Here is a 57671-nt window from a genome sequence, read left to right as displayed (position 1 = left end):
GTCACGCTCGACCAGAAGCATTTCAACCGGCTGGCCGATACCTTCTGCCAGACTGTAGCCATGAGATTGCGCGGCAGCCGTGTTCCAGGCGGTGATTTGGCCGTGGTCATTAAACCAGACCACGGGTGTAGAAGAATGCCCGGCATAAGAGGCAAAGTCGGGTCGGGAGCGATTGGTATGGGTTTCGATGCGCTTAAGCTCCAGACGGTCAGAAACCATCTGTGCCAGCTCTTGTAAGCGGCATTGATCATCAGGAGAAAAATCGAAATGCGGCTGGTTATCCACCACACACAAGGCACCCAAAGCCAAGCCATCGGGCGAAAGCAAGCGGACACCGGCATAAAAGCGTAATTGCGCCTCGCCAGTGACCAGCGGATTATCATGGAAGCGCTCATCCTGCGTGGCATCGGGCACCACCATTACTTCCATCTGATTGATAGCATGCGCGCAAAAAGACACGTCGCGACGCATATCGACTTCACCGACGCCGGTGACCGCGGCAAAAAAGACATGGTCACTGCCTATCATATTGACAGCAGCCACTGGCATGTCAAACATACGGGCAGCAATTTGAACCACAGGGTCCAGGCTTTTCACTAAACCTTCATTATTCAAACCATGGTCATACAAGGCTTGCAACCTTGATTGCTCATTGGCCAGTATTGCAGGGCACTTCATCACAATCTCCTTATTTGAGAGCTTTTGACTGATGTCTTGGCGGTTTAATTTAGCATAAATATAATTATTTTAAATGATGCCCTACAAAAAAAGCCGCAGCGGATGCCTCAGCGTGATGTTAGTCGTGATGCTTTTGCACATCCCCAATGTGGCTCTGGCCGCGCAATCTGGCCAGTTTGACTTGCTTCTGGCGTTCACGCAGCGACTCTTTTTTGTCTGCGGATAATTTATCAAAACAATAAGGGCAAGAGATACCTGCTTCATATTGCTCGCTCTGCATTTCCTCCTGGGTGAGCGGCATGCGACAGGCATAGCATTGGTCATGGTCGCCCACTTCCAGGCCATGTTTGACGGCCACGCGCTGGTCAAACACAAAACAATCCCCTTCCCACAGGCTTTGCTCTTGAGGAATGGTTTCCAGGTATTTGAGGATGCCACCTTGCAGGTGATACACCTCTTCAAAGCCCTGCTGCTTCATGAAAGAAGACGCTTTCTCACAACGGATACCGCCGGTGCAGAACATGGCCACTTTTTTGTGTTTGTTTTTATCCAGGTTATCGGCCACATATTGTGGAAACTCGCGGAAGGTCGTTGTCTTCGGATCGATGGCGCCCTTGAAGGTACCGATATGCACTTCGTAATCATTGCGCGTATCCAGCACAATCACGTCCGGGTCGGAAATAATGGCGTTCCAGTCTTCAGGCTTCACATACGTGCCCACCACGTCATTCGGATCTACGCCCTGCACACCCATGGTGACGATTTCTTTCTTCAGTTTGACCTTCATGCGGTAAAACGGATGACTGTCCGCCCAGGACTCTTTATGCTCCAAATCCACCAACCGTGGATCCTGGCGCAAGTGTGCCAGAATGGCGCGGATATCCTCCGGCGCGCCGGCAATAGTGCCATTAATGCCTTCATTTGCCAGCAGCAAGGTGCCTTTAATATGCAGCTTCTGGCAAGCCTCTAAAATCGGTTGTTGTAGGTCTTTGTAGTCATCCAGGGTGACGAATTTGTAGAGGGCGGCAGTGAGAAATTGGCTCATGTGAGAATGTGGTTCATTGCAAAAACGCGATTTTACCACTGTAACTCTATGATGCAAAAAGAAAAACGGGCGCAAGGCCCGTTCATCAAACATCGAAAAAACAGCTTATCAGGGCTGGATCACCAGGATTTCAGCTTTGCCCAGGCCACCCATATCGCCCATCCAGCGCTGCACGCGTTGGCTGCTGACCTGTGCAAAGCGGCTATCCAGTCGCTTGAAAGACTTATACAAGATATTGAGGAAAGGCAGTGTGTGAAAACCACAGTCTATCCAGGTCGCTTGCGCGGCTGGTGTGTTCGCCAATAACAAGGTACCACGCTTCATGCCATAGCCCAGGTATGCGCCCGTTGTACCCAGTACACCCAGCGTGCCAGCCATCATGTCAGAAGCACAATAATCACCGGCGTTACCTTCAATCAGCAACATGCCACGACGCATACGGTCGCCTGCGCGGGCGCCGGCGTTACCTTTGCAAATCAACACGCCGTTTTGCAGTTGCGCACCTAAAAAATCTCCGGCATCCCCTGTCACGTTAATTTGTCCGCTGGTCATGCCAAAGCCGATATATTGATGGGCAGAAGTGGTGTTTTTGAATGTCACGGCCGGGGCTTCTGAAGTCGTGTCGACACTGACTTCAAACACATCCGCCACGCTTAAGTTTGCAGCCAGTTTCATGGCTGTAATCTCGGCCACGGTTTTGCCTTGTAAGGCTTGTGGCAATAAAGTGCGGCAATCGACACTGCGCGCAACCGCTTTCGCCGTTAAAGTGATGTGACTCATGCGGTAACCTCCCCGCTTAAAATTGGGCGCAGTTTAAAGTGATGTTGACCTAACTTGCCGCCGTAATTACCGGCAGAAACACGAAAAATGCCGTTTTCCTTGCCCAGGCGGCAGGCCGCTTCAATACCCGCTTTCATGGAAATCGCAATATCTTCAAACGTCAGGCCGTTGACCACAATTTCCATCACGCTTTCGACGCGCGGATCGAGCTCGCTTTTCACGACGCCTTTGAGCGTCGGGCAGAATGCATCATTGGTACTGGCGAACATTTTCGGGTATTTACTACCCACCTTGGAGCCAGAGCGCACCACGCCGCCTGGGAACGGCATAATCACGTTAGGCAGTTTACGCATGGCATCGATCGCTGCCTCGCAGGCAGTGAGCACTTGTGCCTGGCTGGCGCCCAACACCAGGAAGTTGCCGCCGCCAATGGCACGTACCATGCCGGTGGTTTCTTCAGTTAAAAATTCACCATCCATGACCGGGATACGCCAATAGCGCTTGAGTTTGCCCGAGGCATCCGGAATTTGTTTGGACACCTGGTGGCCATCGCCAAAAAAGCGTAAATGCTTGCCCAGGCTGATCATATCTTCAGACTCAATGCCAGCAAACGCAGCCGCTGTCGGGCAAGTCAAAATACATTGTCCCATGCGCGTTTCCAGTTGCTGCATCAGCACCTTGCTGCCCATGGCGAACATCAGCACGCTAAGGCCTGGACGGCCATCCGGCGTTTCGTCTGCAGTCAATTCACGCTCGATGCCCGCCTCTACGCCGCAGCCAATCACGCTGGTGGCAAAACCAGTCATGGCATTGGCGGCGTTATACGCCCAGCGCAGGTTTTGCGCGGTAATCAGGATACGCGTACCGCGCATATTGAATGCTTCGGCAAAGGTATCGTCAATCTCTACTCCGTTAATAACCATCATGACCCCTGCGTATGGTTAATGACATGGTTGCGGCCATCTTCCGCAATCTGGTCATTGGAAATTTTAAAGTTGTTCATTTGCATGGTGTGGTAGCGGTCAAAATACTGCTTGATATCTTTTTCTACACCCACATCAAACGAAGGCTTGGCGGTATGCGTTGCGCCCCATACTACTTTCACCACTTTGCCCTCTTTTACCACCAGTTCGCCGTCTTTAAACACCAGGTCAGGTTTGGCAAACATGGCTTCTTTATCGGCCTGATCGGTATACACCGTAATATCTGCCGCTGCGCCTATGCCCAGATGACCGCGGTCTTGCAGGCCAATCAATTTGGCTGGTGCTGAACGTGTCATGGTGGCGATTTCATACAAACTGTACTCACGATCCAATGACTTTAGGTTGCTCATGGCTTGCGCATCCAGGTTGAGCTTATCAAAAGCATCATTACGGAAGGTTTTATCCATCAGCAAGCGGATCAGGTGTGGATAGCTGGTAAACGGTGCGCCATTCGGGTGATCGGTAGTCAGGAACACGCGCCAAGGATCATCGACACTCAAGAACACTTCGAGGCCAATAGCCCATTGCAAGGCATTGACGTAGTTTTCATCGCGGTATTTAAATGGCACGACACCACAGCCAGCATCGCACTCAATGTCCATAATCACCGATTTTTTCGGATTGGCAACTTTGGCGTTTAAATGCTGCATCATATTGTCACCAGAGGCGGTGACTGTTTGCCCAAACAGGATCTGGCCGACATCGGCAGTAATGTGTTTGTTACTGTTGATCGCTTCCGCAATATTGGCCGCAGCAGAAGAAAACTTTTTGTCACCCTCTGTGCCATAGCTGTGAAACTGGATATGCGTCAAATGCATGGGCAAGCCGTCGCTGGCCCCCATGGTATCCAGCGTGGTCTGGAAGTTACCGGCTACGCCCAGGTTGTTACAGTGCACATGCAAGGGCTTGGCAATACCAATCTCGTTCACGGCGCGGCTCAAGGCCTGCAGAATACGGCGCGGCGTAATGTGGTAATAGCTATGTTGCTGGTCTAAATCCTGGCGACGCTCATTAAACTTGAAAGCAGAAATACCGCCCGGGTTGACCACTTTAATACCGATGGTTTGCGTCGCGTGCAAGGTCCACGCCACGTAGTCATTAATGGTTTTCTGGTCGGCGTTCTGGCTCAGCAGGCGCAACAAATAATCATCGTTGCCCAGCATGGCGTAACCGCCTTTATCGATCATGGGCGTATCACCCATCTCCATATGCGCCTGACGTGCATTCACCGCCAGAATTGCCGGTTCAAACGCCGCAGTGTAGCCCATCTCGATATAGCGCATGCCGGTATCGGTGGTATTCGGCGTCGCGTGATGGCTACAGTTGGCACCACAAATATGTGCTTCAGGTTCGTCCAGTTTGCGCATGGCCTGATATTCCGGCAGCAGCATACGTGCAATATTGACCTTACCGCCGCCAATATGGCTATGCATATCAATGGCACCGGCCATGACAATCTTGCCATTGAGGTCGTGCACCTGGCCGATTTTTTCACTGTCGGCCGGTTTGGCGATAATACGGCCATCGCGGATATAAATATCCTGTACCACGCCATCTTTGTGGTGGGCAGGATCAATCACTTTGGCATTTTTGAGTAGCGTAATCATGCCAAATCTCCTTTTAATTGGGCTTCTATCAGGGCCACTACTTGCGACAAAGTTGGCAAGTCAGAAGGCTTGGCTGCAGTCAGTGGCAAAGTCACCGAACCGTCGACACGAAATTGTTGGCCGTTACAATCCAGGCCTGGCGTCGCCACCGGGATAAACACGGCAGGTGCCGTGTCAAATGTGCTGTCAGGCGCGCCCAGTACAATCACTGGGGCTATGCCTGCAGGCGGCATGGCATTAGGGCTGTAGCTATTCACCCAAACGACCGCATCATGACTTTCCCATTCCGGCGCATCAATAATGACGCCGTTGAGCCAGGTATGCGCATAATTCACACTGGTGTCACCATCACTACCACCCATGGATAAGCCCATGGCACGGCTCTTCTGATTTAGCGCAACCACAGTTTCAGTCATATTTTCGATCGTGAGTTCAGCGTGCGCGTAATGCAGGTCTTTGGATACCCACACCAGCGTCGCATATTTGGCGGTTTTCAACGTGTCCGCCAGTGATTTCAAACTGCCCACCGCCACACCGGCGACGGTTTCAGCCGTCACTGGCTTGCCCATCACCAGCGCGCGCAAGGTGGCGACGACTTCTGGCAAAGACTCAGAAGCACAGGCAATCACCTCAGGGGCACGACCATCCGGCGCAACGCCAGGCTTGGTATTCAGCTTATCGCCGCCCAGGTAAATAATCTTGCGCGCAGCTGGTTCGGTAAACATGGCTTCATCCACCCACACCACGCGTTCAAAGAAACGGGTGTTATGGCTGACGACATCCGTGCCTATCATCAGAATCACATCAGCGCGGTTGCGTACTTCTGTCAGCGTCGTCGTCTGCCAGCCGCGATGTTGCAACACCTTCATATTGCGCAAAGTGCTGCTGGCGTTGATATGCGTCATGGCCGCACCGGTCGCATGAGACAGGCTGACCAGTGCGCGTGCACCATGTACATCAGTACTGCTGCCCGCCACCAGAGGTGCGCTTGCCTGCTTGAGCAAAGCCGCTGCCGCTTTCACCGCTTCCGTCAGTGACGCAGCACGGCCACCCACCGCTGGCGCTGCACCTGCGCTCACCCGCGCATAGAATTTTGCTGCCTTGCCACACGAAAACTGCTGTCTGGCAATGGCATCCCCCGAAATATCATCACATAGCAAGCCACAGGCCGGGCATGCATGCATGATGTCTTGTTGATTTGTCATGGCTTATAGGTCTCTCGTTTTGATCGTCCATCTCAATGGCGAATATGCACGTGATCGTTAGAAACCATCACATCATAAAACAACTCGCTTAGCACATCATAAAACAACTCACTGGGATAGATAAAAAAAATAAAGCAATGAATGCCTGCTATTTAAAGCAATAAACGGATACAAGTCATCACTTAGGTGTGTGAATACGACTTAGGTGCATGAATGCGGTTTATCAATCACGTTAAAAATAGTAGAATAGTCGTTTGTTTTTCTTGTTAATTAATTATTTGGAGTTCTCATGGCTTTAGAGCGCACACTCAGCATTATCAAACCAGACGCAGTTGCAAAAAACGTGATTGGTCAAATCTACACCCGTTTTGAAAACGCCGGTTTGAAAATCGTGGCTGCTAAATTCGCACAATTGACACAAGCAGAAGCTGAAGGCTTTTACGCTGTGCACAAAGAGCGTCCTTTCTTCAACGATCTGGTGAAGTTCATGATTTCCGGCCCAGTGATGATTCAGGCCTTGGAAGGCGAAAACGCTGTGTTGAAACACCGCGAACTGATGGGTGCAACTAACCCTAAAGATGCAGCGCCAGGCACTATCCGTGCTGACTTCGCTGAAAGCATTGATGCTAACGCTGTGCACGGTTCCGATTCATTGGAAAATGCAGCGATCGAAATCAAATACTTCTTCGGCTAATCACAATTTTCGTCAGTGATTGACGTTTAAATGAATACCGAACTAGGAAATACACTTGGTTAACTTACTCAACTTTAACCAACCGCAACTCGCCGAGTACTTTGCAAGCCTCGGCGAGAAGCCTTTTCGCGCCAAGCAATTGATGCGCTGGATGCATCATTTCGGGATTCTTGATCTCGAACAGATGACCGATATTGCCAAAACCCTGCGCGAAAAACTGCGCCAGGAAACCGAATTCAAACTGCCGGATATCCAGCTGGAGCAAGTGTCTGATGATGGCACACGCAAATGGCTGGTCGGCACCAACAACCTTAAAGACGGCACCAGCAATAGTGTAGAAACCGTTTTTATCCCAGAAGATGACCGTGGCACGCTGTGTATTTCCAGCCAGGTGGGCTGTGCGTTGGAATGCACATTCTGCAGCACCGGTCGTCAGGGCTTTAACCGCAACCTCAATGTGTCCGAAATCATCGGCCAGTTGTGGATTGCCAACCATGCCTTGCGCCAGGCGCCAGGCTACGACTTATTGCCTCCAGGCGAACGCATTATCTCTAACGTGGTGATGATGGGCATGGGTGAGCCGTTGGCCAACTATGACAACGTGGTCACCGCCATGCAGATCATGCTGGATGACAGCGCCTATGGCCTTAGCCGCCGTCGCGTGACACTCTCGACCAGCGGCATGGTGCCAGCGATGGACCGTTTGAAAGAAGACTGCCCGGTCGCTTTGGCTGTTTCACTGCATGCGCCTAACGACGCCTTGCGCGACGAGATTGTGCCCATCAATAAGAAATACCCGATCAAAGACCTGATGGCGGCCTGTGAGCGTTACCTGGTCAAAGCACCACGTGACTTTGTGACGTTTGAATATGTGATGCTGGATGGCGTGAATGACACGCTGGAACATGCAAAGCAACTGATTAATATTGTGCGCAATGTGCCGTGCAAATTTAACCTGATTCCTTTTAACCCGTTCCCTAACAGCGGTTACGGCACGTCCAAACCGATGCAGGTGCGCGCGTTTCGTGATATGTTAATGCAGGCTGGGTTTGTCGTGACTGTGCGCAAGACACGCGGCGATGATATTGATGCTGCCTGCGGACAACTGGCTGGCAAGGTGCTGGACAAAACCCGACGTACAGAAAAAACCATTGCGATTCATCCGGAACAGTAAGCCATGAAAACAACCTTCTTCACGCCATCCGCGGTCATGCTTACCCTGGCCTCTGCGCTGTGGCTGACAGGTTGTGCGCAAAACCCATCGTCGAATAGCAACAATTCACCGTATGAACAGCAACCCATAGGCCGCGAAACCGGCGATGTGGAATCTGCACGCGTGCACACGGAATTAGGCGCAGAATATTTTCGCCTCAGACGTTATGAAGTCGCCCTGGAAGAGTTCAACACGGCCGTTGAGCGTAGCCCCAACTATGCACTTGCTTACAATGGCCTGGGCCTGGTATACGCCACCCTTGGCGAACAAGGCCGCGCTGAAGAAGCGTTTAAACGCGCTATCCAGCTACAACCGGCAAACTCTGAATCGCATAATAACTATGGTCGTTTTTTGTGCGACCAGGGCAAATATGACGCCTCACAAAAAGAATTTATGCAGGCGGTGAAAAACCCGCTGTATAAAACACCACAAATTGCGCTTTACAATGCGGGCGTCTGTGCCTTGCGTGCACAACAGAAAACCCAGGCAGAGAACTATTTCTTTCACGCCTTGCAAGTCGATCCATTGGCGCATGCCAGTGCTTATCAACTGGCCAATCTGCAATTTTCACGTGGCGAACCAGCACTGGCGTTGAATACCTTACAAAATAGTGTGAACGTTGCCCCCACACCAGAGTCATTATTTTTGGCAGTACGCATTTGCCGGGCATTGCAAATGCCGGATGATGCCAGCTACTACAGCGTTCAATTGCATAAATTGTTCCCCAATGCCAACGAAACCAAACAATTGCTGAAAATGGAGTAAATGCACGTGACGTCAGAAGACAAAACCAACGTCAATCCTGTACCGGCAGAGGCAACAGACAAGCCTAAACGCGGTCGCAAACGCAAGGCAGAGACCGACCAGGTGTCTGGCCAGGCCTACCAGGTGGCTATGGAGAGTCAGCAGGGACAAGCCAGTGATGAATTTATCCAGACGACAACCCCTGCCGAACACGCGCCGGCATCTGATGCCCCTGAAGAATATGGTGCTTCGATGGCATTAGAGAGCGCCCCACAACCAGCAAGTGCCACCCTGGCCTATGGTTCAGGTTGCGGCAACGTACTGAAAGCGGCGCGTGAAGCACAAGGCCTGAGCATACATGAGGTATGCAGCCAACTGAGACTGGGCATCAAACAGATTCAGGCGATTGAACAGGATGACTTTGAGAAATTGCCACAGCCAAGCATTGTGCGTGGCTTTATTCGCAATTATGCGCGCTTGCTCAATATTGACGTCAATCCGATTCTTGAAGCCTATCAGCGCATCGTGCCCAACAAAGCACCGTTACCACTCAGCGTGCGCTCTAATGCCAGCCGATCAGTGATCGATAAGCCGGTGCCTGTGTTTCGCCCGCAACGGCTGTTAACATTCCTGATCTTCCTCATTCTGGCAGGCATTGCGGCCTATTTTTATATCAACCATATCAAGCCACAAGCTTTGAAAGATGCTGCTTTGGCACTTGATGTGGATGAAATCGGCGAAACCACCGGACAGGAAATTGCCATCCCGGCACCTGAAGCTGTGCCCGCGCCAGCCACAACAACACCAGTTACTCCCGTCACAGAAAATGTAGATGCCAGCACGACAACGACTGCCGACAATGCAGTGCCGGCAGCAACAGTGACTGGCAATGACGCAACAAGCAATGCAGCCAATACACTGTCTGCGAATAATGCCATTGCCAATAACACCATTGTGAGCACGCCTACGCCAGCCACCACGCAGGCCGCAGAAAGTACCACCCTGCAAGCCACTGAGCCGCAAAAAGCAAGCCTGGTGTTTAAAGTCAATGAAGATTCCTGGGTTCGTATTGAGGATATGCAAGGCAAGAAAGTATTTAGCGAAGTGATGCCTGCGGGTTCTGAACGTCAGGTCACAACCGAAAAACCGGTCAATATCACAGTTGGTCATGCCAGTGGCACCCAGCTGACGATTGATAACCAGCCTTATGATTTAACGCAGGCTACCCGTGGCCGCGTTGCACGCATTCAATTGAAATAACCATGATATCCCGTAGAAACAGCCTTCAGGTCATGGTTGGACACGTTGCGGTTGGCGGTGGCCTGCAAGGCTCGTCCACCGCATCCGTGGTGGTGCAAAGCATGACCAACACTGACACGGCAGATGCCGCAGGCACGATCGCCCAGGTTTATGAACTATGGCAAGCCGGGTCAGAAGTAGTCCGTATTACCGTCAACAGCGCCGAAGCGGCGGCACAAGTGGCAACCATTCGTAAGGGCCTGGATGCACTTGGCTGCAATGTGCCGCTGGTAGGTGACTTTCACTTTAACGGCCACAAACTGTTGCAAGCCTATCCGGACTGCGCCGAAGCACTGGCAAAATACCGCATCAATCCAGGCAATGTCGGCAAAGGCAGCAAGCGTGACGAACAGTTTGCCGCCATGATTGAAGCCGCCATCCACTATAAAAAAGCAGTGCGTATTGGTGTGAACTGGGGCAGTCTGGACCAGGCCAAAATGGCGCAGATGATGGATGATAATGGCAAAGCCGCCAATCCCTTATCTGCCGACGCATTGATGCGTGAAGCACTGATTCAATCTGCACTGGAAAGCGCGCAACAAGCGGTCGATCTAGGCTTAAGCCCGAATCAAATCATTATTTCTTGCAAAGTGAGCAATGTACAAGACCTGGTGCTGGTATACCAGGAACTGGGCAAACGTTGTGATTACCCTTTGCATTTAGGCCTGACTGAAGCCGGCATGGGCTCTAAAGGGATTGTTGCATCTACCGCAGCGTTAGCCATTTTGTTACAGCAAGGCATAGGCGACACCATACGTGTGTCATTAACGCCTGAGCCGACCGAATCCCGTACCAAAGAGGTGGTGGTTGCGCAGGAAATTCTGCAAACCATGGGCATACGCTCATTTACACCATTGGTCACGGCCTGCCCTGGCTGCGGCCGCACCACCAGTACTTATTTCCAGGAGCTGGCATTGCAAATCCAGACCTGGTTACGTAATCAGATGCCGGTCTGGCGTGCCCAATACCCCGGGGTGGAAACCCTGAATGTGGCCGTCATGGGCTGCGTCGTCAACGGCCCTGGTGAATCCAAACTGGCCAATATTGGCATCAGCTTACCTGGCACGGGCGAAGTCCCTGTCGCGCCAGTGTTTGTCGATGGTGAAAAAACCGTCACCCTAAAAGGCGACCATATCGCCGAAGAATTTCAACAAATTGTGGACGAATACGTCCGTACACATTACGCCGATGGCGGCAAGCTGCGCGCTGCCAAATCCAGCATCATTCCCATCGTCGCACTCTAGAATAATCGCACTTTAGTATCTCATGACACAAAAATTTCAATCGATTAAAGGCTTTTACGACATTCTGCCGGAGGCCACACCGCTCTGGTTCAAACTGGAAGATACCGCACGCCGTATCCTGGGCCAGTATGGTTACAACAACATCCGCATGCCGCTGGTCGAACCCACCGAGTTGTTTGTGCGCAGCGTTGGTGAGCACACCGATATTGTTGAAAAAGAAATGTATGCCTGGGAAGACAAACTCAACGGCGACAAACTGACCCTGCGTCCGGAAGGCACTGCTGGCTGTGTACGCGCGGTGGTAGAACACAACCTCACCTACAATGGCCCACAGCGCCTGTGGTATATGGGCCCGATGTTCCGCCATGAAAACGTGCAAAAAGGCCGCCAGCGCCAATTTCACCAGATTGGTGTTGAAGCATTTGGCTTTGAAGGCCCGGATGTCGATGCCGAGCAAATTGTATTGTTAGCACGGCTATGGCAAGCACTAGGGATTGCCGACGTTGAATTACAGTTAAATAGTATCGGTGATGCGGATGAGCGCGCGCAATATCGCCAGACCCTGATTGCTTATTTTGAGCAGCACGCAGACCTGCTGGATGAAGATGCCAAGCGCCGCCTGCAAAGCAACCCTTTGCGTATCCTGGATACCAAGAATCCACGCATGCAAGCCATGTGCGAAGCAGCTCCTAAATTGATGGATTGCCTGGGTGACACCTCCAAACTGCACTTTGCACGTCTGTGCGCCCTGCTCGACCAGGCAGGCATTGCTTATACCATTAATCATAGACTGGTGCGCGGGCTCGATTACTACAACCGCACCGTGTTCGAATGGGTCACCACCAAACTGGGCGCCCAGGGCACCATTGCCGGTGGTGGCCGCTACGATACTCTGGTAGAACGCATCGGCGGCGGTAGCGCAACGCCTGCCTGTGGTTTTGGCATCGGCCTGGAGCGTGTTTTCCTGCTCATGCAAGAATACGGCGTCACTGCAAGTAACCAGGCAGATATCTATCTGGTCAATGTCGGTGCACTGGCCGAGCAGAAAGCCTTTACCGTCGCCGAAAGTCTGCGTAGCATGGGCTTGAATGTCGTGCTGCATGCCGGTGGTGGCAGCTTCAAATCGCAGATGAAAAAAGCGGATCGCAGTGGTGCCAGATTTGCGGCCATTTTAGGCGATGACGAAGCGGCAGCCAATGAGCTCAGCCTGAAACCCATGCTGGGACAAGGCGAACAAGCACGTGTGAGTCTTGATCAGGTATTGAACATCGTACAATCCAGTTAATTGTTTCATGCCATAGGAGGCCGGATGTCAGAGCAAAAACACTTTTTTAATGCCATGACGGCATTAGGCCTGCTTCTGGCAGTGGGCATGGCGTCCGCAGCATTTATTCTTGGCGTGCAGGCAAAACATGCCGTCTCCAGCCAGCAATCCATCACCGTCAAAGGCCTGGCAGAAAAACCAGTCAAAGCCGACCGCGCACAATGGACCATCAATATCGGCGTGGTAGCGCCTACCCAGGCAGAAACCCTGCAGGCGATTGATCGTGAGCGTGCCGTACTGGCAAACTTTTTAGATTTGCAAGGCCTGGATTCCAGCATGCGTACCGTGGATGTACAAACACTGGGGCCGCATTACGAAGAAGAATATGTACATGACAGCCCGCGCCAGGTACAACGTGGCTTTGAGGGCTACCAAAGTGTGCATATCAGTAGCAAAGACCTCAAAAAAATCGCGGCCGCCAACCAGGCTATTTTAAGTTTGCGTGCAGACAATCACCCAGTGACTTCACAACCGCCAGAATTCCTGGTCAGCAATCTGGAAACCGTCAAAATGTCACTGATTGCCGACGCCACGAAAAATGCGCGCACGCGGGCGACTGAGTTTGTCAAACAGGATGGTGTCAAGGTAGGCGTCATGAAGTCTGCCAGCCAGGGCGCGTTTTATATTTTGCCTGCCACCGGCGGTGAAGACAGCGACAACAGCTATGGTGGCATTTACGATAAATCCACTGTAGATAAAATTGCGCGTGTGGTCGTGACTGTGGTCTATAACATCGAATGACAGAAATCCTGCGCATCCATCAACTCAGTATTAGCCCAGCGCAATCACCTGAGCGCAAGCTGGTCAACCAGGTATCACTGACCCTGGCACGTGGCAAAACCACCTGCATCGTCGGTGAATCTGGTAGCGGTAAAAGCCTGACTGCACTGAGTGTCATGAAATTACTTTCACCGCAATTGCGCATGCAAGGACAAGTGTTTTTTCAGGGTCAGGATATCGGCCAGCTCAATGAAACCGCCATGCAGCACCTGCGTGGCAGACAAATGGGCATGATTTTCCAGGAGCCGATGACTTCGCTGAACCCGGTGCTGACCATTGGCTTTCAAATCGGCGAACCGTTGCAAACACACTTGGGCCTCAAAGGTCAGGCGCTCAAACAAAAAGTAGCCGCATTGCTGGAGCAAGTGGGTATAGATCCCACGCGGGCAGACAGCTATCCGGATGAGCTTTCCGGCGGCCAGCGCCAACGCGTGATGATTGCCATGAGCATTGCCTGCGAACCTGTTTTACTGATTGCGGATGAGCCCACCACGGCCCTGGATGTCACCGTGCAGGCGCAAGTATTACGCTTGCTGGACGATTTGAAAAACCGCTTGCAGATGGCCATGTTGTTCATCACGCATGATTTTGGTGTGGTTGCCGATATTGCCGACGAAGTCATCGTCATGTTCAGGGGTGAGATTGTCGAATCCGGCAGCGTGATGCAAGTGCTGCAATCGCCACAACACCCTTATACACGCGCCCTGCTTGCCTGCGTACCAGATGCCGAAGGCAAAAAAGTGTTGCAGCCCATGACCTATGACTGGCTGACGCCAGCCTGATGGAACCACCATGACTGATATTTTGCTGCAAGTACGCCATCTGCATAAAACTTATCGCCAGCGCACCGGCACCTTGGGCCTTCACGCGCACACCATACACGCATTGGACGATGTCAGCCTGCAACTCAAACAAGGCTCGACCCTGGCAGTGGTTGGTGAATCCGGCAGTGGCAAATCTACTCTGGCACGCGGCATCTTGCGTTTATTACCGTTGGATAGCGGTGAAGTCATTTTCGACGGCCAGGACTTCCTGGCCCTGGATAAATCGGCATTACGCACCGCGCGCCGCCATATTCAAATGGTGTTTCAGGACCCGTTTGCTTCACTCAACCCCAGAATGCGGGTCGGCGAAATTATTGCAGAAGGCCTGGTCATCCATGGCATCGGCAATACACAGCAACAGCATGACAGCGTCGTGCAGATGCTGGAAAAAGTCGGCTTGCAAGCTGACGATGCAAGCAAGTATCCGCATCAGTTCTCCGGCGGCCAACGTCAGCGTATCGGCATTGCCCGTGCCCTGATACTGCAACCAAAATTATTGATTTGTGACGAGCCAGTATCCGCACTGGATGTGTCGGTACAGGCGCAGATATTGCTGCTACTCAAGCAATTACAGCAGGAAATGGGGCTCAGTTATTTGTTTATCACCCATGATTTACGCGTGGTCAGGCATATTGCAGACGAGGTACTGGTGATGCAAAAAGGCAAAGTAATTGAGCAAGGAAGCGTAGAAACCATTTATAATGCTCCCCAGCAAAAATATACACAACAGTTACTTAGCGCGATTCCCGGCCATGGGTTACGTGCAATAACCGCTTAATCTCACCTTCATTCAATAAGAACACGCAGGAACATTGCAATGGCATACGATTTGGAAGAACAGGAACAACTGGACGAGTTTAGAGCCTGGTGGAATAAACATGGAAAACTGGCCACTCGCCTGGTAATTGCCGCCGCAGTGGCATATGGTGGCTGGCAAGGCTACCAATCCTGGATGAACAGCAAGGCTACCACTGCATCCACCGCTTACCAAACCCTGGTCAGCACATCGCTGCTGGATGTTGACAGCAAAAAAGCCGAGCAAATCAGTAAAGATGCGCAAGCCATTGAAGCAGACTATAGCATGACGCCATACGCTGGCCGTGCTGCGCTGTTTGCTGCCCGTGCACTGCATGAAGCCAAACAATCAGACGCTGCAGAAAAGCAACTGCGCTGGGCCTTGGCTGAAGCTAAAGAGCCAGCCATCAAACAGATGGCCGCGGTTGAAATTGCCGGTTTGCAAATTGAACGTAACGCGTTGGATGACGCCAAAAAAACCTTGTCCGCCATTGACGACAAAGGCTTTGATGGCATCAAAAACGCCTTGCTTGGTGATATTTACATTGCTAACAAGCAAGAGAAAGAAGCCAAAGAGGCCTACAACAAAGCACTGCAAGGCCTGGACCCAGAAGGCAAACTGTTTTACCTGACCCAGCAAAAGCTGGATGCCTTGGGGTAATTGCCAATGAGGTCTCTCTTACCTGCTCTGCGCAACCAGCCGCACTCACTTAAACATGCCACGCTCGCCGCCTTGCTTTTACTCGGTAGCGGGCTGTCTGCATGCACGGCATTCAATGATGTTAAAACCAATATCAGTGAAAGCATTTTTGGCGCAGAACCGGCCAACCCGCCCGTCGAGCTGGAAGAGATCAAGTCCTCTTATGAAACACGCATTCAGTGGTCAGTGGATGTAGGTTCACCCGGGCGCTTCACTTATACGCCAGTGCTGGCAGACAACCTGATTTACACCGTCAACGCTGAAGGCAGCGTAATGCAATTGTCGGCTGAAACCGGCAAAACAATCTGGGAAACCGAACTCGGCGAGCCCATCAGCAGCGGTGCAGGCCTGGGGGGCGGACTGGTATTGGTCGGCACCAGCAAGGGACACTTATTTGCTTTAAACGTCAATGGTAAAAAGCTTTGGAGTGCCGTACTCAGTAGCGAAGTACAAGGACAACCCCGTTATTACGATGGTACGGTCATTGTGCGCACCAGCGACCACCATATTTACGGCATTGACGCCGCAGATGGCCGTCGCAAGTGGTCTTATGAGCGCGCCACCCCTTCCCTCTCACTCAAAACACAAGCGGGTATTGTGGTTGATAGCGGCGCAGTCTATGCAGGGTTCCCTGGCGGGAAACTGGTCGCGATTCGTGCTGACAATGGCAAACTGGTATGGGAAGCGACTGTTGCCCAACCTAAAGGCGTGACAGAAATCGAGCGTATTGCCGACATCACCAGCCTGCCGTTTGTCGATGGACCATTGGTCTATGTGGTCGCCTATCAGGGCAAAGTGGCCGCCGTTGACCGCCAGCGTGGACAGGTGGTGTGGAACCGTGATATTTCCAGCTACGTCGGCCTGATCGCAGAAAATAACAAAATCTACCTAAGCCATACCATGGGTTCAGTCTATTCACTGGACAGCACCAATGGTAAAACCTTCTGGCGCCAGGGCAACCTGGGCTATCGCCATTTGACAGTGCCGCTGCCTTTGAGCAATGTGGTGGCTGTCGGCGATCTCGAAGGTTATATCCACTTACTCAGCCAGGATGATGGCAGTTTCGTTGGTCGACTACAATTGGGTTCCAAACCCCTGATGTCGCTGATTGCAGGCAGCAATGCCAATCAGTTCTTTGCGCAGTCGCGTGACGGCCACCTTTACGCAGTCACATACAAATAATGCTACCTACCATCGTACTTGTTGGCCGGCCTAACGTCGGCAAATCCACCTTATTTAATCGTTTAACCAGATCGCGTGATGCGCTGGTTGCCGATTTACCTGGCCTGACACGTGATCGCCACTATGGCCGCGGCCTGGGTGCCAGCCAACCTTACCTGGTGATTGATACCGGCGGCTTTGAGCCGACCGCAGACACCGGAATTCTGAAGGAAATGGCCAAGCAAACCCTGCTGGCGATCGACGAAGCCGATGTCATTATCTTTTTGGTGGATGCGCGTGCTGGCCTGACGCCACAGGAATTCACCATTGCGCAAACCTTGCGCAAAGCGCAGCGCCCTATCCTACTTGCCGTCAACAAAACCGAAGGCATGCGCAAAGCCATCGTCAGTGCAGACTTTCATGAACTGGGCATGGGCGATCCTTTATCCATTTCATCTGCCCACGGCGAGGGTGTGCGCGACCTGATCGAACTGGCACTGGAAACCATCAGCGAAAAAGAACCCGAAGCTGCTGAGCCAGTCAATCATGACACGCCAAGAATTGCGATTGTTGGCCGCCCTAACGTCGGCAAATCCACACTGGTCAATGCCCTGTTAGGTGAGGATCGCGTGATTGCGTTTGACCAACCCGGCACCACACGCGATTCCATCGAAATTGCGCTCGAGAAAAATGGCAAGCAATACACCATTATTGATACTGCCGGTGTACGCAAACGTGGCAAAGTGTTTGAGGCCGTTGAAAAATTCTCTGTCATTAAAACCATGCAGGCAATTGAAGACGCCAATGTGGCTATTCTGGTGGTCGATGCCAAGGATGGCATTACCGAACAAGATGCGCACGTGGCCGCTTATATTGTTGATGCCGGACGCGCACTAGTAGTTGCCATTAACAAATGGGATGGCCTGCAAGATGATGAGCGCGAGTGGATCAAGCGCGAAATTGACCGTAAATTGCAGTTCCTCGACTTTGCCAAGTTTCACTATATTTCAGCGCTACGCAAAAAAGGCCTCAATGAGTTACTGGCTTCAGTAGACGTGGCCTTTAAGGCCGCTATGATCGATCTGGCGACGCCGCAGTTAACGCGTGTATTAGGCGAAGCAACAACGCAACATCAACCGCCAATTAGCCGCGGCATTCGCCCCAAGTTACGTTATGCGCACCAAGGTGGCTCAAACCCACCTATCGTGGTGATACATGGTAACCATATTGATGGCATTAAAGCCAGTTATACGCGCTATCTTGAAGGTATTTTCCGCAAGGCTTTCCAATTAGTGGGTACGCCTTTACGCGTGCAATACAACCAGGGTGAAAACCCGTTTGACAAAGAAGAAGAGCGCAAAAAAGGTGAAGGCCTGGTGACCATGCGTCGTCGCAAAAACGAGATGCGCGCCAAGCTGAAACAGCGTAACGAGCAAAATAAAACTAAAAAATAATACTGATGTGGTGAGCAGTCGCCCTGCTCACTCATCTTGGCCTCAGTTTAATATCGGCAATTTAATTTCATAAGTCTGCCAATGCGTGTGTTCAGCCAGCTTGTCATAACAGGCTCTTGCACGCAGATTATTTTCTGCAGTCATCCAGCGAATCACTGACCATTTATTTTCCCGTCCAATCTGGGCAACTGCCTGAATCAATTGCTGCGCAACACCTTGCCCTCTGGCTTCCGGCACAACAAACAAATCATCCACATAAGCGCCCAGTGACGCCGCTAATGGCCGCGCAAATACGCGGTAATGCAAAAAACCTAATACCTGCCCCTCTACATTCTCTGCGACCAAGGCATAGATCACAGGTGGAGATTGCTGCAGCCATTGCCAGACCTGGTCGCGCATGGCGGAGGTTTGCCTGACGGCATAAAACTCCGCATAAGCGGCATATAACAGGCACCAGCTTTCATAGTCTTCTAACGCGATCAGCCTAACTGTCACGGGTGGTTGTTTAAGCATCTCTATTTTCGCCTGGTAATATGTTAAAGATATGGGCAATAAAAAAGGGACCACGAGGTCCCTTTTAAATATATTGCTCAGGTTATCGCAGTGTCGGTAACAGGTTCTTGGCACTCACGCCCAGCTCCTGCGCCATGCTGGCACCCAGCTTCTTGGCAAAACGGTCCACCACGGTTTCCTGATAAGTGAAATCAACAATATCAGACTCTTTAATCACCTCACGCGCGACATATTCAGCGCTACCCTGCGCATCCGCCAGGCCCAATTTGATACTTTCTTCGCCGTTCCAGAACAAACCACTAAAGGTTTCTTCATTTTCTTTCAGGCGGCTGCCACGACCTTCACGCACCACCGTAATAAACTGTTGGTGAATCTGATCCAGCATGCTTTGTGCAAAAGCCTGTTGCTTAGGATTCACGGGGGAAAACGGATCCAGCATGCCTTTATTAGCACCAGCCGTCATCAGGCGGCGCTCCACACCGACTTTTTTCATGACTTCGGTAAACCCATACCCATCCATCAGCACGCCGATAGATCCGACGATACTGGCTTTATCGACAAAAATTTTGTCAGCGGCGACGGCAATGTAGTAACCACCAGATGCACAAATGTCTTCCACCACCGCATACACCGGAATTTCCGGGTGTAATTTACGCTGACGGTGAATTTCGTCATTAATAATGCCGGCCTGTACTGGGCTGCCGCCCGGACTATTGATACGCAAAATAATGCCTTTGGTGCCTTTGTTATCATAGGCATCATTCAGGCTGCTGATCACCGCATCAGCATTGACCTGACCACCTGCCTCGATCACGCCGGAAAGGTCAATCAAGGCTGTATGCGCAGTAGAGGCATTTTTGTTTTGGCCCACCCAGCCCAGAAACGTCATGAGCAGGAAAAACAGGTAGATAAAGGTCAGTGACTTGAACAATACCGACCAGCGTCTGGCAGATTTTTGCTCTTGCAGCCCGGCCAGCGCAATTTTTTCCACCGTACGAATGGCCCAGTCCGGCGATTGATTCGCTTGTTTCGGGTCAGATGACTGCTGATTTTCTTCTTGCATAACTCAACTTTCGTCAATAAATTTTAGCTATTCTAACAACTTTTAGCGGTTTGCCAGGATTCTATTTTTAATCCCCAAACAACCCACTAGAATTGATCCCACACATTAGAATTCATCCCACACCCTAGAATTGATCCAGGTGCACCTTAATCACACCCGCTTCCTCTGTCACCGGAATGGCAGATAAACGCTTGCCCTGGCAAGGACCGACCACACAGTGCCCGGTTTGTGGCGCATACATCGCGCCATGCGTGGCACAAATAATCCACTCCTGCGTCATATTAAAAAACTTGCCATGTTCCCAGTCCAGTTCGACCGGCACATGGGCACAGCGATTGACATAGGCATAGGCCTTGCCTTCAAAACGCACCAGAAAACCAGTCGCATGGGGCCCTAACATGGGCATGGCAAACCGCAGGCCATCGCCTTTTTCCTGCAAGGCATCGCTGTTAAACGTTAACGCAGTCTCACTCATGCTTGTTCCAGCAACCAGGCGCTTAATGTTGCCACATCGTGAAACAGGTGATCTGGCGAATACTGCTGTAAATGGCTGGCTGTTTGCGAACCATAACTGACTGCCGCTGTGATGACGCCAGCATTTTTACCCATTTGCATATCATATTGCGAGTCGCCTATCATCAACGTACGCTCAGGCATCACCACCAGATCGTCCATGAGTTCATCCAGCATTTGCGGATGTGGCTTTGAAAAGCATTCATCGACGGTTTTGGTCGCATTAAAAAATTTGGATAGCCCTGACTGCTGCAACGCGGTGTTTAATCCACGCCGCCCTTTACCGGTCGCCACCGCTTGCTTGCAACCTTTACGGTCCAAGGTGGCAATCGTGTCTGCAATACCAGCAAACAATAAAATATTGTTTTCGTTGGCGTAATAAAGACGCTGGTAGTTGTTTGCTAACGCCTGCGCCTGGAGCTCGGGGATATCGCCATACAGCACCTCGATCGACTCTCGTAAACCGAGGCCAATGATGCTACGGGCGCGCTCTTCGCTCAGTGCGGGCAACCCGGCCTCATCAGCCGCTTTGATCAATGCCTGCGTAATCATGCCAGTCGAGTCGGCAATGGTGCCGTCCCAATCCCAAACCACTAAATCAAACTGTTTCACTGCGTTATTTTCCTAATATACTTTATAGGCAACACTGGCCACTTTGTCGCCTATCACGAACGATTACTTTACTGACTTAAGTTGACGTTGTTGTTGCAGAAAGTGTTCTAGTTCTGCTGGCAATGGTGCGACCAGGTGCAGAGGCTCGCCGGTTAACGGATGGGCAATACGTGTTTCACTGGAATGCAAAAACATCCTTTTTAAGCCCTGCTTGCTTAACAACTTGTTCAAGGCAAAATCACCATATTTGTCATCACCCAAAATCGGAAATCCCAAATGTGATAATTGCACACGCAGCTGATGGGTGCGGCCAGTGATTAACTTGGCTTGCAAAAAACTGCATTGCCCCAGCACTTCCTGCAGGTAAAACCAGGTTTCAGAGGTCTGCGTTTCCACTTCAAACTTACCTTTGGCAGCATGCCGCTTGGCAACCAGACCACTTGCTTTGAGTGATTTTCTGCCGCCGGGTTCTGCATTGAGCAAGGGCTCATCGACCACCTGCACGCGACGCTCGCCACTTTCTGTCACGTATTTTTGCAAATCCAGCGTGACTTTCTTTTTGGCCTCTTGCCATTGTCCCTGCACCAAGATCAGGTAACGTTTATCCATGTGGTGATGACGCATGGCCTCATGCAGTGCAGTCAACGCCGAACGTTTTTTTGCAATCATCAATACGCCTGAGGTTTCACGGTCCAGCCTGTGCACCAGTTCCAGGAACTTGGCTTGTGGCCGCTCCAAACGCAATTGCTCAATCACGCCCAGGCTGATGCCGCTACCGCCATGTACGGCCATGCCAGACGGTTTATTCAACGCCAGCATGGCATCATCTTCATAAATCACTTGCTCAGCCAGTTTAGCTTTAATCGCAGGCGCATCCGGTTTTGCAGCGGCTTCGGCCGTGCGGATAGGCGGCACCCTGACTTCATCACCCAGTTGCAAACGATGTTCGGCATCAACACGCTTTTTATTCACGCGTACTTCACCACTACGCAAAATACGGTAGATATGACTCTTGGGCACACCTTTGAGCACTTTGGCTAAAAAGTTATCTACGCGCTGTGTTTCCGAAGCTTCATCCACCAGCAAGTAAGTGACACGATCACTGGCGGGTCCAGCCTCAGAACCAAGGCTGGAAGCCGTTTCCGCAGACGGTAATGACGAGGGTCGAAATTGTGAGCTCATAGTTGCAGGTCGTGCTTTGCTTTATCAGGACTTATAGATATACTGTCGAGATTCTGAATCATCGCTCTTTCAGGCGATAGCGGTCATATATATATGCAGGCTATCGTCATCACTGACATCCAATCCCAGCGTTTTCAGGGCCCAGATTTTAAAAGCCAGGTTTTCCTGGCTAGTCAGCGCATTCAGAATCAAAAAAATTTTGGTGAATACCGCTCGCCATCAAGTAGCGATAATTAATTAGAAATGATTTAACGCGAAGCTCACGCAGAATAAACAAAGAAATGAGCTCGGCGTTTGCCAAACCCGAATTTTAACGAAATTACCCTCTGTTTAGGGTTTTATTTTTGCAGTCAATCGCGGTGGATAATACAGGTGACAACCTACCTGCCACGCACTCACTGCACCCTTGCAGAAACCGAGTATCCAGCGGGCAGTCACACACTGCGCTTTGACACTCAAACGTGTGCATATTGATGCCTGTCATGCTGTGCTGAGACCCAGACACTAGCATCGCAAAAGCCATTGCACACACCTCCTCGTTAAATTCTGGTGGTTAATTCATAACCACGGCCCGCCCTGCGCTCATGTCTATTCTGTGGCTTCGATTAGGAGCCTTACATGAAAAGAATGTTGTTTAACGCAACGCAATCAGAAGAATTGCGCGTTGCGATTGTTGATGGACAAAAACTCATCGACCTCGATATTGAACACGCTGGCAAAGAACAGCGCAAAAGCAATATCTACAAAGGCGTAATCACACGCATTGAACCCTCACTGGAAGCCGCATTTGTCGACTATGGTACCGACAGACACGGCTTTTTGCCTTTTAAGGAAATCGCCCGTAGTTACTTTCAGGACAAGCCTGAAGGTCGCGCCCGCATTCAGGATGTGATCAAGGAAGGCCAGGAAGTCATTGTCCAGGTAGACAAAGACGAACGCGGCAGCAAAGGCGCGGCACTGACCACCTTTATCTCACTGGCTGGCCGTTACCTGGTGCTGATGCCAAACAATCCACGCGGAGGCGGTGTTTCCCGTCGCGTGGAAGGTGAAGAGCGTAACGAATTGCGCGACACCATGGCACAACTGGACGTGCCTAACGGCATGAGCATTATTGCGCGTACCGCTGGCATTGGCCGTAACGCCGAAGAGCTGCAATGGGACTTGAACTACTTGTCACAATTATGGCAAGCGATTGAAGATGCTTCTAATTTCCAGCCTGGCGCCTACCTGATTTACCAGGAAAGCAGCCTAGTGATTCGTGCCATTCGCGATTACTTCAGCGCGGATATTGGCGAGATCCTGATCGACACTGCTGACGTGCATGAGCAAGCCTTGCAGTTTATGAATCACGTCATGCCGGGCAACGTCACCCGTGTCAAACTGTACCAGGACGAAATTCCGCTGTTCTCCCGCTTCCAGATCGAACATCAGATCGAATCTGCATTTGCGCGTGAAGTACGTTTGCCTTCCGGTGGCGCCATTGTGATTGACCATACCGAAGCCCTGGTGTCTATCGACGTCAACTCCGGTCGCTCCATTAAAGGGGCTGATATTGAACAAACGGCGTTCAACACCAACCTGGAAGCTGCTGAAGAAGTCGCGCGTCAAATGCGCTTGCGCGACCTGGGTGGCCTGGTGGTGATCGACTTTATCGATATGGAAAACCAGCGCAACCAGCGTGACGTGGAGAACGCCTTGCGTGATGCCCTGCATCATGACCGTGCACGTGTCCAAATGGGCAAAATCTCTCGCTTTGGCTTGCTAGAAATGTCTCGCCAGCGCTTGCGCCCAAGCCTGGGTGAAACCAACCACATGACCTGCCCACGCTGTAATGGCACAGGTCATATCCGTGGCATTGAATCTACTGCATTGCATATTCTGCGCATCACGCAAGAAGAAGCCATGAAAGACAACAGCGCCATTATCCAGGTGCAGTTGCCAGTCGAAGCCGCGACTTTCCTGTTGAATGAAAAACGCGCCGACATCCACAAAATCGAGCAACGTACCGGCGTTGAAGTGGTGCTGATTCCAAACATTCACCTGGAAACCCCAAATTACAACATCTTGCGCATTCGCCTGGATGACGTGAATGAAGACACCATGCAGGCCAGCTACAAAATGGTAGACCTGCCTAGCGAGTCCGATTACCAGCACAGCCTGCAACAAGCCGCTGCGCCAGCTAAGGCCGAGGCCGTCGTAAAAGGCATTACGCCCGCCACTGCCGCACCGATTGTTGAAGAGAAACCTGCTGCGGCCCCTGTGACCGAGCAGAAAAAATCATTCTTTGGCGTGATTAAATCCTGGTTGGGCCTGGAAGAAAAAGAAGCGGTGCAAGAAGTTGCAAAACCAGCACGCGAAACCAAAGAGCCTGGTCGTGATCGTAACAAGAATCGCAACCGCCAGCGTGATCGTCAGCGCGAACGCCAGCAAGACCGTACCGATCGCCCAACAGGTGAGCGTCAACCTAAAGAACAGCAGGAAAACACGTCTAACAAGCCTCGCCAGGAACGTCAGCAACAGGAAAGACCAGCGCAGAAAGAAAGACAGGACCGTCAACAGCAACAGTCACAGGAAGTGAAAGCAGATGCCAATCAACCGGCATTAACTTCACCAACTGGCGAAAACAAACAGGAGCGTGGTGAACGCGGCAATCGTCGTAACCGTCATGGCCGCCGTGATCGCCGTCAACGTGAAGATGCGCCAAACCAGGCAAATGCTGAAGCGGCAGTCAACACCACAGCCACTGAGGCAGTTGCACCAAGCAATGCAGCCCCGGTGGTGGTCGCGGAAACTGCAGCGCCAGTAGCTAAAACAGAAGCCAAACAGGCCGCCGCTGAACCAGTGGTAAAAGACGTTGCAACAGCCAGCACTGAAGCTGTTGATACACCAAACACGGCTAAAACGGATGCGCCTCAAGCAGATGAAGCTGCCGCAGAAAAAACACCACGCAGCCGTTCACGTGGTGGGAAAACCAGCAAAGCACGCGGTAAACGCGCGCCAGAAGGCAGTGATGCGCCAGCGATCGAACTGGTTGAAACTGCGGCAGCAGCCGTTGTAGAGACTGAAGCAACGGCAGAGACTGCACAGAAAAAACCTGCGCGCAAACGCAAAGCCACCACCAAGGCAACTGCTGCAAGCACCAATGAAGGTGCCACAGATGCAGGCATTCAATTGGTAGAAACCAAGTCTGAGCCTGTCGCAGCTTCAGCAGAAACCGCAGCCAAAGCGAAAAAACCACGTAACGCTGCCAAGTGGAAGAAAGACGAAAAAGCGTCCGAAGAACCAAGCCTGGTGATGGTTGAAACCCAGAAGTAACCAGTCCCTGGACTAGTCGCCATAAAAAAGAGGGCCTGATGGCCCTCTTTTTTTACACCATCGATGGGCTTATGCTGCTTGCCAGCGCATGACGCACCAATAGCCGATAATCGTCAGCAATACAGACACCACAACATGCGTGAAGATATGCAACCCAACCCACACATAAGCTTGTTTTTGCAGTAACACAAATGCTTGTGCCGAGAATGTAGAAAAAGTAGTTAAGCCACCTAAAAAACCCATTGCAATAAACAAGCGCCACTCATGGCTTAATTGTGGCATGGTCTGAAAAAGCGCTAACGCAATGCCCATTAAAAAACCACCGATGGCATTTGCCATCAAGGTACCCAAGGGAATCATCCCTATCGAATTGAGCCAGATAGAGAGCCCCCAACGTGCCCATGCACCCAATGCCGAACCTAATCCGACCATCAACCAAGATTTCATTTTATTGCCCTTCTAAAACGTTAGCAGGCAATGTATCATAAGTTTTAAAGCATTCAGCTCCCACCGCCTGTTGATTTAAAGAGATTCCCTTGCGTTTACTATTTGTTACCTCAGAAATTTTCCCATTAATCAAAACAGGCGGTTTGGCAGATGTCAGTGGTGCACTCCCAGCAGCCTTGGCCACTACGGGCCTGGATGTTCAAATTTTGCTGCCCGCCTACCGCGGTATCCTGGCACAGTGTGATGCGCCGCGCTTACTTGGTTCACTACAGGCCTTTCACGATATACGCTGTGAGCTCTACCAAACCACCCTGCCCGGTACTGACATCCCGCTGCTATTAATTGACTACCCGGCGCTGTATGACCGTGAAGGCGGCCCTTACCACCACCCGCAACATGGCGAGTGGCAAGACAACCCCTTGCGTTTTGGTTTGTTATCAAAGGTGGCCGCCATGCTGTCCGTCCCCAATATGCTACAGCCATGGCTACCAGACCTGGTGCATTGCAACGACTGGCAAAGCGGACTGACGCCCTACTACTTGCAGCAACTGGCCAGCCCGGCCAAATCGTTGTTTAGCATTCATAATCTGGCGTTTCAAGGTAATTTTCATGCTGACTGGCGGCATAGACTCATGCTCAGCGAGCAGGATTTTCAGCCAGCAGGTTATGAGTTTTATGGACATCTGTCATTTATGAAAGCCGGACTATATTACGCAGATGCGCTTGCCACCGTGAGCCCAACCTACGCCAAAGAAATCCAAACCGAGCAGTTTGGCTTTGGTTTCCAGGGTTTGTTACAGCACAGAACCGACGATTTAACCGGCATACTGAACGGGATAGATACCCAAGTGTGGGATCCGGCAAGCGACCCTTATTTGCCGGCGCATTACACCAGCAGCGCCTTAGCCAATAAAAAACTGGTTAAACAGGCCTTGCAAGCAGAGCTAGGATTACACCAGGACGCCACTGGTCCATTGCTTGGTGTCGTCAGCCGACTCACGCACCAGAAGGGTCTGGATATGCTGGCCGACATCGCGCACGCGCTGCTGGCCAGCGGCTGTCAGCTAGCAGTGCTTGGTAGCGGCGAGCCCGCGCTGGAGCAGCAATATCTGGCATTGATGCGACAATATCCCGGGCAAGTGGTAGTCACCATCGGCTACAACGAACCACTGTCACATCGCATCATGGCCGGGACAGATATTTTTGTCATGCCTTCGCGCTTTGAACCTTGTGGATTGAACCAGATGTATGGCTTGCGTTACGGCACGATTCCGCTGGTCGCCAATACTGGCGGCCTGGCAGACTCTGTGCACGGCGGCGCCCTCATGGCTGATGGCATATTGCCTGAAACGATGACAGGATTGGTAATGCCGGAAAATAATCCATCGACACTTTTGGTCACATTAAGGCAAGCCATACATATTTATGCCAATTCTGGTCAGTGGCAACAGCTACAAAAACAGGCAATGCGACAGGATGTCAGTTGGGAAACGAGTGCAAAACACTACTTTGAGCTATACCAGGACTTGTTAGATATTTAAAAACAATTACTTACAGATATTGACGAAAAGGTGAAGAAAAGTTGGCACAGAAGCTGCTAATTACTAATCAAGCTTCTCCAAAGCTAACTTCTCCTCCCTCAAGACGCCAAATAGGCGTCTTTTTTTTCGCTGTGTTTTTTGCTGAATGCAGATTTTTTGAATCGTTACTCAGCCTTGGCTGGCGGTGTCATATTCAAAAAGTGTTCACGGTAATACTTCAGCTCATCAATCGACTCATAAATATCGGCCAATGCTTCATGACGGCTGGCTTTTTTAAACCCGGCATAGATATCCGGGCGCCAGCGGCGGGATAACTCTTTGAAAACACTCACATCCAGGTTGCGATAGTGAAAAAATGCTTCCAGACGCGGCATATAACGCGCCATAAAACGCCTGTCCTGACAGATGGAATTACCACACATCGGCGATTTGCCTGCAGGCACATGCTCTTTTAAAAATGCCAGCATGGCATCGGTTGCAGCCTCTTCATCCAAAGTGGACGCCTTGACTTTATCGATCAAGCCACTGCGGCCGTGTGTGCCTTTGTTCCAGGCGTCCATGCCATCCAGTACGGCATCCGATTGATGGACGACCAGCACCGGAGATTCTGCAATCACATTCAGTTGCGCATCGGTGACGACGGCGGCCAGTTCGAGAATGCGGTCTGTGTCAGGCAGCAAACCACTCATTTCCATATCCAGCCAGATTAAATTGTCCTGATTACTTGCCAATTGTGTGCCTCTCGTCATGATTTCCATTAAAATGAAACATTATATTCAGTTCAGTGAACAAGGTGGATATAAATCCATCAAAATAGCTAACCGTCACCACTCACAAATCACCCATTGCCATGTCCGCACTCTTTACTCAAATTTTTGTCGCTGTGATTGTCGTTAGCCTTGCTATCCGTGTCTGGCTGGGGCTACGCCATATCCGCCATATTCAGCAACATCGCCAACAAGTGCCCGCAGCATTCGATCAAACCATCAGCCTGGAGGCCCATCAGCGCGCAGCTGATTACACCACAGCCAAGGTCAAATTACGTTTGAATGAAACAGTGGTGGAATCTGTTATTTTACTGGCCCTGACACTGGGCGGCGTATTGCAGATGCTCGACCAGGCCTGGCAACAATGGTTACCAGCGCACGAGATCATTCGCGGCGCATTGGTCATTTGCTCCGCCATGTTAATTTCTGGCGCAGCGACTCTGCCATTCGACTACATCCAGACCTTTAACGTGGATGAAAAATTCGGCTTTAATAAAATGTCACGCGGCATGTTTTTTGGTGACTTGGTAAAACATACCATTGTTGGCCTGCTGCTTGGTGGCCCTATCCTCTTTATCGCGCTATGGCTGATGCAAGGGGCTGGCGACTGGTGGTGGCTCTACCTGTGGCTGATCTGGAGCGCATTTAATCTGTTTATGCTGGCGGTGTACCCGATCTGGATTGCGCCTTTGTTTAACAAGTTTACACCCATGCAAGATCAATCCCTGAAAGCACGCATTGAAGCTTTGCTGCAAAAGTGTGGTTTTGCCAGCCAGGGCTTGTTTGTGATGGACGGCTCTACACGTTCAGGTCACGGCAATGCTTACTTCACGGGCTTTGGCAAAAACAAGCGCGTGGTGTTTTTTGATACCTTGCTGGAAAAACTCAGTGCCGACGAAATCGAAGCCGTACTTGCACATGAGTTGGGCCACTTCAAGCATCAGCATGTGATTAAACGCATCATCATGATGTTTGGCCTCAGCCTGCTCGGCCTGGCGCTGCTGGGTTACCTGATTAAGCAAGAATGGTTCTTTACCGGCCTGGGCGTGGCAGAAGCCAGTAACCATATGGCACTGCTGCTGTTTGTACTGGTTTCACCTGTGTTTATGTTCATTTTGCGCCCGGTGTTAGCCGCTTATTCGCGCACCAACGAGTTTGAGGCGGACCACTATGCGGCACAACAATCCAGGCCACAATTTTTGATTGATGCACTGGTTAAACTGTATCGCGACAATGCTTCTACGCTGACACCTGATCCATTACACTCAGCGTTCTACGACTCGCATCCACCTGCCAGCCTGCGCATTGCCAAACTGCAAACTTACGCATGAAACACATCCTGCTGATCAGCCTGCTCCCGGCGCTTGCCAGTTTCAACGCAAGCGCTGCGGATAGCCCGCTGCAAGCAGGTAAAAAACTGGTAGACGCACATTGTATCAGTTGCCACGCCAGCAGTTATGGCGGAGATGGCAGTGGTATTTATACACGCGATTACCGTAAAGTGCGCTCCCTGAATGGCCTAAAAGCCCAAGTCACCAACTGTAATACCATGCTTAACCTGAAATGGTTTGATGATGAAGAGCAGCAAGTGGTACAGTACTTAAATCACTCCTACTATCATTTCTAGCATGTCTCAAGAAGGTCTCATTGTCGCTGCCTATGGCAAGCGCTATAACGTTGAATTGCCAGATGGCCGCATTCTCAGTTGCGTCACCCGCGGCAAAAAAGTCGATAACGCGGCAGGCGACAGGGTCACAGTGACCTTAACGGCTGATAAGGAAGGCGTGATCGAAAAAACCGCAGAACGCAATACCCTGCTCTATCGCAGCAATGCATTCAAAAGCAAAATCCTGGCGGCTAACGTCACGCAAATCCTGATTGTATTGGCCACCCAGCCCAGCTTCTATGAAGACCTGCTGAATCGTTGCCTGGTCGCGGCTGAGGCCGCGGGCATACGCGCAGTGATTATCCTCAACAAATGTGATTTACCTAACCCGCAAGCCATGCAAAAGCTGGCGCAATATGCAGCGCTGGGTTATCACACCCTGCAACTCAATGCCAAAGAGTCTGTAGACAGCCTAAAACCTTTACTGAGTGGTCACACCAGTGTGCTGGTCGGCCAGTCTGGCATGGGCAAGTCGACCATCATTAACAGCCTGTTACCTGAGGCACGTAGTAAAACCCAAGAAATCAGTGCCACCCTCGATAGCGGCAAACATACCACCACGGCGACGCATTTGTATCATCTGGACAGTGAAAGTGCCATTATTGACTCACCCGGATTACAGGAGTTTGGCCTCTACCATATTGATGAAGCTGACCTGGAGTATGCATTTGTCGAATTCCGGCCGTTGATTGGCCATTGTAAATTCAATAATTGTACGCACACCCATGAGCCGGAGTGCGTCATTTTACAAGCACTGGCGTCTGGCAACATCGCGCCTGAACGTTTGCAGATTTTCCAGCAAATCCGCGCTGAAAACACCGTACAAATCTACGGCTAAACGCCACACCGCTATTTTCTATCATCCTGAGCACAAATAAAAAAACACCCTGCCGAAGCAGGGTGTTTTTTCACCACACGTATTGCTACGTGTGAACTTACTGTAGCATTACAGTGAGAAAACGTTCAGTGCACCGCCGCCAGGCGCAGCGTTGTACTTAGTCAACTCTTTGTAACCACCAGCAGCACCCAGTGCATCGGTGTCAGTGGTCATACCCAAGTTCATCGCAACGCCAGCCCAACCACCGATACCAGACAAGATACCGACGTATTGCTTACCTTTGTTGCCATAGGTGAAGGCGTTACCAATCGCACCAGAACCAACCTGGAATTTCCACAGCTCTTTACCTGTTTGTGCGTCAACCGCTTTGAACCAGCGATCCAAGGTACCGTAGAACACAATGTTAGAAGCTGTCGTCAAGGCACCACTCCAGGCAGAGAACTTCTCTTTGTTGTACCAGACTTTTTTGTTGGTCATTGGGTCATAAGCAGCAAAACCGCCCATCACACCGTCTGGACCTGCAAACATGGTCAATGTCGCACCAACCCATGGTTGACCAGCAACGTATTTGGACTCAACTGGCTCGTATGTCATACATACGTGGTTCAGTGGAGAATACATCAAACCTGTTTTTGGAGAATAAGCAGCAGGCTGTTGGTCTTTAGTACCCAAAGCAGCTGGGCAAATGCCTTTAGCGTTGTAGTCCTGGTGCGTAGAAGCTGCAGCCAGTTTGTCAGGCACACCTGTTTTCAGGTCAACGTTATTGGCCCAGTTAACAAATGGGTGTACTTTTTCAGCAGCGATCAATGAACCAGTGTTTGCGTTCCATGTGTATGCAAAACCGTTACGGTCATGGTGCCATGCGTAGGTTTTACCAGCCTTATCGAACAGGATCACTTCGTTTACGCCATCATAGTCCCACTCATCGTGTGGCGTCATTTGCATCGCCCATTTAGCGACACCTGTATCCAGATCACGTGCAGTCACGGTCATAGACCATTTGTTGTCACCTGGACGTACGTCTGGGTTCCAAACAGATGGGTTACCTGCACCGTAGTAAACCAGGTTTGTACGTGCATCATATGGCCACCAGCCCCATACGGAACCGCCACCATGTTGCCAGCCGTCTTTGATTGCTTGTGGCTTCAACCAGGTACGTGTACCCAACTCTTTTTCACCACCTTTGATTTGATCAGCAGACAGGCGTTTGAAAGAACCACCCTCTTTGTTACCACCGTTCACGTCTTGGTAAACGGACAGTGCGTTGTACAAAGGATTGTCTTTGTTGGTATTTGCGTCATGCAATGTTTCAGCATCCGGGCCTGTTGAGTAGGCTTTCCATGCCAAAGAACCATCTTTTGCATTGTATGCAGCGATAAAGCAACGTACGCCGAACTCAGCACCTGAGCAACCGGTCAATACTTTGTCTTTGATTACGTGTGGAGCGTTAGTGTTAGTTGCACCAACTTTAGGATCAGTGTTTTTCACTTCCCATACTTTTTTACCATCTTTGGCATCCAAAGCAACCAGCAAGCCATCGTTCTGTTGCAGGTAGATTTTGCCATCGCCGAAACCCAGACCACGTGTCACGTTATCACAGCACAGCACTGCTTGAACACTTGGGTCTTGTTTCGGGAAATAGGACCAAACAATTTTTTGATTGTCGTTCAGATCCAAAGCATAGACGTTGTTAGGGAAAGCTGTCACGATATACATCATGTTGCCCACAACCACTGGTGAACCTTCGTGACCACGGTTTACACCGGTCGCAAATGTCCAGGCCATTTTCAGGTTTTTGATGTTGCCTTTGTTGATTTGTGCCAGTGCGCTATAACCCTGGTTATTGTGCTGACCACGTGGATGTGCCCAGTTGTTTGAGTCTTTCATTGCAGCTTCCTGATCAGCAGCAGCATAAGCCATTGCTGGCAAGGCAAGCGCGACGCTGGCTGCAATACCAAAAGCAGTTTTAATTTTCATCATAGTTATATCTCCGGAAGAAAAATCCCAAAAGGATCCATCACAAATTGCAATTAAAAATTGCGCTGTGCTTAAGTTTGCCACTGGCACTAGGATTTCCAGAGCTGTAAATTATCCCGTCAGGGATAGATGTCACTTGATTAAGCGCTTGTAACTGTAATATAAATAGCCCCCCGAAACAGCCAGCCAGTTTTGGGTTTTATTCATGGGCCAGATAAGGAATTTTTCCGAAAACTTTATAGAATTGCTTTTTTTTTGTATCATTTTGCAATCGAAGGCCATGTCCTAGTGTGCCCTTCAGGTAATGGTGTCGCCCAATGTGAATGGCGGCCCCTGCTTACTTGATTATGAAGGTAGACACTGACTGTGCTGAGACCCTGGCATTACTCGCTGGTATTGGACAAAGCTTCCCCGCATTCCATCCACCAGCAACTCATAGAACATTTCCGCGCCATGATAGAAGGCGGTGCCTGGCTAGGCGGCAGCGCCCTGCCCAGCTCGCGCGATATCGCGCAACGTTTGGGCATCAACCGGAAAACGGTTTCGCGGGTGTATGAAGAGCTTTCTGCACAAGGGCTGATTTATACCCAGCCCAAGCGCGGCACCTTTGTCTCGCAGACGCCACGTTCAGAAACACCTGGCCCACCGCGTCCGCGCACATTGATACATGCGCGACCAGAACTCGACAGTGCCTCCAGCAGTATTTATCAATTAATCCAGAAAACCACGGTGCACCATATTCGCCGGGTGGCCTTGCACATGCACAAATTACGGCCGCACGACTATGACGTGACTGGCCTATTCAATCTCAAACATATGTTGGCCAACCTGCTCGCACACGAAAGACGCTACCTGGTTTCACCTGACCATATCACCTGTGGCACCTGGCCTGTATTGCAGGCAGCACTAATGCATCACCTGAGCCTGGCAGACGGATGCCTGTTATTAGACCATCGCGCAAGCATAGAACTGGAAAGAAGCCTGGTAAAACATGGCATACATGTACTGCGCCTGCCTGACATCGCAGACGGCCAGGCACACGGTTTTATAGAGCAAGTTGAGAAATATTGCATCAACTACCCAGTGTCCGCATTATGGTGCGACACATCGACATTGTTCGAGGCGCAGACAATAGAAGGTGAACAGGCACTGGTTGCACAAAAACTGGCCGATTATCGCTTGCTGCTGATTGATGATCAGCGTTCACATTTGCCGTTTGTGCAACAAAACCAACCACTATCCAGCAGATACGCCAAAAGCATATTGCTTGGCAGCTTGTATGGTGAGTGTTGTGACATGTTTAACTTATGCTACCTGGCCAGTAACCTTGGTTTTTCAAGCGATTTTATTAACGAACTCAATGTGCAGCAACAGCAATCATCCCTCCTCAATATGCTGGCGCAAAGCGAGCTCATCAAACGCGGAGAATATAAAAAGCTGCTGACGACCATTCATCGATTTTTGCAGCAAACTTAAGCTCCCGGCAAAGAGATTGCCGGCTCACAACACCCAAATAACAACCAATATGGCTGATATAAACCACCAAAAACTCAGGAAAAACTCCTATTTACACAAAAAATAAGCTTTCCAATCATTTGGTTAAATTTTGTTCGCGGCGTGGCATGCTAAATGCTAAACAGTAACTGGGAGTGAGCTATCACTAGGACCGATACCAGCGGACTGCATATCAGCTGGTATCGGGGTAGACACTCCCTCACTTGCATATTGATCTCATGCAAAAAAGGCACCGCAATTGCGGTGCCTTTTCATTGGCAACAAACAGAGGAATCAGAGATTACTCTTGGCCGATTTGGTACACTTCGTAGCTGGTTTCCACGATTTTGCCGGTGGTTGCATCCACTTCTACTTTAACTTCTTCGTTGTCAGCTTCCAGGATGTCAAATTCGTAAGAAGCTTTGCCGTCTGGCTCTAACTCATACTCAACTTCAACCACTTTGCCTGGATGTGCAGCCAATGCCGTCGCTTTGGCATCTGCTTCAGACACTTTGGCCAAAGCCTTGAATCTTTCGTCATCTGCAGTGACTTCTTCTTCTACTTCAGTGATTTTGCCTGTTTTCGCATCGCATTCGATGTCCCAAGCTTTACCATCGTTGGATTGCACGTCGAACTCGTACACCAAGTGCTTGCGCTCAGACTTGGCTTCAAGCTTAACGATTTTGCCGTCGTGCTTGGATAATGCCGCTTTCACGCATTTACCCAGGCTGTCGTAAGCTTTTGGTTTGATGGTTTCGTGGTCGGCGAATGCTTGACCGGATAATACACCGCATAACGCGGCCGCTAATAATGACGCTTTCATTTGCATAATGATCTCCTTGTTTAAAGTCATGAATGAAAAACGCGAAACACGCGCTAGGGACGCATGCTTCGTGAATTCATAACGCGAAAAGGATATCAAAAACGCAGTAAGCTTTTTAAAATATTACACCTTGTTAACAAAATGGCTACAAACAGCCGTTTAATAAGCAAGCAGCCCACTGGCCTACACCGCGACTGGCGCCTTAATGGCCGGATACGGGTCGTAATTTTCCAAGCTGAAATCTTCAAACTTGAAGGCGAAAAGATCTTTCACCTCAGGGTTAATGCGCATGTTTGGCAAGGCGCGCGGCGTACGCGACAATTGCTCTTTAACCTGCTCCATATGGTTGCTGTAAATATGCGCATCGCCCAGGGTATGCACAAAATCGCCGAGTTGCAAGTTACACACCTGCGCCACCATCATGGTCAACAAGGCATAAGACGCGATATTGAATGGCACGCCCAAAAAGATATCCGCACTGCGTTGATACAACTGGCAGCTCAGTTTGCCATCAGCGACATAGAACTGGAAAAACGCATGGCACGGTGGCAACTTCATGCGCTCTACGTCCGCCACGTTCCAGGCAGAAACAATTAAACGGCGCGAATCGGGTGTGTTCTTAATCTGGTTAACCACTTGTGTGATCTGGTCAATGTGCGTGCCGTCCGGCTTGGGCCAGTTGCGCCATTGATAGCCATAAACGGGACCCAGGTTGCCTTGTTCATCTGCCCATTCATCCCAGATTTTAACGCCATGCTCTTTGAGGTAGGCAATATTGGTACTACCCTGCAAGAACCATAACAGCTCGTGAATAATCGACTTTAAATGGACTTTTTTCGTCGTCAGCAGCGGGAAGCCTTCAGCCAGGTTAAAGCGCATCTGGTAGCCAAAAACCGAAGTGGTGCCAGTGCCCGTACGATCCGTTTTCACATGACCATGCGCAAGTACGTGGTTCAATAAATCATGATACTGCTGCATAGACCGGCTCCCGCTAAGCGTTAAGTATTGGCGATGATAAAGGCTTTAATGGCATCGACACTGACATCCATTACCGTTGAGGTTTGTGGCAAGTCTTCCAGGCCCGCCAGGCTGGCAGGACGCTCAGGCACTTCGCCCAAAGCCTCGACAATGGCATCTTCAAACTTGGCCGGCAACGCGGTTTCCAGTACCAGCATAGGCACATCTGTTTTGCGATGCTCCAGCGCTACTTTCAGGCCATCTGCAGTGTGCGTATCAATCGTCACGCCATACTTTTCCTTGGTCGCGCGTATGGTTTGCATGCGACTGGCGTGATTGCTATGGCCAGACACGAAACCAAAACCAGCCACCTTGGCAAAATAACCTTGCGCATTTAAATCAAACTTGCCGCCAGCATCCACCGCAGACCATAACTCGCGCACTTTATCGCCATCCTGGCCGACCAAATCATAGACAAAACGCTCGAAGTTAGAGGCTTTGCTGATATCCATGGACGGGCTGGAAGTATGGTAAGTATTGGCTGAGCCACGCGGTGCATAGACACCGGTATTAAAGAACTCGTCTAGCACATCATTTTCGTTGGTGGCCACCACTAACTGGTCAATTGGCAACCCCATCATGCGCGCAATATGTCCGGCGCAAATATTGCCGAAGTTGCCGCTAGGCACGGTAAAGCTGACCTTTTGGCTGTTGCTAGTGGTCACAGCCAGATAGCCTTTGAAGTAGTACACAATCTGCGCCGCAATACGGCCCCAGTTGATAGAGTTCACGGCACCGATTTTATATTGCGCCTTGAACGCGTGGTCATTGGACACGGCTTTCACCATATCCTGCGCATCATCGAACACGCCCTTCACAGCAATATTGAAAATATTATCGTCTTGCAGGCTGAACATCTGCGCGGTCTGAAAACGGCTCATTTTCTGGTATGGCGACAACATAAAGACGCGCACGCCTTGTTTGCCACGCATGGCGTATTCAGCGGCGGAACCAGTATCACCTGAAGTCGCGCCCAGGATATTGGTGGTCTGGCCGGTTTTAGCCAACACGTATTCAAACAGGTTACCCAGCAACTGCATGGCCATGTCTTTAAACGCCAATGTTGGGCCGTTGGACAGGCTTAACAGGTAGAGATTATCATCCAGCTTGAGCGTTGGCGTGATGTCTGCAGCGTTTTGGCCGGCACGTGCGTATTGATAGACTTCGGCACGATAGGTTTTATCAATGATCGCCTTCAGGTCTGTATGCGGAATATCACTGTTATCCACCAGGCGTGACAGGATGGCAAAGGCCAGTTCACGGTAATTCATACCGCGCATGGCGTTCAGATCGGCATCACTGAACTGCGGATATTGCTCGGGCAGGTACAAACCGCCGTCTGGTGCCAGGCCACCCAGCAAAATTTCACTAAATGTTAAAGCAGGCGACTGCCCGCGGGTACTGATATATTTCATTGCATTAACCTATGCTCAAAACCTTAATTAGCGTGACAGTGCTTCCATGCGGATTTTCGTCACACCGGCTGCGATGGCAGGCAGCGCCTCAATATTGGCAATCGCTGCATCCATGATTTTCTCTTGCGTGGTGTGCGTCAGAATCACGATATCAGCCTCTGACTCGCCCTCGGCAGGTTCTTTTTGCAGCATGGCATCAATCGAGATCTGCAAATCCGCCAGCACCTTGGTGATATCTGCCATCACGCCTGGTTTGTCAGAAGCACGCAAGCGCAGGTAGTAGGCAGAATGCACTTCGGCAATCGGCAAAATCGGTAACACTTGCTGCTGGTCTAACTGATAGCCCAAATAAGCCACGCGCTGTTCAGCCTTGGTGCCTTGCAAACGCGCAATATCCACCAGGTCGGCCACCACTGCGCTGGCAGTCGGCTCAGCGCCTGCACCGGCACCGTAATACAAGGTTGGGCCAACCGCATCGCCTTTAACCACAACAGCGTTCATGGCACCATCCACGTTAGCAATCAGGCGTTTTTCAGGAATCAGCGTCGGATGCACGCGTAACTCAACACCGGCTTCTGCTTTTTTGCTGATGCCCAGTAATTTCACGCGATAACCCAACTCCTGCGCATATTGAATATCTTTAATGGTGAGCTTGGTAATACCTTCGGTATACGCATGCTCAAACTGCATCGGCATGCCAAAGGCAATGCTGGCCATGATCGTCAGCTTGTGCGCGGCATCAATGCCTTCCACGTCAAAGGTCGGGTCGGCTTCGGCATAACCCAAACGTTGCGCTTCTTTCAGCACATCGGCAAAGGCCAGGCCTTTGTCACGCATTTCAGTCAGGATAAAGTTGGTCGTGCCATTGATAATACCCGCCACCCACTCTACCCTGTTGGCGCTCAGGCCTTCACGCAAGGCTTTGATGATAGGAATACCACCAGCCACCGCCGCTTCAAAGGCGACGATCACGCCTTTGTCAGCCGCGGCTTTAAAAATCTCATTACCGTGCACAGCCAGCAAGGCCTTGTTAGCGGTCACCACGTGCTTGCCATTGGCAATCGCGGTTAACACCAGTTCTTTAGCCACGGTGTAGCCGCCGATCAACTCCACGACGACATCGATTTCCGGGTTATTCACCACCGCGAAGGCGTCGTCAGTCACGGCCACCTGGCCGCCAGTCACTTGCTTTGCCAGCTCAATATTGCGGTCAGCCACTTGCACAATACGGATATTGCCACCAAGACGGCGTGCGATATCTGCCTGGTTACGCGTGATCACGGTATACGTACCGCCACCCACTGTGCCTATGCCCAACAACCCTACTTTTAATTCTTTCATACTCATACTCACCATTAATGGCTTGCGCGCACGCTTACCTTATTTTGAATGTTTCTTTATTTTGCATGCTTCTTGCGATAGCTATCCAGATAGCGGCCTATGCGCGTCATGGCTTCAGTCAAGTCGTCTACATTGGGTAAGAAAACCACCCTGAAATGGTCAGGTGTTTTCCAGTTAAAGCCGGTGCCCTGCACCAGCAACACTTTTTCTTCCAGCAACAGATCGAGAATAAACTGCTGGTCGTCTTCAATCGGATACATCTCCGGATCCAGCTTGGGGAACAGATACATGGCCGCCGCCGGTTTGACACAGGTCACACCCGGCATGGCTGTCAACATCTCATAGGCCAAATCACGCTGCTTGCACAAGCGGCCGCTAGGTGCCACCAGGTCGTTAATACTCTGGTAACCACCAAGCGCAGTTTGAATGGCTAACTGCCCCGGCACATTGGCACACAAGCGCATGGAGGCCAACATATTGAGGCCTTCGATATAATCTTTGGCATCTTTTTTATCGCCGGAGATAATCATCCAGCCTGAGCGGTAGCCACAGGCACGATAGTTTTTAGACAAGCCGTTAAAGGTCACAAACAGCACATCATCGGCCAGTGAGGCGATAGAAGTATGTGTATTGCCGTCGTACAGCACTTTGTCGTAAATCTCGTCAGCAAAAATCACCAGACCATGATGACGCGCGATCTCGATAATGCCTTCCAGTGTTTCCTTGGGGTATAAGGCACCGGTCGGGTTATTCGGGTTGATAATCACGATGCCTTTGGTGTTGGCCGTGATCTTGTTTTCAATATCAGCCAAGTCAGGCAACCAGCCGGATTGCTCGTCACAGACATAATGCCGCGCCGTGCCGCCCGCCAGGTTCACCGCTGCCGTCCATAAAGGGTAATCCGGCATAGGCACCAGAATCTGGTCGCCATTATTGAGCAGGCCCTGCATGGCCATCACAATCAGCTCGGATACACCGTTACCGATGATGATGTCGTCTATGGTCACGCCCGCAATATTCTTTTGCTGGGTGTAATGCATGATGGCTTTGCGCGCCGCGAACAAACCTTTGGAATCCGTATAGCCTGAGGCGTGATCCATATTGTGGATCACGTCCTGAACGATTTCTTCTGGCGCATTAAAGCCGAATGGCATCGGGTTACCGATGTTCAGCTTGATAATGCGCTGTCCGTCCTCTTCCATCTGGCGTGCGCGTTGCAATACCGGGCCGCGGATGTCGTAACAGACATTACTGAGTTTGCTGGATTTATTGACTGGCTTCATCGCTGGTTAACAAACACATCTGGCGTGTGTTAAGCTCTTAAAGTAAAACTTTCATTCTACCTGCAAACCCTTGCTACATCAATGAACCTTAGGCCTTTGCCAGACTCTGAATCGGTAGATTTAAACGGAATTTTCATCATGGGCAATTTGCAGGCGCGTCACGATTACAGCTTATGAAACTACACCTACATACCAGCGAACAGCAATATCAAATTAATGGCGTCGATAGCGACGCGGTGATCATTAATCGCCAGCGCTATGCGCAGCCGGTGATTGTCAGCGAACAGGCCTTAAGTACAGACTGGTTTCAGGGAGCGTGGGAAACATTGGATGCGCAGCAATTAGCTGCGATACTGGATTTTAGTCCGGAAGTGGTATTGCTTGGTACGGGCGATAAACAGCGTTTTATTCACCCTCGGCACACACAAGCATTCCTGTCAGCGCACATCGCCGTAGAATGCATGACCACGGCTGCGGCCTGCCGCACCTTCAACATCCTGACCGCTGAAGGCCGCAAGGTGGTTGCGGCGCTGCTACTGGAATCCCACCTGGCAGAATCCGTATAAACGCCTGACTACTGTGGCTTGAGCGTCACCTGTAAACCATCAGCCGTCACTTGCAAATCCGTTGGCTGATATTGACGCCCCGCGTAGCTTAAATCCTCGGGCTTGACTTCATATAACACTAGCTGGTTCAGCCATTTGCCACTCAGACTTTGAGCCAATTGCTGCACCAGGCCATTCCACTCGCTATTGGCGCCATCCAGCTTGAAGGAATCCACGGCAGGCTGGTCAAGCACAACCGCATTGCGTGCCTGGTCAAACTTGACCAAACCCGACACACCCAGTTTGCCAGTCGTGACGCTGGATAACAAATCACTTTGCACACTGGCATCCATCAAAGTATGAATTCTGCCCGATGCCGGATCCAGTGAAACCAGCGCATTAGACAGCTGGACATGAAACACCTTCATCACGGTGAGTGGCTTTGCCAGCTTGTGATTGAGTTTTTGCTGTAACTGGGCGGTGTTCATTTTCACTGTACGACCGCCCATACTCACACAGTGAGTCAGCAACAACCCTAGCAAAACTATACGACAGAAGCCTTTTAAAAGACGCATTTGTAAGCCTTATTTAACACTTGCAACATTCGACAAAAATTGACAATCACGCAGACTGCATACGATAAGATCGCGTGCAATGAAAAAAATTTCACGCATCCAATCTGGTTTTACGCTGATCGAAATGATCGTCGTCATGCTGATTCTATCAGCGCTGGCGGTGACTGCCTATGCGCGCATCTCGCAGATTGATACACAAGCCAGGCTGGCAGCCTTGCAATCGTTCAAAGCCAATGTGCTATCGGTCGCGACGATGGCCAAGGGTGTATGCATGTCAGACCCGCAATGTGACGGCAATCAGACTACACCGTCGGCCGTCATCGAAGGCAATACGATCTATTTTAGTCACGGCTACCCGGTCGGCTGGCTGGGCAATGAAGATGGCGCTGGCAGCTTGTCTCAACTAGTGGATGCTGGCAAATTCTCAGTGCAGCCAGCGCTGTCTGATACCAATCGCGCCACCTATACCCTGCAAGGCGCCAGGGATAGCAATCACTGCAAACTGGAATACATTATTTCCACAGGGTCAGCCAATACCGCCGGTCTAAGTGTCTCCATAGACAGCACTGGCTGTTAATAAGCAAAGCTCAAAAAGAAAGGCAGCGTGTTTTATCAACACACTGCCTGTTCAATGCTTGCAGAGACTTTACAGACTCTTGGTCGATAAAGTCAGTGTGGCATTGGTGCCGCCAAAACCAAAACTGTTGGACAATGCAGTTTGAATCCGCGCAGAAGCAATCGGGCTCCGCACGATATTCAAGCCTTCTGCTGCCGGATCCAGCGTTTCAATATTGGCAGATGCCGCAATAAAACCGTGTTGCATCATTAGCAAGGTATAAATGGCCTCATTCACGCCAGCTGCGCCTAAAGCGTGGCCGGATAAGGATTTTGTTGAGGCAATCGCTGTCTTGCTGTTATCACCAAACACCGCACGAATCGCTTCCAGCTCCTTGGTATCGCCCACCGGCGTGCTGGTGCCATGCGTATTGATATAGTCAATCTCTTCCGGATTAATGCCCTGCAATGCCTGTTGCATGCAGCGCACAGCGCCTTCACCACTTGGTGCCACCATATCGTAACCGTCTGAGGTTGCACCATAACCAATCACTTCGGCATAGATCTGTGCGCCACGTGCTTTGGCGTGCTCATACTCTTCCAGTATAACGATACCGCCGCCGCCAGAAATCACAAATCCATCACGATCGGCATCGTAGGTACGCGACGCTTTTTCAGGCGTTTCGTTATATTTGCTCGACAATGCACCCATGGCATCAAACAGATAGCTCATGGTCCAGTGTTCTTCTTCACCACCGCCAGCAAACACGATATCCTGCTTGCCCAGTTGAATTTGCTCAACACCCGCGCCAATACAGTGCGCACTGGTTGAACAGGCAGAACTGATGCCGTAATTCACACCCTTGATTTTAGCGCCCGTCGCCAGGCAAGCGGCAATTCCGCTGCTCATGGTTTTAGTCACCATATAAGGGCCAACACGACGAATGCCTTTTTCTGCCAGTGTATTGGTGCCGTCCAGCATACTTTCAGTAGACGTGCCACCTGCACCGACGATCAGGCCGGTACGTACATTTGAAACCAGCTCTTCCGGCAGATTTGCATCAGCAATCGCTTCCTGCATCGCCAGCCAGGCGTAAGCATGACCCTTGGCCATAAAACGCAACAGCTTGCGATCAATCAAGGCTTCAACATCCAGATTTTTGATCGAGCCTGCCACATGCGAACGCAAACCGCGCTCGGCATATTCAGGTTGATAAGTAATACCGGAGCGGCCTGCTTTGAGGCTATCCAGTACTTCCTGTTTGTTATTACCAAGACTTGATACGATACCAAATCCTGTAATCACTACGCGACGCATTGCGCCTCCCATTCACTTCAAAAACTGTAAAGACGACTAGAAATTGTCCGTGCTGGTAAATAAACCGACACGCAAATCACTGGCATTATAAATCTCGCGGCCATCCACTTCCATACGTGCATCGGCAATCCCCATCACCAGCTTGCGCATGATCACACGTTTTAAATCAATGTGGTAGCGCACCAGCTTGGCTGATGGCAATACCTGGCCGGTAAACTTCACTTCACCAGAACCCAGGGCACGGCCGCGGCCAGGACCACCTTTCCAACCCAGGAAGAAGCCAACCAGTTGCCACATGGCATCCAGGCCCAAACAGCCAGGCATCACCGGGTCACCAGTAAAGTGGCATTCAAAAAACCACAAATCAGGACGAATATCGAGCTCTGCAATAATTTCGCCCTGGCCGTATTTCCCACCCTCGTCAGAAATCTTTACGATACGGTCAAACATCAGCATTGGTGGTAATGGCAATTGTGCGTTACCTTCGCCGAACATTTCGCCGCGACCGCACGCCAACAAATCCTCTTTGCTGAAACTACTTTTTCTAGTCATGTATTTTTAGATTTTTAGTATAAAACAATATTTTCGCCGGAAATTGCGTTTAGTGAAAGCTTTTTGTCATCCAATAACTATACCGACCTGTATACTTTTTAGAAGAATATAGGTAGTATTCACTAAATTGTTACTGAATTTTACAACTTGATAATGACCAGCCTATCAGGCTTTAAAGGATAATTTCGCATCATCAAGCGGTTTTCAATTACAAATTAGTTACAATTCAGCGCAATCTATACATTCAACCTTATCAGGAAATCAGGCATGCAAGATCAACAACTAAACGATTGGCGTACTCATGCGCTCACATTAGAGTCGGAAGTTAACAAAGTCGTCGTCGGTCAGGAAAATCCAGTACGCCTGATCACCACTGCCGTATTTGCACGCGGCCATGTGTTGCTTGAAGGCGATGTCGGCGTGGGTAAAACCACTTTGCTGCGCGCCTTTACGCGCGGCATTGGCGGCGGTTACCAGCGAATTGAAGGTACGATTGACCTGATGCCGAATGACCTGGTGTATCACACCTATCTGGGTGAAGATGGCAAACCACATGTGAGCCCTGGCCCGTTGCTGATGTCTGGCCAGGATTTATCGATTTTCTTTTTTAACGAAATCAACCGTGCCCGGCCGCAGGTGCACTCACTGATGCTGCGCGTGATGGCAGAGCGCACGTTGACTGCCTTTAATAAAGAGCACTACTTCCCGCACATGCTGGTATTTGCTGACCGCAATCAGGTGGAGCGTGAAGAAACCTTTGATATCCCGTCTGCAGCGCGTGACCGTTTCATGATGGAAATTCCGATTGTGGTGCCGCCTGCACATGACATTATGGAATCATTGATTTTTGATACGCGCTTTCATGATGTGGACCAGTTGATTTCCAACGTGCCCGCCGATGTCCTCAAATTTGACCAGTTGAACAGTTTTGCCAAGGTCATCCAGGAAAATATCCAGGCCAGCCCTGCCCTGCGTAAATATGCGCTGGACTTGTGGCTGGCGACAAAAGACCCGGTGGCTTACGGCGTCAAAGTATCCAATGTCGATATGAAACGCCTGGTACTAAGTGGCGCCAGCCCGCGTGGCATGGGCATGTTGCTGCGCGCCGCCCGTGTCAACGCCTGGCTCAATAATCGCCAGGCCGTGGTGCCAGAAGACATTCACGCCGTGTTCCACGAAACAATCGCACACCGCCTGGTATTTAGCCCGGTCTACGAAATGCGTCGTACCGAAATCGCACGCGAACTGCTGACTGGCATTACCAATGCCGTCGCAGCGCCTTAAGTTTTTGTTGCTGGAACGTTATGGAAACCATTAAGGAATTCAGCTACCACATTGGCTGGCGTTCCCGCTCGCGTCGTCCAGGCCGCCATAAAAGCAATCAGCGCGGCATGGGCATGGAGTTTCGTGGTCACACCACGTTGCTGTCATACCCGGACCCGCGCCGGATCGATATTCGCCAGACCATCCGTGACCCGATGGAACAGGTCTATGTGCGTATTTTCAACCAGAAAAGTGCCACGCCGGTGTTTGTGATGTGCGATATGTCAGGCTCTATGCAATATGGTACACCGCACACAAAGTTGGTCACCGCCGCCCATATCACGCGTTCGGTGGCACAATCCGCCAGCCGCAATACGGATCCGGTTGGATTTATCGGCTTTGATGATGATGTACATGACGAATGGCTGAGCACGCTCTCGTTGCGTCCTCACACCATGTTCGACCTGGCGGACCGCCTGGAAAACCATCTGCCGAATGAAGTCGGTGCCGGCGCCTTGCTTGAAAGCGTGCGCCTGCTGCCACGCGAACGAGCGTTGATCTTCCTGGTATCCGACTTTCATATGCCACTGGAGCAACTGGAAGAGGCGCTATTACTGATGCTGCGCCACCATATTGTGCCTGTCATTCTGTGGAATAGCACTGAATACAAACAGTTGCCGGAATTTGGCATTACCAGTATCAACGACCCGGAAACCGGCGAGCGACGCACCTTGTTTCTGCGTGCTTCCTATCGTGAACGCATCCTGGAAGCATTTGCTGCGAGACGCCGGGCGATTGAAGATATTTTTATGAGATTTGATATGCAGCCATTTTTTGTGGAAGACACGTTTGATGCAGACCTGCTCACCGATTACTTTCACCAATATGTGCCTGCCTAAGGAAAGCGACCGATGAAAGCGCGCAACCATTTATTGTCATTATTTCTCGCATCGACCTTGCTCTGCACTAGCTTGAGCACCTCCGCCGATGTAGTTCTGCCTTCGGTAGACAGCAAGTTTGTCAGCGTTAAAGAAATCAACCCCAGCCGCGATGCCGGTTATGTGGTGGGCGACAAGCTGCAACGCACCATGATACTGACCGTCAAACAGCCTTATGACCTGATCAAGGAATCGTTGCCTATCGTTGGTTATGAGCACAGATACCGCGGCCAGGTATCGGGCATTGAGTTAACCGCGATTGACGTCAAAGAGCAGCATGAAAGCAAGCAATCCGTGTATACCATCCACCTTGAATACCAGGTGTTTAAAAGCGGCCGCGTCGCCAAACCCGCCATTTTAAGAGGCGAGATTGTCAAACTGCGCCAGCAAGGCAGCAAAGACATCAAACAATTCCGCATGCCGTCGTTTAACTTCCGCACCTCACCGCTTTCGGTGTATGGCGAAGTGAACCTCAAAAATGAAATGAGCCCTTATGTCGCACCGCTCAAACTGCACGCAGACAAAGAGCAATTAGCCCTGAACATCGCCGCAGGCGTGTTGGCGGCCAGCCTATTGGCTTTGCTATATATATTGGGTGCACGCACCTGGTTGCCGTATATGGGAGGTGCTTTTGCCAAGGCTTACCGCAAAATCGGCAAGCTGCCTGAAGATGCGCAAGGCCTACAGCAGGCCATTTCAACCGTGCATGAAGCCTTGCATCAAGTGGCAGGCCATAGCGTGTTCGGTAATGGCGTTGAGCGACTGCTGCAAGAAAAACCTGCTTTCGCCGTCGCTAAACCAGAGATCGAACGCTTTTTTGCTTTGTCGCGCCAGGTGTTTTTCGATGCCAAAACGCCGCTGGACTTAGGCATGCCACCCAAACAATGGCTGAAAAAATTCTGTCGTCACATGCGTGACTGCGAGCGCGGCTTACGCCCAGAGGTGCAAACATAATGGCATTCACACATCCCTGGCTATTATGGGCGCTGCCATTGGCGCTGCTGCCGCTATTGCTGGAGCGTGCGCACAGCAAGCATTATTCATGGATAGGTTTGCTGCCACCGGATCCGCTGTCCAGCATGATCGGTTTTTTGCTCAAAGTGCTTGCTGTGCTCAGCATCGTCTTTATCATTTTGGGCCTGGCCGGACCACATAGCCTGGAACAGCAAATCGAGCGTACCGGTATCGGTGCGCAGATCGGCCTGGTACTGGACCGTAGCGCCAGTATGGACGACCCGTTTGCGGGCGACAAAGATGGCCATGTCGGCGAAACCAAGTCTGTGGCCGCGGCGCGCATCATGACCCAGTTTTTACAACACCGTAACAACGACATGATGGGGCTGATTACATTCAGCAACTCAGCCATGTACGTGTTGCCATTGACCGAAAACAAAGAAGCCATGCTATCCGCCATTCAGGCCACAGCGGGCAACTCCCTGTTTCAAACCAATATTGGTGGCGGCCTAACCAGCGCGGTTGAATTATTTAAAGATGTGCCGGATTCCGGCTCACGTGTGATTATCCTGATTTCGGATGGTGCCGGCCGTGTCAGCGATATGGTGCAGCAAAAACTGCGTGACTGGCTGCAACGCTACAACATCGGCCTGTACTGGATTGTGTTGCGCCAGCCTGGCGGCGTCACCATCTTTGACCCCAAATACGCCGAAAGTAGCTACGCCGGCCCTATGCCGAGTGAAGTGTTGCTGTATCAGTTTTTTCAGACGTTGCGCACCCCGTTTAGTGCTTATGAAGCGGCGGATCCAAAATCACTCGAAGCCGCCATTGCCGACATTAACAGCAAAGAGAAAAAACCGATTCAATACCTGGAAAAGATCCCTGGCCATGATTACACCAATGTGTGTTACTGGATTGCATTTGTCATGATTGCCTTCCTGCTGGCTGTTAAATATCTGGAGATACACACATGGCGCTCAGCGTAAATAAACTGGTAACCGGCCTGCTGGTCGTGGCAGTCGCATCTCTCGCCACTATGGCTTATAGCTGGCAACGCATACAGCAAGTAGAAGCCTTCAACGAAGCCGTGATGGCCGCCAAAAGCCCGCAAACCGACCAGCAAAGCTTTGAGGCAAAGTTTGCTGTCGCCTATTGGCTAGGCAAAAACGAGCGCTATAAAGAGTCTACCTTGCTGTTTACCAAGCTTATAGACCAGGCCAATCCGACCCAACGAGCGGCCATTTTGCACAATGTAGGCAATATGTTCTTTTTGCGCGCGATCCAACTGACGGGCGGTAACGACAACAGCACGCGTGACGAACTCGAATACCTGCTGTCGCAAGCGGCTACCTCTTACAAAACGGCCCTCAAGGCAGATAACAGCAATTGGGGGACGCGCCGTAACTTTGATCGCGTACTGGGCCTGCTACCTGAAAAACCAACACCGGGCGTCGGCGAATCAGACAACCCGGGGCTGATCATGGGCAATATCCCTAACGGCTTGCCATAACAAGTTGTGTAACGCGTGAATCATTTGACTCAATATTATTGACTGGCACTCCATGAAGATCTGGCTAAGACACTTTATCAAGCACCGTGACACCGCCCTGCTCGGACTGGCCCTGCTATGCTTGCTGGGCGCCATTCTGCGGCCCAGTATCCCGTTCAAGCATAATATCTACGCTTACTTTTTGATCGCAGATATTTCGCAAAGTATGAACGCCGAAGACATGACACTCAACGGTAAAAAGGTCACGCGCATGGCCTATATGCAGAATATGATGCATGAAGTCGTCGCCTCCCTGCCCTGCGGCACCAAGGTCAGTATCGGCATGTTCGCCGGCAACTCGGTAGCCGCCATGTATTCACCGATTGAGGTATGCAGTAACTTTGCCGCCATTCAGGATACGATTGCACACCTGGACTGGCGTATGGCCTGGTCAGGCAATAGCCGCGTACGCGAGAGCCTGTTTGTGACGGCCAAAGTGGTACGCGCCATGCCTGAGCCCGCGCAAGTGCTGTATTTTACTGACGGCGAAGAAGCGCCCAAATTGCACGCGTTTAACACCAAAAACCTGGAAGAGTTTCAGGGCGGTGATGAGTGGTTGTTTGTCGGCATTGGCTCAGAAGAAGGCGTGGCCATCCCCAAACTCAGCCCTGAGAATCAGGTGATTGGTTACTGGTCTAACGAGAGCTTTGCCATGCAGCCCGGCATTGCCCAGATTTCAGAAAGCACCTTGGGTGTGCGCGATGACAATATTGCCTATGGGGATAACGACAGATTCATTTCGAAATTGTCGACAGAATATCTGGAAAGCCTGACCAAAGAGATTGGGGCAAAATATATCAAAGGCGACAGCACATACAACGTGCTACAAGCCATGAAGGCGCAGAAACCTGCCCGCCACGATATTGCCCCGCTACCGCTCAGCTGGCTGTTTGCCATCTTGGCGGGCCTGTGTGTATTGGGCACCTATGCCAGTCGCCACCCATGGCGTCAAATCAAACAGAACCTGCATCTATACCACAACCAGATCCGCTCAAAATTCTCGGTACGCGCAGAATCTGTGGCGCACGACAATCACTTTCAATAATTCGCTCAATTAACCCAGCGATTATTCGCGTAACCCCCACTTTAACCAGACACGCAAGGCCTGCAAAGCTTGCGTGTCTGCCTGATCGGGCAGGATTAACAAACGTTTAGGCCTAAGCAAGCGCGTCATCGGCGCTGAAGGTGTTTTAACCAAGACACGCTCGTTTTCTTGCGGCACTAAGGCCGTGAGATGTAAAACGATACAAGCCGGATGTACTACCGAGTCAGGCAACACGGCAAACGACCAGGTCTGGCCACGCTTATCCGTCAAAGCCATCTGCCCAAACACATCGACTCTTAATGACTGCACACTCCATGGCCAGCGCGTCGCGGGTAACTGCCTCCATTGCCAAACACAGACCAACATATAGACCAATACAGCCAACGCAGCCCATCGCAATGGCAGGCTATAGACAAGGCTAAACACCACCAGCATTGAAAAAAGCCATCCCCACCCCCATAAAAATTTAGAGGGTCTGAGGCGCAGACCGATTTCACTTGATAGAATAGCTTTTTTCATCGCAATCATACGGGCAGCCCATACAAGCATGTCCTGCCCCGGAAGGAACCCCTTTTTATGTCCAGCCCAGCAAACGCCTGGCAATCTTTTTTGACCTCACAAGGCGCGCAATTCAATGCCCTGGGCGAAGCCGCATTCACAGACACCGGCGCCAGTGCACAATTGTTTGACCTCTCAAGCCAGGGGCTGATTGCCATCAGTGGCGCAGACAACCAGACCTTTTTGCAAGGGCAAGTGACTAACGATATTAAACTGCTAGCCCAAGGCGCGCAATTCAATGGTTACTGCACGCCTAAAGGCCGTTTACTGGCACTGTTCTTCAGTTTCACGATAGATGACGTCATTTACCTGCAATGCCCGCGTGACTTGATCCCTGATTTGGTCAAACGCTTGCGCATGTACGTGCTGCGTAGCAAAGTGCTGGTGGAAGATGCCAGTGAGCGACGCGTGTCTTTAGGACTGGCCAGTGACACACTGGCGGCAACCATTGAAGCGTTACCTGTCACGCCATACCAACAAGCGCAGACGCTTCACGGCACGCTGATACGTCTGACCGATGCAGGCGCGCAACAACGTGCTTTATTAGTCGTTGCTGGCGAGCAGGCACCAACCAGTTGGCAATCACTGTCTGCCACCTTCACACCAAGCAGCACCTCGCAGTGGGAAGCGCTGGAAATCCAGGCAGGTATTCCACAAGTGTATGCAGCAACCAAAGAGCAATTTGTACCGCAAATGGTGAATCTGGATGCGCTCAATGGCATCAACTTTAAAAAAGGCTGCTATACCGGCCAGGAAATCGTAGCGCGCACGCACTATCTGGGCAAGGTCAAACGTCGCACACTACTGGCACAACTCACAGGCGGGCAAGCGCCACACGCTGGTGATGTATTACATGATGCCCAGCAGCAGGAAGCCGGGCAACTGGTACGCGTAGCACCAACTGCCAACAATGGCTGGTGGGTATTGGCCGAATGCCGACTGGAAGCCAAAGAAGCTGGTGCCATCAATTGGCAAGGCCAGACGCTAGACTTTAAAGAATTACCTTATGTCCTGCCGTAACAAGTTTCAGCAATAAAAAAGGCGCTTTAGGCGCCTTTTTTATTTGGATCAGTAAGTTATTTATATAAATCCATCTTACTATTTGTCTTTTTAAGTTAAGATTTTATGGCGAACCAATTCGCCATAAAATCCAACATTAAGCGAGATAATAATGAAAAAACAAAAATTCCTTTTCCTTGCCATGTTAATGGCCCTACTTCCTGGCTGCGCGAGCTTACAAGCGCCCAATTACAGTCCGGATTATGAAACACTGGATCATTTAAAGAAGCTGAATTTAGAAAAACTATCGGTTGGCAATTTCCAGCCTAATGACCCCAATGCAACAGTCAATAAAATCAGTTTAAGAGGCAGCTCAATGAAAGCGCCCGAAGGCGTATTTTCGACTTATCTGGAAAATGCGATTCGCTCAGACCTGAAGGAAATCGGGATTCTTGAGTCCAGTTCGAACACAAAATTAAATGCCACAGTACTTAAAAACGATATCGATATCTCAGGCATCAGCAAAGGCTCTGGGATATTAAGCGTTAACCTGACCATTGTAAAAAATGGGGCAGTTACACTAGACAAGGTGTACTCCACAACCACGCAATTTGAATCCTCATTTGCAGGCGCTGTTGCGATAGGTATTGGGCAAAGAGAATATCCTAACTTGGTCAGAACATTTCTTAAAAACGTCTATAACGATTCTGAATTTATAAACGCCATTAAAAAATAGGGAAATCCAATGCGAAAATCTTCTTCTTTAAAGCTGGGACTCATCTCTATCTGCTTGATGTTATTAGCGGGATGCGCTCATCCCATTTCGATCAATCCTACTCATACACCCGACAGGCCTCAAAGCAATCTTAAGCCTAAGAAAGTCGCTTATGTTTTGTCAGATACTGAAAGAAATACGCAGGTGACCACTCCTGGCGGCGGTGGCGATAAAGTATCTTATTACGCTTACAAAGACTCTGAAAAAGCCATACGCGATGCATTAAGGGCAGTGTATCAAGATGTAGTCGTGATCAAGTCAGCGACTGATTCAGAGGCCATTCGAGATAATGCGGTCGAATTGATTTATACCCCGGTGATTACTACGGCCTCCAGTTCAGATTCTGCCTTTACATGGCCGCCGACTTTTTTCAGAGTCGAGCTGTCCTGCAATGTCACAGACACCAAGGGAAATCTAATCAAAACCTTGAAAGTTGATGGAAATGGCTATGCTGAATTCTCAGAGTTCAAAACGAACCTTGGCTTAGCTGGCAGTCGTGCAACCAGTGACTTATCGGAAAAACTGAAAAAAGAGATATTAAATAACCCAGCACTATTTTAAATAACAAAAAAGGCGCCTCAGGCGCCTTTTTTATGAAGTAACTGTATTAGTCCGCTTTCACGTCAGCATCTACTGGCTTCACATCAAGCGGTTTAGCCTCTAGCTGCTTTTCCGCAGTTGGCTTCGCCTCCAGCGGTGAGCGTGGTTTGCTCGTCACAGACTGCTTATTCTGGATCACCTGGAAAAATACCTCATCCTGCTTCACCAGCCCCAGCTCGCTACGCGCACGCTCTTCAATCGCCGATTGACCTTGCTTCAGGTCGCGCACCTCTTCACGCAAAGTGTCGTTACGCTGACGGTAATATTCATTACGCTTTTCATGCGCCTCAATCTGCTGCGAATACTGCCAGACACGCAACCAGCTGCCTTTACCCAGCCACAATGGATATTGCAGCAGGGCAATCAGGACCACCAATACGACTGTCAGTTTACGCACGTTGACCTATCAGTGACCTGACTTCACCCAGCTTACTTGAACAACTGGTAGAACGCAGACAAACCTGCGTAGCTAGTGGCATCGCCCAACTCTTCTTCAATACGCAGCAACTGGTTGTACTTGGCCACGCGCTCTGAGCGGCACAGGGAGCCAGTTTTGATCTGCAACGCATTGGTCGCCACAGAGATATCCGCAATAGTGGTATCTTCAGTTTCACCTGAACGGTGTGAAACCACTGCCGTGTAGTTGGCACGTTTAGCCATCTCGATAGTCTGGAAAGTCTCGGTCAAAGTACCAATCTGGTTCACTTTGATCAGCACAGAGTTGGCCACGCCTTTCTGGATGCCTTCACGCAAGATTTTCGGGTTGGTGACGAACAGATCGTCGCCCACCAGCTGCGTGGTTTTACCCAGGCGCTGCGTCAGCAGATCCCAGCCATCCCAGTCAAATTCGTCCATACCATCTTCAATGGTGATGATAGGATATTTGCCTGCCAAGGTCGCCAGGTAGTCGCAGAATTGCGCAGAAGTCAGTGCAGCACCTTCTGACTCCAGATGATATTTACCATCTTTGTAAAACTCGGTACTGGCGCAATCCAGGCCCAGGTAGATGTCTTTACCTGGCTCGTAACCTGCTGCCTCGATTGATTCCATGATCAATTGTAAGGCAGATTCGTTGGATGGCAGGTTAGGTGCAAAACCACCTTCGTCGCCTACGGTGGTTGCCAGACCTTTGGCATGCAATGTTTTCTTCAGGGCATGGAACACTTCCGCACCCGCGCGCAACGCCTCGCGGAAGGTTGGCAAACCGGCTGGCACAATCATAAACTCTTGAATATCCACGGAGTTATCTGCATGCGCACCACCATTAATGATGTTCATCATTGGGGTTGGCAATTGCATGAATGCTGAGCCGCCCAGGTAGCGATACAAAGGCAAACCGCTTTCTTCAGCCGCCGCACGTGCACAGGCCATAGACACGCCCAAAATAGCATTCGCGCCCAAACGGTCTTTGTTATCAGTGCCATCCAGCTCGATCAGGGTTTTGTCGATAAAGCTTTGCTCTTCAGCGTCCAGGCCGATAATCGCTTCAGTGATTTCGGTGTTAACGTTTTCAATCGCATTCAACACGCCTTTGCCCAGGTAACGGCTCTTGTCACCATCACGCAGCTCCATGGCTTCCTTGGCCCCAGTAGAAGCACCTGAAGGTACTGCAGCACGGCCAATGACACCACTTTCCAGCAAGACATCGACTTCAACGGTCGGGTTGCCACGTGAATCCATAATTTCGCGGGCGATAATATCTACAATAGCGCTCATGATTTATCCTTATCTTAAGATGTCAAAAAATTATAGGGTTTGTTCTGCGAAACCGGCTTTTTTCACCAGTCTGTCGAGATCGACCAGCAGATGCAATAAATCTTCCATTTTGCCCAAAGGCCAGGCGTTCGGTCCGTCTGACAAGGCTTTGCTTGGGTCCGGATGCGTTTCCATAAACACACCGGCGATTCCGCTGGCCACCGCTGCGCGTGCCAGCACCGGCACAAACTCACGTTGACCGCCGCTCTTATCGCCTTGCCCTCCAGGTTGTTGTACCGAGTGTGTGGCATCAAACACCACCGGGCAATGGGTTTCACGCATAATGGCCAGGCCACGCATGTCTGACACCAGCGTGTTATAGCCAAAAGAAGCGCCGCGCTCGCAGACCATAATGTTGTCGATACCGCCGTTGGCTTCTTTCGCCTTGTTAACCACCTGTTTCATATCACCAGGCGCCAAAAACTGGCCTTTTTTGATATTCACCGGCTTGCCGGACTGGGCACAAGCCACGATAAAGTCGGTCTGGCGGCACAGAAAAGCCGGTGTTTGTAACACATCGACCACTGCTGCCACATGCGGCACCTGTTCTTCAGTATGCACATCAGTCAAAATCGGCACGCCGATCTGGGCACGCACTTCGTCCAGAATCTTCAGGCCCTCTTCCAAGCCAAACCCTCTAAAGGTTTTGGTGGAACTACGGTTGGCTTTATCGTAAGACGATTTGTAAATAAACGGCACGCCAATACGCGCGGCCATTTCTTTTAACTGGCCAGCGGTATCAATCGCCATTTGTTTGGATTCAATGACGCAAGGACCCGCGATCAAAAACAGCGGATGTTCAATGCCAACGTCAAAACCACATAACTTCATGAGAATTCCTTACTTTTTAGTCGCTTTTTGCGCCAGGGCTGCCTGCACATAGGCTTTAAATAATGGATGGCCGCTACGTGGGTTAGAGGTGAACTCAGGGTGGAACTGGCAAGCCACAAACCATGGATGTTCTGTTTGCGGCAGCTCAATCATTTCACACAGTTCTTCACGTGGCGTACGTGCAGAAATCACCAAACCTGCAGCTTTCAACTGGTCCACGTAATGGTTGTTGACTTCATAACGGTGACGATGACGCTCATTCACTTCATTGCCATAAATGCTGGCTGCCAGGGTATTTGGCACGATAGGACAGCTTTGAGCGCCTAAACGCATGGTGCCGCCGAGGTCAGAATGCTCGTCACGTTTCTCGATCTTGCCAGAAGCGTCTTGCCACTCATCAATCAGGCCAATAAGCTTGTGCTCAGTTTTCGGGTTGAACTCGGTACTGTTAGCATCTTTCAGCCCGGCCACATTGCGCGCATATTCAATCACAGCCAGTTGCATGCCCAGGCAAATCCCCAGATAAGGCACTTTGCTTTCACGTGCATAGCGAATGGCCGCAATTTTGCCCTCAGTACCGCGTACACCAAAGCCACCAGGAATCAGAATCGCATCCATACCATTCAGGCCATTGGTACCATTCTTTTCAATATCTTCACTATCAATATAATGAATTTTGACTTTAGACTCGGTATGGATACCGGCATGGATCAGGGCTTCAGTCAGTGACTTGTAAGACTCGGTCAGGTCAACATATTTACCAACAAAGGCAATATCAACGATTTCTTTTGGATTGGCCTGCGCGTGGGTAATTTTTTGCCAGGCAGACAAATCGGCCGCTTTGGCCAAAATATTCAATTTATGGCAGACGATTTCATCCATCATTTGCTCATGCAGCAAGCCTGGAATCTTGTAAATAGAATCGCTATCAATCGCGCTAATCACGGCCTCAAAAGGCACGTTGGTGAACAAGGCAATCTTGCGCTTTTCATCTTCCGGGATTTCACGCTCGGCACGGCACAACAGGATGTCTGGCTGGATACCAATCTCGCGCAACTCTTTAACCGAGTGCTGCGTCGGCTTGGTTTTCAACTCGCCAGCGGTCGGAATCCAGGGCAACAGGGTGAGATGCACATAGCAGGCGTTATTTCGGCCTTCTTCAAAGCCCATCTGGCGGATGGCTTCCAGAAACGGTAATGACTCAATATCACCTACCGTGCCGCCGACTTCAACAATCGCTACATCTGCGCCTTCGGCACCACGTTTGACGTGTGCCTTGATTTCATCGGTAATATGCGGAATCACCTGCACGGTTTTACCCAGATATTCACCGCGACGCTCTTTTTTGATCACGGTTTCGTAAATCTGGCCCGTCGTAAAGTTATTGCGCTTGGACATCTTGCTGCTGATAAAGCGCTCGTAATGGCCAAGGTCAAGGTCGGTTTCGGCGCCATCGTCGGTGACAAACACTTCACCATGCTGGAACGGTGACATGGTGCCGGGGTCGACGTTAATATAGGGGTCGAGTTTCAACATGGTGACTTTAATGCCACGGGACTCGAGAATCGCGCCAAGACTGGCAGCTGCGATACCTTTTCCAAGAGAAGAAACAACACCGCCGGTTACGAATACATATTTGGTCATGGATAAGGTACTTAGAGATTGTTACAGACGGGAGAACATTTTACCGTAAAGCCCCTTCGCCGACAATGAACACGAGGGATAAAATCTTGCGTGGACTCGCCAATCTGACATCACAAGCATACAATTCATCCATGCCCGACCCTCTACTCAACACGCCAGCACATTGGCAACACTTACTCCCCCAGCCGGATGCCCGTAGCCACAAATACAATCGCGGCTATGTCCTGATTCAAGGCGGTTATCCAGTCACGGGTGCAGCCAGGCTGGCCGCACTGGCTGCAGCACGCGCAGGCGCAGGTATGACCGCCATTGCCGTGCCCGACAGCGCCTTGCCTATATATGCCAGCCAATGCCTTAGCATTATGGTCAAACCCTACACCCAGCCAGATGAACTCTACGCGCTGATTGCAGACCAGCGCGTCAGCGCCTGCCTGATTGGCCCCGGTGCTGGCGTAAGCGAACAAACACTGGCAACAACCCTCAACATGCTGGCCAGTGGCAAACCGGTAGTGATAGATGCAGATGCTATTAGCGGCCTCAATGGCCAGCTTGATCTACTCAAAAATAACATCCAATCTACTTGCGTGCTGACTCCGCATGATGGTGAATTCTCGCGGCTATTTGGCCAACGGCCAGATGAATCACTACCCACCCGCCTCAAACAAGCACAGGAAGCCGCCCGACTCAGCCAGGCCATCGTGCTCCTCAAAGGCGCCCACACGATTATTGCCAACCCGGATGGCAGACTAATCGTCAATGACAACGCCCCAGCCACCCTGGCCACCGCTGGCGCAGGGGATGTGCTGGCAGGCATGATCACGAGCCTGCTGGCGCAAAGCATGCCCGCCTTTGAAGCCTGTGCCGCTGCCACCTGGCTA

At 50.7% G+C, this 57671-nt stretch carries 57 protein-coding genes (2 of these 57 running past the window's edge); 30 read left to right on the top strand and 27 right to left on the bottom strand.

What is annotated here, in order from left to right:
- From MET42_RS0106795 to MET42_RS0106770, 6 genes are all read right to left on the bottom strand, one after another.
- Positions 1 to 678: the beginning of a bifunctional diguanylate cyclase/phosphodiesterase gene (locus MET42_RS0106795; protein WP_019882107.1), read on the bottom strand. It extends 1506 nt beyond the left edge of the window; only the first 678 of its 2184 coding nucleotides appear in the window; its start codon is at positions 676 to 678; its stop codon lies beyond the left edge, outside the window.
- A gap of 118 nt (positions 679 to 796) precedes the next feature.
- Positions 797 to 1723 (bottom strand): rhodanese-related sulfurtransferase, encoded by a 927-nt coding sequence (locus tag MET42_RS0106790; protein WP_019882106.1) that lies wholly within the window; start codon positions 1721 to 1723, stop codon positions 797 to 799.
- A gap of 108 nt (positions 1724 to 1831) precedes the next feature.
- Positions 1832 to 2503 carry a hypothetical protein gene (locus tag MET42_RS0106785; RefSeq protein WP_019882104.1) on the bottom strand — a complete coding sequence of 224 codons (672 nt, stop codon included), beginning with the start codon at positions 2501 to 2503 and terminating at the stop codon, positions 1832 to 1834.
- The gene (gene fhcD, locus MET42_RS0106780) at positions 2500 to 3426 is read right to left on the bottom strand and encodes a formylmethanofuran--tetrahydromethanopterin N-formyltransferase (protein WP_019882102.1); all 927 of its coding nucleotides are present in this window, start codon (positions 3424 to 3426) and stop codon (positions 2500 to 2502) included. Before fhcD ends, MET42_RS0106785 begins: the two co-directional genes overlap by 4 nt.
- Positions 3426 to 5093, bottom strand: coding sequence for a formylmethanofuran dehydrogenase subunit A (locus MET42_RS0106775; protein ID WP_019882101.1), 1668 nt, complete (start codon positions 5091 to 5093; stop codon positions 3426 to 3428). The genes fhcD and MET42_RS0106775 overlap by 1 nt, the downstream gene beginning before the upstream one ends.
- Positions 5090 to 6298, bottom strand: a complete 1209-nt coding sequence (locus MET42_RS0106770) for a hypothetical protein (RefSeq protein WP_019882100.1) — start codon at positions 6296 to 6298, stop codon at positions 5090 to 5092. Before MET42_RS0106770 ends, MET42_RS0106775 begins: the two co-directional genes overlap by 4 nt.
- 289 nt (positions 6299 to 6587) lie before the next feature.
- On the opposite strand from MET42_RS0106770, the gene ndk reads away from it, so the two are divergent.
- From ndk to der, 12 genes are read left to right on the top strand one after another with little or no spacing between them, the layout of a single operon-like run.
- Positions 6588 to 6992 (top strand): nucleoside-diphosphate kinase, encoded by a 405-nt coding sequence (gene ndk / locus MET42_RS0106765; RefSeq protein WP_019882099.1) that lies wholly within the window; start codon positions 6588 to 6590, stop codon positions 6990 to 6992.
- A 55-nt stretch (positions 6993 to 7047) separates the two neighbouring features.
- Positions 7048 to 8166 (top strand): 23S rRNA (adenine(2503)-C(2))-methyltransferase RlmN, encoded by a 1119-nt coding sequence (rlmN, locus tag MET42_RS0106760; RefSeq protein WP_019882098.1) that lies wholly within the window; start codon positions 7048 to 7050, stop codon positions 8164 to 8166.
- Positions 8167 to 8169: 3 nt separating this feature from the next.
- The gene (pilW, locus tag MET42_RS0106755; protein WP_019882097.1) at positions 8170 to 8970 is read left to right on the top strand and encodes a type IV pilus biogenesis/stability protein PilW; all 801 of its coding nucleotides are present in this window, start codon (positions 8170 to 8172) and stop codon (positions 8968 to 8970) included.
- On the top strand, positions 8971 to 10209 hold the full coding sequence (locus MET42_RS0106750; RefSeq protein WP_019882096.1) for a RodZ domain-containing protein: 1239 nt from the start codon (positions 8971 to 8973) through the stop codon (positions 10207 to 10209).
- A gap of 2 nt (positions 10210 to 10211) precedes the next feature.
- Complete coding sequence (gene ispG / locus MET42_RS0106745) at positions 10212 to 11492, top strand: flavodoxin-dependent (E)-4-hydroxy-3-methylbut-2-enyl-diphosphate synthase (RefSeq protein ID WP_029512353.1); 1281 nt, start codon at positions 10212 to 10214, stop codon at positions 11490 to 11492.
- 22 nt (positions 11493 to 11514) lie between these two features.
- Positions 11515 to 12777 carry a histidine--tRNA ligase gene (gene hisS, locus MET42_RS0106740; protein ID WP_019882094.1) on the top strand — a complete coding sequence of 421 codons (1263 nt, stop codon included), beginning with the start codon at positions 11515 to 11517 and terminating at the stop codon, positions 12775 to 12777.
- Between the two features lie 24 nt (positions 12778 to 12801).
- Positions 12802 to 13557 (top strand): SIMPL domain-containing protein, encoded by a 756-nt coding sequence (locus MET42_RS0106735; protein WP_019882093.1) that lies wholly within the window; start codon positions 12802 to 12804, stop codon positions 13555 to 13557.
- The gene (locus MET42_RS14575) at positions 13554 to 14378 is read left to right on the top strand and encodes an ABC transporter ATP-binding protein (RefSeq protein ID WP_019882092.1); all 825 of its coding nucleotides are present in this window, start codon (positions 13554 to 13556) and stop codon (positions 14376 to 14378) included. The genes MET42_RS0106735 and MET42_RS14575 overlap by 4 nt, the downstream gene beginning before the upstream one ends.
- Before the next feature lie 10 nt (positions 14379 to 14388).
- A complete protein-coding gene (locus MET42_RS14570) occupies positions 14389 to 15198 on the top strand; it encodes an ATP-binding cassette domain-containing protein (RefSeq protein WP_019882091.1) in 810 nt (269 codons plus the stop codon).
- A gap of 39 nt (positions 15199 to 15237) precedes the next feature.
- Positions 15238 to 15876, top strand: a complete 639-nt coding sequence (locus tag MET42_RS0106720) for a tetratricopeptide repeat protein (RefSeq protein WP_019882089.1) — start codon at positions 15238 to 15240, stop codon at positions 15874 to 15876.
- 6 nt (positions 15877 to 15882) lie between these two features.
- Positions 15883 to 17097, top strand: a complete 1215-nt coding sequence (bamB, locus tag MET42_RS0106715; RefSeq protein ID WP_019882088.1) for an outer membrane protein assembly factor BamB — start codon at positions 15883 to 15885, stop codon at positions 17095 to 17097.
- Positions 17097 to 18530: a ribosome biogenesis GTPase Der gene (gene der / locus MET42_RS0106710; RefSeq protein WP_019882087.1), complete on the top strand. Its 1434-nt coding sequence runs from the start codon at positions 17097 to 17099 to the stop codon at positions 18528 to 18530. The genes bamB and der overlap by 1 nt, the downstream gene beginning before the upstream one ends.
- Before the next feature lie 42 nt (positions 18531 to 18572).
- Here the strand turns inward: der and MET42_RS0106705 are convergent, their stop codons facing one another.
- From MET42_RS0106705 to MET42_RS0106685, 5 genes are all read right to left on the bottom strand, one after another.
- Positions 18573 to 19043, bottom strand: a complete 471-nt coding sequence (locus MET42_RS0106705) for a GNAT family N-acetyltransferase (protein WP_019882086.1) — start codon at positions 19041 to 19043, stop codon at positions 18573 to 18575.
- An 82-nt stretch (positions 19044 to 19125) separates the two neighbouring features.
- Positions 19126 to 20106: a S49 family peptidase gene (locus MET42_RS0106700; RefSeq protein ID WP_019882085.1), complete on the bottom strand. Its 981-nt coding sequence runs from the start codon at positions 20104 to 20106 to the stop codon at positions 19126 to 19128.
- A 124-nt stretch (positions 20107 to 20230) separates the two neighbouring features.
- The gene (locus tag MET42_RS0106695) at positions 20231 to 20581 is read right to left on the bottom strand and encodes a Rieske 2Fe-2S domain-containing protein (protein ID WP_019882084.1); all 351 of its coding nucleotides are present in this window, start codon (positions 20579 to 20581) and stop codon (positions 20231 to 20233) included.
- Entirely contained in the window at positions 20578 to 21231 is a 654-nt protein-coding gene (locus tag MET42_RS0106690; RefSeq protein ID WP_019882083.1) for an HAD family hydrolase, read from the bottom strand. The genes MET42_RS0106695 and MET42_RS0106690 overlap by 4 nt, the downstream gene beginning before the upstream one ends.
- Positions 21232 to 21294: 63 nt before the next feature.
- Entirely contained in the window at positions 21295 to 22413 is a 1119-nt protein-coding gene (locus tag MET42_RS0106685) for a pseudouridine synthase (protein ID WP_019882081.1), read from the bottom strand.
- Positions 22414 to 23031: 618 nt separating this feature from the next.
- On the opposite strand from MET42_RS0106685, the gene MET42_RS0106675 reads away from it, so the two are divergent.
- Complete coding sequence (locus MET42_RS0106675) at positions 23032 to 25728, top strand: Rne/Rng family ribonuclease (RefSeq protein WP_019882078.1); 2697 nt, start codon at positions 23032 to 23034, stop codon at positions 25726 to 25728.
- 69 nt (positions 25729 to 25797) lie between these two features.
- Here MET42_RS0106675 and crcB read toward each other — a convergent pair whose 3' ends face one another.
- The gene (gene crcB / locus MET42_RS0106670) at positions 25798 to 26175 is read right to left on the bottom strand and encodes a fluoride efflux transporter CrcB (protein ID WP_024929945.1); all 378 of its coding nucleotides are present in this window, start codon (positions 26173 to 26175) and stop codon (positions 25798 to 25800) included.
- An 89-nt stretch (positions 26176 to 26264) separates the two neighbouring features.
- Between crcB and glgA the strand changes: the two genes are divergently transcribed.
- Positions 26265 to 27716, top strand: coding sequence for a glycogen synthase GlgA (gene glgA / locus MET42_RS0106665; RefSeq protein WP_019882076.1), 1452 nt, complete (start codon positions 26265 to 26267; stop codon positions 27714 to 27716).
- A gap of 164 nt (positions 27717 to 27880) precedes the next feature.
- Here glgA and orn read toward each other — a convergent pair whose 3' ends face one another.
- Positions 27881 to 28465, bottom strand: a complete 585-nt coding sequence (orn, locus tag MET42_RS0106660; protein ID WP_019882075.1) for an oligoribonuclease — start codon at positions 28463 to 28465, stop codon at positions 27881 to 27883.
- A 101-nt stretch (positions 28466 to 28566) separates the two neighbouring features.
- Here orn and MET42_RS0106655 point away from each other — a divergent pair, with 101 nt between their 5' ends.
- The 3 genes from MET42_RS0106655 to rsgA are packed head-to-tail and all read left to right on the top strand — an operon-like array spanning position 28567 to position 30987.
- Positions 28567 to 29814, top strand: a complete 1248-nt coding sequence (locus tag MET42_RS0106655; protein ID WP_019882074.1) for a M48 family metallopeptidase — start codon at positions 28567 to 28569, stop codon at positions 29812 to 29814.
- On the top strand, positions 29811 to 30110 hold the full coding sequence (locus MET42_RS0106650; RefSeq protein ID WP_019882073.1) for a cytochrome c: 300 nt from the start codon (positions 29811 to 29813) through the stop codon (positions 30108 to 30110). The genes MET42_RS0106655 and MET42_RS0106650 overlap by 4 nt, the downstream gene beginning before the upstream one ends.
- Before the next feature lies 1 nt (position 30111).
- Positions 30112 to 30987, top strand: coding sequence for a ribosome small subunit-dependent GTPase A (gene rsgA / locus MET42_RS0106645; protein ID WP_019882072.1), 876 nt, complete (start codon positions 30112 to 30114; stop codon positions 30985 to 30987).
- A 108-nt stretch (positions 30988 to 31095) separates the two neighbouring features.
- On the opposite strand, the gene MET42_RS0106640 is transcribed toward rsgA, so the two are convergent.
- Positions 31096 to 32967, bottom strand: coding sequence for a PQQ-binding-like beta-propeller repeat protein (locus tag MET42_RS0106640; RefSeq protein WP_019882071.1), 1872 nt, complete (start codon positions 32965 to 32967; stop codon positions 31096 to 31098).
- Positions 32968 to 33330: 363 nt separating this feature from the next.
- On the opposite strand from MET42_RS0106640, the gene MET42_RS0106630 reads away from it, so the two are divergent.
- Positions 33331 to 34440 (top strand): GntR family transcriptional regulator, encoded by a 1110-nt coding sequence (locus MET42_RS0106630; RefSeq protein WP_232411364.1) that lies wholly within the window; start codon positions 33331 to 33333, stop codon positions 34438 to 34440.
- 319 nt (positions 34441 to 34759) lie between these two features.
- Here MET42_RS0106630 and MET42_RS0106625 read toward each other — a convergent pair whose 3' ends face one another.
- From MET42_RS0106625 to MET42_RS0106605, 5 genes are all read right to left on the bottom strand, one after another.
- Positions 34760 to 35287, bottom strand: a complete 528-nt coding sequence (locus MET42_RS0106625; protein WP_019882068.1) for a PepSY domain-containing protein — start codon at positions 35285 to 35287, stop codon at positions 34760 to 34762.
- 177 nt (positions 35288 to 35464) lie between these two features.
- Positions 35465 to 36259, bottom strand: coding sequence for a thymidylate synthase (locus MET42_RS0106620; RefSeq protein WP_019882067.1), 795 nt, complete (start codon positions 36257 to 36259; stop codon positions 35465 to 35467).
- A 20-nt stretch (positions 36260 to 36279) separates the two neighbouring features.
- Complete coding sequence (gene thrC / locus MET42_RS0106615) at positions 36280 to 37713, bottom strand: threonine synthase (RefSeq protein WP_019882065.1); 1434 nt, start codon at positions 37711 to 37713, stop codon at positions 36280 to 36282.
- 27 nt (positions 37714 to 37740) lie between these two features.
- Positions 37741 to 39054 carry a homoserine dehydrogenase gene (locus MET42_RS0106610; RefSeq protein ID WP_019882064.1) on the bottom strand — a complete coding sequence of 438 codons (1314 nt, stop codon included), beginning with the start codon at positions 39052 to 39054 and terminating at the stop codon, positions 37741 to 37743.
- 56 nt (positions 39055 to 39110) lie between these two features.
- A complete protein-coding gene (locus MET42_RS0106605) occupies positions 39111 to 40337 on the bottom strand; it encodes a pyridoxal phosphate-dependent aminotransferase (protein WP_019882063.1) in 1227 nt (408 codons plus the stop codon).
- A gap of 173 nt (positions 40338 to 40510) precedes the next feature.
- Here MET42_RS0106605 and MET42_RS0106600 point away from each other — a divergent pair, with 173 nt between their 5' ends.
- A complete protein-coding gene (locus MET42_RS0106600; protein ID WP_019882062.1) occupies positions 40511 to 40903 on the top strand; it encodes an Mth938-like domain-containing protein in 393 nt (130 codons plus the stop codon).
- Positions 40904 to 40911: 8 nt separating this feature from the next.
- On the opposite strand, the gene MET42_RS0106595 is transcribed toward MET42_RS0106600, so the two are convergent.
- On the bottom strand, positions 40912 to 41457 hold the full coding sequence (locus MET42_RS0106595) for a DUF1439 domain-containing protein (RefSeq protein WP_232411362.1): 546 nt from the start codon (positions 41455 to 41457) through the stop codon (positions 40912 to 40914).
- Between the two features lie 79 nt (positions 41458 to 41536).
- On the opposite strand from MET42_RS0106595, the gene MET42_RS0106590 reads away from it, so the two are divergent.
- Positions 41537 to 42034: a type II secretion system protein gene (locus tag MET42_RS0106590; protein ID WP_019882060.1), complete on the top strand. Its 498-nt coding sequence runs from the start codon at positions 41537 to 41539 to the stop codon at positions 42032 to 42034.
- A 69-nt stretch (positions 42035 to 42103) separates the two neighbouring features.
- On the opposite strand, the gene fabB is transcribed toward MET42_RS0106590, so the two are convergent.
- Both fabB and fabA read right to left on the bottom strand, forming a co-directional pair.
- On the bottom strand, positions 42104 to 43330 hold the full coding sequence (fabB, locus tag MET42_RS0106585) for a beta-ketoacyl-ACP synthase I (RefSeq protein WP_019882059.1): 1227 nt from the start codon (positions 43328 to 43330) through the stop codon (positions 42104 to 42106).
- 36 nt (positions 43331 to 43366) lie between these two features.
- Positions 43367 to 43882 (bottom strand): 3-hydroxyacyl-[acyl-carrier-protein] dehydratase FabA, encoded by a 516-nt coding sequence (gene fabA, locus MET42_RS0106580; protein ID WP_024929930.1) that lies wholly within the window; start codon positions 43880 to 43882, stop codon positions 43367 to 43369.
- 267 nt (positions 43883 to 44149) lie between these two features.
- Between fabA and MET42_RS0106575 the strand changes: the two genes are divergently transcribed.
- Genes MET42_RS0106575 through MET42_RS0106550 form a run of 6 tightly spaced genes read left to right on the top strand, consistent with a single transcriptional unit; the run spans position 44150 to position 49631 of the window.
- Positions 44150 to 45166 (top strand): MoxR family ATPase, encoded by a 1017-nt coding sequence (locus MET42_RS0106575; RefSeq protein ID WP_019882057.1) that lies wholly within the window; start codon positions 44150 to 44152, stop codon positions 45164 to 45166.
- Positions 45167 to 45186: 20 nt separating this feature from the next.
- Entirely contained in the window at positions 45187 to 46044 is an 858-nt protein-coding gene (locus MET42_RS0106570; RefSeq protein WP_019882056.1) for a DUF58 domain-containing protein, read from the top strand.
- 12 nt (positions 46045 to 46056) lie between these two features.
- Positions 46057 to 47037, top strand: coding sequence for a hypothetical protein (locus MET42_RS0106565; RefSeq protein WP_019882055.1), 981 nt, complete (start codon positions 46057 to 46059; stop codon positions 47035 to 47037).
- Positions 47037 to 48023: a VWA domain-containing protein gene (locus MET42_RS0106560; RefSeq protein WP_019882053.1), complete on the top strand. Its 987-nt coding sequence runs from the start codon at positions 47037 to 47039 to the stop codon at positions 48021 to 48023. The genes MET42_RS0106565 and MET42_RS0106560 overlap by 1 nt, the downstream gene beginning before the upstream one ends.
- Positions 48008 to 48547, top strand: coding sequence for a hypothetical protein (locus MET42_RS0106555; protein WP_019882051.1), 540 nt, complete (start codon positions 48008 to 48010; stop codon positions 48545 to 48547). Before MET42_RS0106560 ends, MET42_RS0106555 begins: the two co-directional genes overlap by 16 nt.
- 52 nt (positions 48548 to 48599) lie before the next feature.
- Positions 48600 to 49631, top strand: a complete 1032-nt coding sequence (locus MET42_RS0106550) for a VWA domain-containing protein (protein WP_019882050.1) — start codon at positions 48600 to 48602, stop codon at positions 49629 to 49631.
- Between the two features lie 21 nt (positions 49632 to 49652).
- Here MET42_RS0106550 and MET42_RS0106545 read toward each other — a convergent pair whose 3' ends face one another.
- Positions 49653 to 50066, bottom strand: a complete 414-nt coding sequence (locus MET42_RS0106545; protein WP_019882049.1) for a hypothetical protein — start codon at positions 50064 to 50066, stop codon at positions 49653 to 49655.
- Between the two features lie 141 nt (positions 50067 to 50207).
- Here MET42_RS0106545 and MET42_RS0106540 point away from each other — a divergent pair, with 141 nt between their 5' ends.
- From MET42_RS0106540 to MET42_RS14340, 3 genes are all read left to right on the top strand, one after another.
- On the top strand, positions 50208 to 51209 hold the full coding sequence (locus tag MET42_RS0106540; protein ID WP_019882048.1) for a folate-binding protein YgfZ: 1002 nt from the start codon (positions 50208 to 50210) through the stop codon (positions 51207 to 51209).
- A gap of 151 nt (positions 51210 to 51360) precedes the next feature.
- Positions 51361 to 51924, top strand: a complete 564-nt coding sequence (locus tag MET42_RS0106535) for a hypothetical protein (protein ID WP_019882047.1) — start codon at positions 51361 to 51363, stop codon at positions 51922 to 51924.
- Positions 51925 to 51933: 9 nt separating this feature from the next.
- The gene (locus MET42_RS14340; RefSeq protein WP_232411360.1) at positions 51934 to 52524 is read left to right on the top strand and encodes a hypothetical protein; all 591 of its coding nucleotides are present in this window, start codon (positions 51934 to 51936) and stop codon (positions 52522 to 52524) included.
- 46 nt (positions 52525 to 52570) lie between these two features.
- On the opposite strand, the gene ftsB is transcribed toward MET42_RS14340, so the two are convergent.
- The 4 genes from ftsB to MET42_RS0106510 are packed head-to-tail and all read right to left on the bottom strand — an operon-like array spanning position 52571 to position 56793.
- Complete coding sequence (gene ftsB, locus MET42_RS0106525; RefSeq protein WP_019882044.1) at positions 52571 to 52960, bottom strand: cell division protein FtsB; 390 nt, start codon at positions 52958 to 52960, stop codon at positions 52571 to 52573.
- Between the two features lie 32 nt (positions 52961 to 52992).
- On the bottom strand, positions 52993 to 54279 hold the full coding sequence (gene eno, locus MET42_RS0106520; RefSeq protein ID WP_019882043.1) for a phosphopyruvate hydratase: 1287 nt from the start codon (positions 54277 to 54279) through the stop codon (positions 52993 to 52995).
- Positions 54280 to 54309: 30 nt separating this feature from the next.
- The gene (gene kdsA / locus MET42_RS0106515) at positions 54310 to 55149 is read right to left on the bottom strand and encodes a 3-deoxy-8-phosphooctulonate synthase (RefSeq protein ID WP_019882042.1); all 840 of its coding nucleotides are present in this window, start codon (positions 55147 to 55149) and stop codon (positions 54310 to 54312) included.
- Positions 55150 to 55158: 9 nt separating this feature from the next.
- A complete protein-coding gene (locus MET42_RS0106510; RefSeq protein ID WP_019882041.1) occupies positions 55159 to 56793 on the bottom strand; it encodes a CTP synthase in 1635 nt (544 codons plus the stop codon).
- Between the two features lie 131 nt (positions 56794 to 56924).
- On the opposite strand from MET42_RS0106510, the gene MET42_RS0106505 reads away from it, so the two are divergent.
- Positions 56925 to 57671 carry the 5' portion of an NAD(P)H-hydrate dehydratase gene (locus MET42_RS0106505; protein ID WP_019882040.1) on the top strand. 108 nt of this gene lie beyond the right edge of the window, so only the first 747 of its 855 coding nucleotides appear in the window; its start codon is at positions 56925 to 56927; its stop codon lies beyond the right edge, outside the window.

It is taken from the genome of Methylophilus sp. 42 (assembly GCF_000384155.1).
Classification (GTDB): Bacteria; Pseudomonadota; Gammaproteobacteria; order Burkholderiales; family Methylophilaceae; genus Methylophilus.
Note: the sequence above shows the minus strand (reverse complement) of the source record. Positions and strands in the feature narration are given on the sequence as shown.

Coding starts and splice junctions, on each gene's coding strand:
- MET42_RS0106620 (WP_019882067.1), bottom strand. CDS start 36,259: ATGCAGCAGTATCATGATTTATTGAACCACGTACTTGCGCATGGTCAT.
- MET42_RS0106695 (WP_019882084.1), bottom strand. CDS start 20,581: ATGAGTGAGACTGCGTTAACGTTTAACAGCGATGCCTTGCAGGAAAAA.
- crcB (WP_024929945.1), bottom strand. CDS start 26,175: ATGAAATCTTGGTTGATGGTCGGATTAGGTTCGGCATTGGGTGCATGG.
- MET42_RS0106750 (WP_019882096.1), top strand. CDS start 8,971: ATGCACGTGACGTCAGAAGACAAAACCAACGTCAATCCTGTACCGGCA.
- MET42_RS14570 (WP_019882091.1), top strand. CDS start 14,389: ATGACTGATATTTTGCTGCAAGTACGCCATCTGCATAAAACTTATCGC.
- ndk (WP_019882099.1), top strand. CDS start 6,588: ATGGCTTTAGAGCGCACACTCAGCATTATCAAACCAGACGCAGTTGCA.
- rsgA (WP_019882072.1), top strand. CDS start 30,112: ATGTCTCAAGAAGGTCTCATTGTCGCTGCCTATGGCAAGCGCTATAAC.
- thrC (WP_019882065.1), bottom strand. CDS start 37,713: ATGAAATATATCAGTACCCGCGGGCAGTCGCCTGCTTTAACATTTAGT.
- MET42_RS0106605 (WP_019882063.1), bottom strand. CDS start 40,337: ATGAAGCCAGTCAATAAATCCAGCAAACTCAGTAATGTCTGTTACGAC.
- MET42_RS0106555 (WP_019882051.1), top strand. CDS start 48,008: ATGGCGCTCAGCGTAAATAAACTGGTAACCGGCCTGCTGGTCGTGGCA.
- orn (WP_019882075.1), bottom strand. CDS start 28,465: ATGACGAGAGGCACACAATTGGCAAGTAATCAGGACAATTTAATCTGG.
- MET42_RS0106540 (WP_019882048.1), top strand. CDS start 50,208: ATGTCCAGCCCAGCAAACGCCTGGCAATCTTTTTTGACCTCACAAGGC.
- MET42_RS0106560 (WP_019882053.1), top strand. CDS start 47,037: ATGGCATTCACACATCCCTGGCTATTATGGGCGCTGCCATTGGCGCTG.
- MET42_RS0106535 (WP_019882047.1), top strand. CDS start 51,361: ATGAAAAAACAAAAATTCCTTTTCCTTGCCATGTTAATGGCCCTACTT.
- MET42_RS14575 (WP_019882092.1), top strand. CDS start 13,554: ATGACAGAAATCCTGCGCATCCATCAACTCAGTATTAGCCCAGCGCAA.
- MET42_RS0106600 (WP_019882062.1), top strand. CDS start 40,511: ATGAAACTACACCTACATACCAGCGAACAGCAATATCAAATTAATGGC.
- MET42_RS0106640 (WP_019882071.1), bottom strand. CDS start 32,967: ATGATGAAAATTAAAACTGCTTTTGGTATTGCAGCCAGCGTCGCGCTT.
- MET42_RS14340 (WP_232411360.1), top strand. CDS start 51,934: ATGCGAAAATCTTCTTCTTTAAAGCTGGGACTCATCTCTATCTGCTTG.
- MET42_RS0106610 (WP_019882064.1), bottom strand. CDS start 39,054: ATGAAAGAATTAAAAGTAGGGTTGTTGGGCATAGGCACAGTGGGTGGC.
- MET42_RS0106590 (WP_019882060.1), top strand. CDS start 41,537: ATGAAAAAAATTTCACGCATCCAATCTGGTTTTACGCTGATCGAAATG.
- MET42_RS0106785 (WP_019882104.1), bottom strand. CDS start 2,503: ATGAGTCACATCACTTTAACGGCGAAAGCGGTTGCGCGCAGTGTCGAT.
- MET42_RS0106735 (WP_019882093.1), top strand. CDS start 12,802: ATGTCAGAGCAAAAACACTTTTTTAATGCCATGACGGCATTAGGCCTG.
- MET42_RS0106625 (WP_019882068.1), bottom strand. CDS start 35,287: ATGCAAATGAAAGCGTCATTATTAGCGGCCGCGTTATGCGGTGTATTA.
- MET42_RS0106510 (WP_019882041.1), bottom strand. CDS start 56,793: ATGACCAAATATGTATTCGTAACCGGCGGTGTTGTTTCTTCTCTTGGA.
- hisS (WP_019882094.1), top strand. CDS start 11,515: ATGACACAAAAATTTCAATCGATTAAAGGCTTTTACGACATTCTGCCG.
- eno (WP_019882043.1), bottom strand. CDS start 54,279: ATGAGCGCTATTGTAGATATTATCGCCCGCGAAATTATGGATTCACGT.
- MET42_RS0106720 (WP_019882089.1), top strand. CDS start 15,238: ATGGCATACGATTTGGAAGAACAGGAACAACTGGACGAGTTTAGAGCC.
- MET42_RS0106655 (WP_019882074.1), top strand. CDS start 28,567: ATGTCCGCACTCTTTACTCAAATTTTTGTCGCTGTGATTGTCGTTAGC.
- fabB (WP_019882059.1), bottom strand. CDS start 43,330: ATGCGTCGCGTAGTGATTACAGGATTTGGTATCGTATCAAGTCTTGGT.
- MET42_RS0106685 (WP_019882081.1), bottom strand. CDS start 22,413: ATGAGCTCACAATTTCGACCCTCGTCATTACCGTCTGCGGAAACGGCT.
- MET42_RS0106545 (WP_019882049.1), bottom strand. CDS start 50,066: ATGCTGGTGGTGTTTAGCCTTGTCTATAGCCTGCCATTGCGATGGGCT.
- MET42_RS0106675 (WP_019882078.1), top strand. CDS start 23,032: ATGAAAAGAATGTTGTTTAACGCAACGCAATCAGAAGAATTGCGCGTT.
- ispG (WP_029512353.1), top strand. CDS start 10,212: ATGATATCCCGTAGAAACAGCCTTCAGGTCATGGTTGGACACGTTGCG.
- der (WP_019882087.1), top strand. CDS start 17,097: ATGCTACCTACCATCGTACTTGTTGGCCGGCCTAACGTCGGCAAATCC.
- MET42_RS0106595 (WP_232411362.1), bottom strand. CDS start 41,457: ATGCGTCTTTTAAAAGGCTTCTGTCGTATAGTTTTGCTAGGGTTGTTG.
- MET42_RS0106575 (WP_019882057.1), top strand. CDS start 44,150: ATGCAAGATCAACAACTAAACGATTGGCGTACTCATGCGCTCACATTA.
- MET42_RS0106570 (WP_019882056.1), top strand. CDS start 45,187: ATGGAAACCATTAAGGAATTCAGCTACCACATTGGCTGGCGTTCCCGC.
- MET42_RS0106705 (WP_019882086.1), bottom strand. CDS start 19,043: ATGCTTAAACAACCACCCGTGACAGTTAGGCTGATCGCGTTAGAAGAC.
- MET42_RS0106790 (WP_019882106.1), bottom strand. CDS start 1,723: ATGAGCCAATTTCTCACTGCCGCCCTCTACAAATTCGTCACCCTGGAT.
- MET42_RS0106550 (WP_019882050.1), top strand. CDS start 48,600: ATGAAGATCTGGCTAAGACACTTTATCAAGCACCGTGACACCGCCCTG.
- MET42_RS0106565 (WP_019882055.1), top strand. CDS start 46,057: ATGAAAGCGCGCAACCATTTATTGTCATTATTTCTCGCATCGACCTTG.
- fhcD (WP_019882102.1), bottom strand. CDS start 3,426: ATGGTTATTAACGGAGTAGAGATTGACGATACCTTTGCCGAAGCATTC.
- fabA (WP_024929930.1), bottom strand. CDS start 43,882: ATGACTAGAAAAAGTAGTTTCAGCAAAGAGGATTTGTTGGCGTGCGGT.
- bamB (WP_019882088.1), top strand. CDS start 15,883: ATGAGGTCTCTCTTACCTGCTCTGCGCAACCAGCCGCACTCACTTAAA.
- kdsA (WP_019882042.1), bottom strand. CDS start 55,149: ATGAAGTTATGTGGTTTTGACGTTGGCATTGAACATCCGCTGTTTTTG.
- MET42_RS0106770 (WP_019882100.1), bottom strand. CDS start 6,298: ATGACAAATCAACAAGACATCATGCATGCATGCCCGGCCTGTGGCTTG.
- MET42_RS0106775 (WP_019882101.1), bottom strand. CDS start 5,093: ATGATTACGCTACTCAAAAATGCCAAAGTGATTGATCCTGCCCACCAC.
- MET42_RS0106700 (WP_019882085.1), bottom strand. CDS start 20,106: ATGCAAGAAGAAAATCAGCAGTCATCTGACCCGAAACAAGCGAATCAA.
- MET42_RS0106650 (WP_019882073.1), top strand. CDS start 29,811: ATGAAACACATCCTGCTGATCAGCCTGCTCCCGGCGCTTGCCAGTTTC.
- pilW (WP_019882097.1), top strand. CDS start 8,170: ATGAAAACAACCTTCTTCACGCCATCCGCGGTCATGCTTACCCTGGCC.